General features: G+C 68.5%; 59 protein-coding genes and 4 tRNA genes (1 of these 63 cut by a window edge). 39 read left to right on the forward strand and 24 right to left on the reverse strand.

The window, feature by feature from the left end:
* The first annotated feature begins 88 nt into the window (after positions 1 to 88).
* Positions 89 to 577, forward strand: coding sequence for a type II toxin-antitoxin system PemK/MazF family toxin (locus B3S45_RS01070; RefSeq protein ID WP_071043732.1), 489 nt, complete (start codon positions 89 to 91; stop codon positions 575 to 577).
* 20 nt (positions 578 to 597) lie between these two features.
* On the opposite strand, the gene B3S45_RS01075 is transcribed toward B3S45_RS01070, so the two are convergent.
* Positions 598 to 670: transfer RNA gene (locus B3S45_RS01075), tRNA-Val, on the reverse strand.
* 167 nt (positions 671 to 837) lie between these two features.
* Between B3S45_RS01075 and B3S45_RS01080 the strand changes: the two genes are divergently transcribed.
* The 3 genes from B3S45_RS01080 (at position 838) to B3S45_RS01090 (ending at position 1141) form a co-directional block, all read left to right on the forward strand.
* A tRNA-Gly gene (locus B3S45_RS01080) sits at positions 838 to 910 on the forward strand.
* Between the two features lie 58 nt (positions 911 to 968).
* Positions 969 to 1039: transfer RNA gene (locus B3S45_RS01085), tRNA-Cys, on the forward strand.
* A gap of 27 nt (positions 1040 to 1066) precedes the next feature.
* Positions 1067 to 1141 (forward strand) — tRNA-Val (locus B3S45_RS01090).
* Positions 1142 to 1898: 757 nt separating this feature from the next.
* Here B3S45_RS01090 and B3S45_RS01095 read toward each other — a convergent pair.
* Positions 1899 to 2180, reverse strand: a complete 282-nt coding sequence (locus B3S45_RS01095; protein WP_286716934.1) for a hypothetical protein — start codon at positions 2178 to 2180, stop codon at positions 1899 to 1901.
* 96 nt (positions 2181 to 2276) lie between these two features.
* Between B3S45_RS01095 and B3S45_RS01100 the strand changes: the two genes are divergently transcribed.
* Positions 2277 to 2558 carry a hypothetical protein gene (locus B3S45_RS01100; protein WP_286716936.1) on the forward strand — a complete coding sequence of 94 codons (282 nt, stop codon included), beginning with the start codon at positions 2277 to 2279 and terminating at the stop codon, positions 2556 to 2558.
* Positions 2549 to 2950: a hypothetical protein gene (locus B3S45_RS01105; protein ID WP_286716939.1), complete on the forward strand. Its 402-nt coding sequence runs from the start codon at positions 2549 to 2551 to the stop codon at positions 2948 to 2950. The genes B3S45_RS01100 and B3S45_RS01105 overlap by 10 nt, the downstream gene beginning before the upstream one ends.
* Positions 2951 to 3130: 180 nt before the next feature.
* Here the strand turns inward: B3S45_RS01105 and B3S45_RS01110 are convergent, their stop codons facing one another.
* The 11 genes from B3S45_RS01110 to B3S45_RS01160 all read right to left on the reverse strand — a co-directional run bounded on the left by B3S45_RS01110 (position 3131) and on the right by B3S45_RS01160 (position 9356).
* Positions 3131 to 4555 carry a phage major capsid protein gene (locus B3S45_RS01110; RefSeq protein WP_286716941.1) on the reverse strand — a complete coding sequence of 475 codons (1425 nt, stop codon included), beginning with the start codon at positions 4553 to 4555 and terminating at the stop codon, positions 3131 to 3133.
* 210 nt (positions 4556 to 4765) lie between these two features.
* Positions 4766 to 5047, reverse strand: coding sequence for a hypothetical protein (locus B3S45_RS01115; RefSeq protein WP_286716943.1), 282 nt, complete (start codon positions 5045 to 5047; stop codon positions 4766 to 4768).
* Positions 5044 to 5316 carry a WhiB family transcriptional regulator gene (locus tag B3S45_RS01120; RefSeq protein WP_286716946.1) on the reverse strand — a complete coding sequence of 91 codons (273 nt, stop codon included), beginning with the start codon at positions 5314 to 5316 and terminating at the stop codon, positions 5044 to 5046. Before B3S45_RS01120 ends, B3S45_RS01115 begins: the two co-directional genes overlap by 4 nt.
* Positions 5313 to 5465 carry a hypothetical protein gene (locus B3S45_RS01125; RefSeq protein ID WP_286716948.1) on the reverse strand — a complete coding sequence of 51 codons (153 nt, stop codon included), beginning with the start codon at positions 5463 to 5465 and terminating at the stop codon, positions 5313 to 5315. The genes B3S45_RS01120 and B3S45_RS01125 overlap by 4 nt, the downstream gene beginning before the upstream one ends.
* Before the next feature lie 2 nt (positions 5466 to 5467).
* Complete coding sequence (locus tag B3S45_RS01130) at positions 5468 to 5872, reverse strand: hypothetical protein (protein ID WP_286716949.1); 405 nt, start codon at positions 5870 to 5872, stop codon at positions 5468 to 5470.
* Entirely contained in the window at positions 5869 to 6516 is a 648-nt protein-coding gene (locus B3S45_RS01135) for a hypothetical protein (protein ID WP_286716951.1), read from the reverse strand. Before B3S45_RS01135 ends, B3S45_RS01130 begins: the two co-directional genes overlap by 4 nt.
* Positions 6513 to 6914 (reverse strand): hypothetical protein, encoded by a 402-nt coding sequence (locus tag B3S45_RS01140; protein WP_286716952.1) that lies wholly within the window; start codon positions 6912 to 6914, stop codon positions 6513 to 6515. The genes B3S45_RS01135 and B3S45_RS01140 overlap by 4 nt, the downstream gene beginning before the upstream one ends.
* Positions 6911 to 7105 (reverse strand): helix-turn-helix domain-containing protein, encoded by a 195-nt coding sequence (locus B3S45_RS01145; protein ID WP_286716954.1) that lies wholly within the window; start codon positions 7103 to 7105, stop codon positions 6911 to 6913. The genes B3S45_RS01140 and B3S45_RS01145 overlap by 4 nt, the downstream gene beginning before the upstream one ends.
* A gap of 95 nt (positions 7106 to 7200) precedes the next feature.
* The gene (locus B3S45_RS01150) at positions 7201 to 7497 is read right to left on the reverse strand and encodes a hypothetical protein (protein WP_286716957.1); all 297 of its coding nucleotides are present in this window, start codon (positions 7495 to 7497) and stop codon (positions 7201 to 7203) included.
* Between the two features lie 138 nt (positions 7498 to 7635).
* The gene (locus B3S45_RS01155; RefSeq protein ID WP_286716960.1) at positions 7636 to 8196 is read right to left on the reverse strand and encodes a hypothetical protein; all 561 of its coding nucleotides are present in this window, start codon (positions 8194 to 8196) and stop codon (positions 7636 to 7638) included.
* Positions 8193 to 9356 carry a tyrosine-type recombinase/integrase gene (locus B3S45_RS01160; protein ID WP_286716963.1) on the reverse strand — a complete coding sequence of 388 codons (1164 nt, stop codon included), beginning with the start codon at positions 9354 to 9356 and terminating at the stop codon, positions 8193 to 8195. The genes B3S45_RS01155 and B3S45_RS01160 overlap by 4 nt, the downstream gene beginning before the upstream one ends.
* A 579-nt stretch (positions 9357 to 9935) precedes the next feature.
* Here B3S45_RS01160 and thrS point away from each other — a divergent pair.
* Both thrS and B3S45_RS01170 read left to right on the forward strand, forming a co-directional pair.
* Positions 9936 to 11873: a threonine--tRNA ligase gene (gene thrS, locus B3S45_RS01165; RefSeq protein ID WP_414683060.1), complete on the forward strand. Its 1938-nt coding sequence runs from the start codon at positions 9936 to 9938 to the stop codon at positions 11871 to 11873.
* Entirely contained in the window at positions 11870 to 12421 is a 552-nt protein-coding gene (locus tag B3S45_RS01170) for an HIT family protein (protein ID WP_071043465.1), read from the forward strand. The genes thrS and B3S45_RS01170 overlap by 4 nt, the downstream gene beginning before the upstream one ends.
* A 3-nt stretch (positions 12422 to 12424) precedes the next feature.
* Here the strand turns inward: B3S45_RS01170 and pdxY are convergent, their stop codons facing one another.
* Together pdxY and B3S45_RS01180 are read right to left on the reverse strand one after the other, a co-directional pair.
* A complete protein-coding gene (gene pdxY, locus B3S45_RS01175) occupies positions 12425 to 13276 on the reverse strand; it encodes a pyridoxal kinase PdxY (RefSeq protein ID WP_286716968.1) in 852 nt (283 codons plus the stop codon).
* 8 nt (positions 13277 to 13284) lie between these two features.
* Positions 13285 to 14622, reverse strand: coding sequence for an aminotransferase class I/II-fold pyridoxal phosphate-dependent enzyme (locus tag B3S45_RS01180; protein ID WP_286716969.1), 1338 nt, complete (start codon positions 14620 to 14622; stop codon positions 13285 to 13287).
* A gap of 114 nt (positions 14623 to 14736) precedes the next feature.
* Between B3S45_RS01180 and pdxS the strand changes: the two genes are divergently transcribed.
* The 10 genes from pdxS to B3S45_RS01230 all read left to right on the forward strand — a co-directional run bounded on the left by pdxS (position 14737) and on the right by B3S45_RS01230 (position 24901).
* The gene (pdxS, locus tag B3S45_RS01185) at positions 14737 to 15624 is read left to right on the forward strand and encodes a pyridoxal 5'-phosphate synthase lyase subunit PdxS (RefSeq protein ID WP_071043466.1); all 888 of its coding nucleotides are present in this window, start codon (positions 14737 to 14739) and stop codon (positions 15622 to 15624) included.
* Positions 15575 to 16207 (forward strand): pyridoxal 5'-phosphate synthase glutaminase subunit PdxT, encoded by a 633-nt coding sequence (gene pdxT / locus B3S45_RS01190; protein ID WP_071043467.1) that lies wholly within the window; start codon positions 15575 to 15577, stop codon positions 16205 to 16207. Before pdxS ends, pdxT begins: the two co-directional genes overlap by 50 nt.
* Positions 16208 to 16249: 42 nt before the next feature.
* Positions 16250 to 17014, forward strand: coding sequence for a YebC/PmpR family DNA-binding transcriptional regulator (locus B3S45_RS01195; RefSeq protein WP_071043468.1), 765 nt, complete (start codon positions 16250 to 16252; stop codon positions 17012 to 17014).
* 51 nt (positions 17015 to 17065) lie between these two features.
* A complete protein-coding gene (gene ruvC / locus B3S45_RS01200) occupies positions 17066 to 17629 on the forward strand; it encodes a crossover junction endodeoxyribonuclease RuvC (protein WP_071043469.1) in 564 nt (187 codons plus the stop codon).
* Between the two features lie 45 nt (positions 17630 to 17674).
* On the forward strand, positions 17675 to 18295 hold the full coding sequence (gene ruvA / locus B3S45_RS01205; RefSeq protein ID WP_071043470.1) for a Holliday junction branch migration protein RuvA: 621 nt from the start codon (positions 17675 to 17677) through the stop codon (positions 18293 to 18295).
* A complete protein-coding gene (gene ruvB, locus B3S45_RS01210) occupies positions 18288 to 19328 on the forward strand; it encodes a Holliday junction branch migration DNA helicase RuvB (protein WP_071043471.1) in 1041 nt (346 codons plus the stop codon). Before ruvA ends, ruvB begins: the two co-directional genes overlap by 8 nt.
* Positions 19329 to 19404: 76 nt before the next feature.
* Complete coding sequence (locus tag B3S45_RS01215) at positions 19405 to 19845, forward strand: preprotein translocase subunit YajC (protein ID WP_071043472.1); 441 nt, start codon at positions 19405 to 19407, stop codon at positions 19843 to 19845.
* Positions 19846 to 19882: 37 nt separating this feature from the next.
* A complete protein-coding gene (gene secD, locus B3S45_RS01220) occupies positions 19883 to 21610 on the forward strand; it encodes a protein translocase subunit SecD (RefSeq protein ID WP_071043473.1) in 1728 nt (575 codons plus the stop codon).
* Positions 21610 to 22602 (forward strand): protein translocase subunit SecF, encoded by a 993-nt coding sequence (gene secF, locus B3S45_RS01225; protein ID WP_071043474.1) that lies wholly within the window; start codon positions 21610 to 21612, stop codon positions 22600 to 22602. The genes secD and secF overlap by 1 nt, the downstream gene beginning before the upstream one ends.
* Positions 22603 to 22654: 52 nt before the next feature.
* Positions 22655 to 24901 carry a RelA/SpoT family protein gene (locus B3S45_RS01230; RefSeq protein WP_194383127.1) on the forward strand — a complete coding sequence of 749 codons (2247 nt, stop codon included), beginning with the start codon at positions 22655 to 22657 and terminating at the stop codon, positions 24899 to 24901.
* On the opposite strand, the gene B3S45_RS01235 is transcribed toward B3S45_RS01230, so the two are convergent.
* The 3 genes from B3S45_RS01235 to B3S45_RS01245 form a co-directional block, all read right to left on the reverse strand.
* Positions 24888 to 25442 carry a type IV toxin-antitoxin system AbiEi family antitoxin gene (locus B3S45_RS01235; protein ID WP_071043476.1) on the reverse strand — a complete coding sequence of 185 codons (555 nt, stop codon included), beginning with the start codon at positions 25440 to 25442 and terminating at the stop codon, positions 24888 to 24890. The two genes, B3S45_RS01230 and B3S45_RS01235, sit on opposite strands and share 14 nt — an antisense overlap.
* A gap of 57 nt (positions 25443 to 25499) precedes the next feature.
* Complete coding sequence (locus B3S45_RS01240) at positions 25500 to 26870, reverse strand: DUF349 domain-containing protein (RefSeq protein WP_083336381.1); 1371 nt, start codon at positions 26868 to 26870, stop codon at positions 25500 to 25502.
* 86 nt (positions 26871 to 26956) lie between these two features.
* Positions 26957 to 27256: a dioxygenase gene (locus B3S45_RS01245; protein WP_228480742.1), complete on the reverse strand. Its 300-nt coding sequence runs from the start codon at positions 27254 to 27256 to the stop codon at positions 26957 to 26959.
* A gap of 159 nt (positions 27257 to 27415) precedes the next feature.
* Between B3S45_RS01245 and B3S45_RS01250 the strand changes: the two genes are divergently transcribed.
* From B3S45_RS01250 to B3S45_RS01320, 15 genes are all read left to right on the forward strand, one after another.
* On the forward strand, positions 27416 to 28786 hold the full coding sequence (locus tag B3S45_RS01250; protein ID WP_286717095.1) for a replication-associated recombination protein A: 1371 nt from the start codon (positions 27416 to 27418) through the stop codon (positions 28784 to 28786).
* 175 nt (positions 28787 to 28961) lie between these two features.
* Positions 28962 to 29591 carry a 30S ribosomal protein S4 gene (gene rpsD, locus B3S45_RS01255; protein WP_071043477.1) on the forward strand — a complete coding sequence of 210 codons (630 nt, stop codon included), beginning with the start codon at positions 28962 to 28964 and terminating at the stop codon, positions 29589 to 29591.
* Positions 29592 to 29815: 224 nt separating this feature from the next.
* Positions 29816 to 30091 carry an ATPase gene (locus B3S45_RS01260; protein WP_286716975.1) on the forward strand — a complete coding sequence of 92 codons (276 nt, stop codon included), beginning with the start codon at positions 29816 to 29818 and terminating at the stop codon, positions 30089 to 30091.
* A gap of 53 nt (positions 30092 to 30144) precedes the next feature.
* The gene (gene alaS, locus B3S45_RS01265) at positions 30145 to 32805 is read left to right on the forward strand and encodes an alanine--tRNA ligase (protein WP_071043479.1); all 2661 of its coding nucleotides are present in this window, start codon (positions 30145 to 30147) and stop codon (positions 32803 to 32805) included.
* The gene (gene ruvX / locus B3S45_RS01270; RefSeq protein ID WP_071043480.1) at positions 32802 to 33275 is read left to right on the forward strand and encodes a Holliday junction resolvase RuvX; all 474 of its coding nucleotides are present in this window, start codon (positions 32802 to 32804) and stop codon (positions 33273 to 33275) included. Before alaS ends, ruvX begins: the two co-directional genes overlap by 4 nt.
* Positions 33276 to 33514: 239 nt before the next feature.
* Positions 33515 to 34720: an endolytic transglycosylase MltG gene (mltG, locus tag B3S45_RS01275; protein WP_286716978.1), complete on the forward strand. Its 1206-nt coding sequence runs from the start codon at positions 33515 to 33517 to the stop codon at positions 34718 to 34720.
* Complete coding sequence (locus tag B3S45_RS01280) at positions 34690 to 35547, forward strand: shikimate dehydrogenase (RefSeq protein WP_349675973.1); 858 nt, start codon at positions 34690 to 34692, stop codon at positions 35545 to 35547. Before mltG ends, B3S45_RS01280 begins: the two co-directional genes overlap by 31 nt.
* A 4-nt stretch (positions 35548 to 35551) precedes the next feature.
* Positions 35552 to 36769 (forward strand): chorismate synthase, encoded by a 1218-nt coding sequence (aroC, locus tag B3S45_RS01285; protein ID WP_071043482.1) that lies wholly within the window; start codon positions 35552 to 35554, stop codon positions 36767 to 36769.
* Positions 36766 to 37278, forward strand: coding sequence for a shikimate kinase (locus B3S45_RS01290; RefSeq protein WP_286716980.1), 513 nt, complete (start codon positions 36766 to 36768; stop codon positions 37276 to 37278). Before aroC ends, B3S45_RS01290 begins: the two co-directional genes overlap by 4 nt.
* Positions 37275 to 38351, forward strand: coding sequence for a 3-dehydroquinate synthase (gene aroB / locus B3S45_RS01295; protein WP_071043484.1), 1077 nt, complete (start codon positions 37275 to 37277; stop codon positions 38349 to 38351). Before B3S45_RS01290 ends, aroB begins: the two co-directional genes overlap by 4 nt.
* Positions 38348 to 38815, forward strand: a complete 468-nt coding sequence (gene aroQ, locus B3S45_RS01300; protein ID WP_071043485.1) for a type II 3-dehydroquinate dehydratase — start codon at positions 38348 to 38350, stop codon at positions 38813 to 38815. Before aroB ends, aroQ begins: the two co-directional genes overlap by 4 nt.
* Before the next feature lie 91 nt (positions 38816 to 38906).
* Positions 38907 to 39467, forward strand: a complete 561-nt coding sequence (gene efp, locus B3S45_RS01305) for an elongation factor P (protein ID WP_071043486.1) — start codon at positions 38907 to 38909, stop codon at positions 39465 to 39467.
* Positions 39468 to 39473: 6 nt separating this feature from the next.
* The gene (nusB, locus tag B3S45_RS01310) at positions 39474 to 39884 is read left to right on the forward strand and encodes a transcription antitermination factor NusB (RefSeq protein WP_071043487.1); all 411 of its coding nucleotides are present in this window, start codon (positions 39474 to 39476) and stop codon (positions 39882 to 39884) included.
* Between the two features lie 32 nt (positions 39885 to 39916).
* A complete protein-coding gene (locus B3S45_RS01315) occupies positions 39917 to 42877 on the forward strand; it encodes a DEAD/DEAH box helicase (protein ID WP_286716983.1) in 2961 nt (986 codons plus the stop codon).
* Positions 42878 to 42958: 81 nt separating this feature from the next.
* Positions 42959 to 44521, forward strand: coding sequence for a Rieske 2Fe-2S domain-containing protein (locus tag B3S45_RS01320; RefSeq protein WP_071043489.1), 1563 nt, complete (start codon positions 42959 to 42961; stop codon positions 44519 to 44521).
* Positions 44522 to 44545: 24 nt separating this feature from the next.
* Here B3S45_RS01320 and B3S45_RS01325 read toward each other — a convergent pair whose 3' ends face one another.
* Genes B3S45_RS01325 through mvk form a run of 6 tightly spaced genes read right to left on the reverse strand, consistent with a single transcriptional unit; the run spans position 44546 to position 50892 of the window.
* The gene (locus B3S45_RS01325) at positions 44546 to 45709 is read right to left on the reverse strand and encodes a hydroxymethylglutaryl-CoA synthase (RefSeq protein WP_194383131.1); all 1164 of its coding nucleotides are present in this window, start codon (positions 45707 to 45709) and stop codon (positions 44546 to 44548) included.
* Positions 45706 to 46755, reverse strand: a complete 1050-nt coding sequence (locus tag B3S45_RS01330) for a hydroxymethylglutaryl-CoA reductase (RefSeq protein WP_194383132.1) — start codon at positions 46753 to 46755, stop codon at positions 45706 to 45708. Before B3S45_RS01330 ends, B3S45_RS01325 begins: the two co-directional genes overlap by 4 nt.
* A complete protein-coding gene (fni, locus tag B3S45_RS01335; RefSeq protein WP_194383133.1) occupies positions 46745 to 47818 on the reverse strand; it encodes a type 2 isopentenyl-diphosphate Delta-isomerase in 1074 nt (357 codons plus the stop codon). Before fni ends, B3S45_RS01330 begins: the two co-directional genes overlap by 11 nt.
* The gene (locus tag B3S45_RS01340) at positions 47808 to 48911 is read right to left on the reverse strand and encodes a phosphomevalonate kinase (protein ID WP_194383134.1); all 1104 of its coding nucleotides are present in this window, start codon (positions 48909 to 48911) and stop codon (positions 47808 to 47810) included. The genes fni and B3S45_RS01340 overlap by 11 nt, the downstream gene beginning before the upstream one ends.
* A complete protein-coding gene (gene mvaD, locus B3S45_RS01345; protein ID WP_194383135.1) occupies positions 48908 to 49870 on the reverse strand; it encodes a diphosphomevalonate decarboxylase in 963 nt (320 codons plus the stop codon). Before mvaD ends, B3S45_RS01340 begins: the two co-directional genes overlap by 4 nt.
* Complete coding sequence (gene mvk, locus B3S45_RS01350) at positions 49867 to 50892, reverse strand: mevalonate kinase (protein WP_194383136.1); 1026 nt, start codon at positions 50890 to 50892, stop codon at positions 49867 to 49869. The genes mvaD and mvk overlap by 4 nt, the downstream gene beginning before the upstream one ends.
* Before the next feature lie 128 nt (positions 50893 to 51020).
* Here mvk and pyrR point away from each other — a divergent pair, with 128 nt between their 5' ends.
* The 6 genes in view from pyrR to carB are tightly spaced (each overlapping or abutting the next) and all read left to right on the forward strand, a layout consistent with a single transcriptional unit that may run on beyond the window.
* Positions 51021 to 51551 carry a bifunctional pyr operon transcriptional regulator/uracil phosphoribosyltransferase PyrR gene (gene pyrR, locus B3S45_RS01355; RefSeq protein ID WP_194383137.1) on the forward strand — a complete coding sequence of 177 codons (531 nt, stop codon included), beginning with the start codon at positions 51021 to 51023 and terminating at the stop codon, positions 51549 to 51551.
* Entirely contained in the window at positions 51548 to 52519 is a 972-nt protein-coding gene (locus B3S45_RS01360; RefSeq protein WP_071043495.1) for an aspartate carbamoyltransferase catalytic subunit, read from the forward strand. Before pyrR ends, B3S45_RS01360 begins: the two co-directional genes overlap by 4 nt.
* Entirely contained in the window at positions 52516 to 53832 is a 1317-nt protein-coding gene (locus tag B3S45_RS01365) for a dihydroorotase (protein ID WP_194383138.1), read from the forward strand. The genes B3S45_RS01360 and B3S45_RS01365 overlap by 4 nt, the downstream gene beginning before the upstream one ends.
* Complete coding sequence (locus tag B3S45_RS01370; protein ID WP_071043497.1) at positions 53829 to 54332, forward strand: hypothetical protein; 504 nt, start codon at positions 53829 to 53831, stop codon at positions 54330 to 54332. The genes B3S45_RS01365 and B3S45_RS01370 overlap by 4 nt, the downstream gene beginning before the upstream one ends.
* The gene (gene carA / locus B3S45_RS01375; RefSeq protein WP_071043498.1) at positions 54329 to 55504 is read left to right on the forward strand and encodes a glutamine-hydrolyzing carbamoyl-phosphate synthase small subunit; all 1176 of its coding nucleotides are present in this window, start codon (positions 54329 to 54331) and stop codon (positions 55502 to 55504) included. The genes B3S45_RS01370 and carA overlap by 4 nt, the downstream gene beginning before the upstream one ends.
* Positions 55504 to 56100, forward strand: the start of a protein-coding gene (carB, locus tag B3S45_RS01380) for a carbamoyl-phosphate synthase large subunit (protein WP_071043499.1). The gene runs 2691 nt beyond the window's last position; only the first 597 of its 3288 coding nucleotides appear in the window; it begins with the start codon at positions 55504 to 55506; its stop codon lies beyond the right edge, outside the window. The genes carA and carB overlap by 1 nt, the downstream gene beginning before the upstream one ends.

Raw genomic sequence — 56100 nt, forward strand, 5'->3', positions numbered from 1 at the left:
CTCGTGCCCGCACGAATGCGCCACCGCTAGGCTGACCCCCGTGAAGCGTCACCGAAGGGTCTCCGCCGTGGCCGGCGTCCTCGGCCGCCTGTTCCGTCCGCGTGCGACGCTGGTCGTCGGCGGCGGCGGCCGGCCGCGAGCAGACGCCACGGTGGAGGTTCGGCCGCCTCGTGCATCCGAGCTGCGCATCACCTATGAACCCCGGCGGGATGACGAGCCGGACGCCGGGGAGATCGTATGGACCTGGGTGCCGTTCGAGGAGCGGGACGGACGCGGCAAGGATCGGCCCGTTCTCGTCATCGGCCGACGGGACGCCGACCGCGTCTATGCGCTCAAGCTCACCAGCATCCCGCAGGACGGCGATCGCGATCACCTCGAGCTCGGGAGCGGGCCGTGGGATGCCCGGGGAAGGCCCTCATGGGTCGACGTGGACCAGGTCTACCTGGTGCACCGTCGGGGGATGCGACGCGAGGGAGCGGTGCTCGATGTCGACCGCTTCACGCGGGTGGCGGCAGCGCTCAGCCGGCGCTACGGGTGGCAGATGGCGATCCAGGTGCCAGGTGGCGATGAGGCCTGAGCGGCCGATCGCGTCGTCGGTGGGCGATGCGGGACTTGAACCCACGACCTCTTCCGTGTGAAGGAAGCGCGCTACCAGCTGCGCCAATCGCCCTCGGCTCCGGGAGCCGCGACCCTGCCGGGCCGAGTACCGATGTTACCTGATCCGTGAGGGTGATTCGAACCGTGAGAACGGGACACGCGCGGCGTGGCGGTGGTTTTGCGCGGGGCCAGGAATGGGCTAGAGTTTTCCAAGTGCCCGGGCAAGACCGGGAACGAAATGCGGATGTAGCGCAGTTGGTAGCGCATCACCTTGCCAAGGTGAGGGTCGCGAGTTCGAGTCTCGTCATCCGCTCGAGTGCGGGGATCTCCCGATTCCAGGGCGATCACGACACGTGGGTCGAACCACACGCGGTGGCGTGGCCGAGCGGCTAGGCACCGGCCTGCAAAGCCGTTTACACGGGTTCGAATCCCGTCGCCACCTCGCATGACAACTGAACAGCCCTCACGGGCGCGATTGGCGCAGCGGTAGCGCGCTTCCCTGACACGGAAGAGGTCACTGGTTCGATCCCAGTATCGCGCACCACAAAACCCCCGGATTACCGGGGGTTTTCTCGTTACCGGGAGTACGCGTGCAATACACGTGCAACACGCTTCAGGTCTCGATGAGGAAACTGAGACGCCCCGTGGTCTAAGCGCGGCTTAGGGCATCCGACGCCCCCGTTGGGGGTCGCGAATCACTACCCCCTTCAGACCGCGAGCTCGGGGCACCTGTTCAGAATTGAACACCCTGGCCGGCGGAGGCGGTACGTGGTGACACGATCCGCTCCCAACTGTGGTGCGCGTCGGACAACCCACAATGTCCGGTCTGATGCCGGTTCTTCTCTAGCAGATGTCCCATTTGGGACAGGTGGCGAGGTGAGGTGTCCAGTCCTGGACACGTGGTGCTGGAAGCCAGCGACTAGGCGTCGTGCAATTTGCGTGCGTTATCCCCGCGAGATGCCCACCACACGCGCGCACCACAGGCGCGGGCGCGATCCCTTGCGGGAGTAGGGCTTCCGGTCTCTCTGGCGTGCACTTCCAGTGCTCGAGATGTGCACCACACCCGTGGAAAAATGCGCGGGGAGAGAGAAATGGTTCGAGGGCGCGGTGGGCCTGCCTGGTCGCCGTTCTTAAAGAATCGGCGTCGATGAGGGGCATCTGTCCCGCCGCGACGTGAGGAACTTTCCTCAGGTTGAATGTCACCCCGCGAATGTCACACCAACGGATGTCATACGCACACGCAAGTGTGGAAGGGAGCGCGGTTCTTCCGTGGCTGGGTGCGTGGCGAAAAACTGGTGTGGTCAGAGCAGTGCGAGGATGCCTGCCGCGGTCATGGCGAGGATGCCGAGCAGGATGAGGGCGACGGCCCACCACGTGGATGCTGCGTCGCGTAGGAGGAAGGCGAGCACGTCGCTGATGTCGATGCTGTGGCTGTTGCCGGCTGCGTCGCCGCCGTCGAGTCGTGTGTGTGCGCTTTGGTTCAGCAGGGCTCGTGCGCCGTGTGCGCGTGTGATGAGCAGGATGACGCCGATGAGCTGTGCTGCGCCGGCCACGATGGTGAGGATGAGGGCGGCGGTGTGCATGCGGTCATACTAGGCGCACACCCTTTGAGGGAGTGGCCCAGGCCCGACCGGCTTTCCGGAGACACAGCGGCGGATGCCGTCGGTAGTCTCGTGCGCATGTGGATCTTGGTAGCTGGGTACCTGATCGCGGCCGTGTTGCCCATCATCGGATTTGCAAGGCTGCTCTGGCGAACTCAACGGGCGCTCGATAGAGAGAGCGCGGCAGCCGTTGCCGCTCATTCCGACGCAATGTCCTGGGATGCCTTCGATGCGCAGTTCGAGAGTCGGACGGATGGTCCGCGGAGAGATCGGAATGCCGTGCTGTGGGACATCGGTCTAGTTGGATCCGGCTTGGTGCTCGGCGCGGCGACGAGTATCGCTGCCTTGCCGTGGAACTGAGCGGTAACGTCATGCTCGCGGTGCTCGCTGCAGTCGTGCCGATCCTCGCGTCGACCTATGTCGCTGGGTCAGTGCTGCTTGAGCATGCGCGTGCTGCTCACGTGGCACGTGTGTACCCGCGGGTGTGGGGTAGGTACAACGCCGAGCTTGCGGATCTGAAGGCTGAGATGTCCATGCACGATCCGCGGTGGAACGCTCGGTCTCAGGCGCTCACTGCTCGTCGCATGCGACTGCTCGAGGCCAATGGGATTGACCCCTACGTCGGGACCATGAAGGCGATGAGTGACTCTGCAGTTCCCCAGGCTCCCAGCGCGATAGATCAGCGTCGTCAGTGGGTGCTTCTGTTCGGCTCGCTCGTGGGCGTCTTCTTCCTTGCGCTGTCGTTGCTGTGAGCCGCATCGGCCGCTCGGGGGTTGGCTGTCGGGTCGACAGTGGGTTGAGGAGAGTGCCAGGGGTACGCGGATTGTGCGTACCCCTGGCGGGGTCTCGCGCTGGTTGCCCCAGGGGAGCGCCTGACAACCAATCCCGCGTGCAGAAAGGAGAAAAAACGCGGGGACGCGAGTCTTGCCCGACTACTGGTTCTGCAGCAGTCGGAAGGCGCTGTCGTCGATGGAGTCCGCGCCCACGCGGGCCCACGCGAACCATCCGCGCTGACCGGTGGGGCGCCCGTTCGCACCGAAGATGTGCGGGACGAGCTCGATCCGCATACCGGCGCGCTGGGCGATGAGGTACTTGCGGAAGTCGCCGACAGCGAGAATGTTCGCAGCGCCGGTGGTGGCGGTGAACTCCGGCGCGTATCCGCTCGCGACGACGTCTCGCTCGCGGATGCGGAACTGTGCCTCGGTGAGGGTGACGGTTCGTCCGGAGTACTCGTCGTTGTCGAAGGTGCGGACGTGTTCCTTCGCGTCTTCGCTCATCAGCCAGGTGGCGTTCGGCTTGGCTCGATCCGGGAGCGCGGACCAGACCTTGCTGATGTCGGCCTTTCCGAATTCGCCATCGGTGGTGACCACGACCTCGACATTCGTGTTCGCGTCGAGTGCCGTGAAGATCCCGGTCGGCTGGCCAACACCGGATCCGGTGGCGAACGCCGCGGCGGTGAGCTCGGCATACCCCTCGCTGAGGAGCCCGGCCATCTCGTTGGCGAACTCGGGATAGTCCTGCTCGAGCTCGATCGAGTAGGGGATGAACCCGCGTGCGCTGTGCACCGGCACGGAAGGCTGAGCGAGCGTGGGCGAGTCATCGGAGACCTCGTCGGTCTCGGAGTCCCAGGACCATGTGACGCCTTGGGAGCTGACGCCCTTCCACTGATTCGTGGTGATCGTGACGACTCGAGAGATTCCGAGGAACGGGTTGGCGGACTGTTGCCCCGTGAGGATGATCGTTGGGTCGATCAGCACCGGCACGCCGTAGCCGCCGGCCGTCGGGGTTCCCTCGACCATGCCGCGGGTCTCGTGTGCGCGTCGGAATTCTTCGGCCGATCGCAGGGCGGCTGCCTCTGGGGCGGAGAGCACTGGATGCGGGTTCGTCATGACCTGCTGGAAGGCTGAACGGTACTCCGGGGACTCGGTCATCACCGTGAGTCGTGCGATGTAGTCACGGTCGACGTTGCGAGTGGACTCTCCACCTTCCAGGAGAGCCATGACGTGATCGCCCTGGTATGCCTCGAGGTGACGTGCGGAGTCGACGAGTCGTCGCGCTTCGTCTCGGGTTTCGAGGCTGCCCATTCGCGCGACCTCGCCGGCGCTGCGCGGCTTGCGCTGCCCGACGTCGAGCGAGTTCCAGCGCGCGCGGGACTCGGCGACTCGATCGGCTCGACCCTGGCGCTCTTCTGCCTCACGCAGCAGCTTGCGGACCTCGATCGCCTCGGTTTCGAGGTCGTCCCAGCGGGTCTGCTCGCCGCTGTCGAGTGCGCGGGTTCCCGCGCCGGTGTGGATGTCGGTGTGTTCGCTCTCGATCTCCTTGAGACGGTTCTGGAGAGCGCGGATTTCAGAGTCCATTGGGACACTCCTTGGATTCATGCCCATCGATGCGGAAAACGCGATCGGAAGGGTGCGCGTTAGCGGGATGAACCTCGGAGTGCTGCTCAACGTGCGGCTCGAAATGAGGGGAGAGGCCCCCCACCGAGTGCACGGACCCAGCGGCTCTGTGGTTGGTTGTCGTCCGGCTCAGGTCTTTGCTGAGTGGACATCTCCATCATACCGGCCGGGTCAGACATCTTCGGGTCCCTCGTCGCGCGTGTCGGAGAGACTGTGCAGGAATGCCTGGTCGGCTTCGCTGAGCGCCTGAGGGTGGTCCGCCAGGACGTGGTCCGCTGTGATGGCGAGCACGTTCCATAGCTCAGCGAGGTTGTAGGCGGTCATGTCGATCGACCGAGCTGTGTGGTCTCGGCAGATGCTCGCGAGCACTCGCAGCTCGTCGGGGCTGCATGTTCGGATGATGTCGATGATCATCTGGCCGGCGTTGATGCTGATGGAGGGCTGGTCGTTCATGCTGTCTCCTGTTCGGTTGCCCTGGTGGTGCGTTTGAGGGCGTTGCGTTCGCGTGGAGTCTTGCCGCCCCAGACGCCGTGGTCGATGCGTTCTCGGAGTGCGTATTCGAGGCATTCAGCGGCGACGTCGCAGGAGGCGCAGATGCGGCGAGCGTCTGTGGATGGTTCCCCTTGGTTGGGGAAGAAGATCTCGGGGTCGACTTGCGTGCAGAGCGCATCGGTCTGCCAGTCGAGTTCGTCTTCGGTCTCGGTCGCACCCCACGCCCTCACTGGCCCGCCCCCTCTGCAGTGATCTTTTCAGCAGAGAGCCCAGGCAGTAGGACGAGCCAGTAGCCCGGTCGCGACCCGATCGGCTCGTAGTACGCGTGGATCTCACCTTCGTAGACGAGCACCTCGGTGGGCACATTCGGTGCGTTCACGGTCATGCTGCATCGCCTTCGCGGTCGTACCTGGACGGGAGTGGGTTGATCATCCTGGTGTCTGGGGCTGGTATCGCTTCGGTGGGCCCATTGGCGAGATGTGTCGCCTCTTCCATCGCCCTCACGAGCCACGCCCTCGCGAACGGGGTCGATTCGTGTGCGACGGTGAGCGTGGGCGAGAGTGGGAATAGGCCCACAGAGGTTCGCAGTCCTCGGAGGCCGGCGGCGCGGTGTTGCCAGATGATGGTGTGTCCGATCGCGACGATGCTTACCGCGATCGCCGAGGCGGATCGGATCTCCTCGTCATCGAGCGCTTCGTCGTCGTCGCCGAATGCGACGAGCCTCGGGAAGCACGCAGTGACGCGCTCGTTGACCTCTTCCACCTCCCATTCAGTGAGTGTGTTCATGCGTGCACCGCCTCAGCGGGGCATCCGTATTCGCAGTACCGGTCGTCGAGCATTCGGTGACGGCACGCTCCGCGTTCGATCTTGTTCGCGGGTGGCGCGTCCGTAGCCTCTGCGGAGGCGCGTCGCCCGCTCCCTGTCCCTGTCCCTGTTAGGGACGGGCCGGGACGGGACGGGGTGGCGTTACTACCCCTGTTACGTAACGCGTTACGCTCCCGCGTGTTTTCGGGAGTTTTGCCCTCTAACTCGTTACGTGACGTGTTACGTGACGAGTTACAGAAGCGGGGGTCGCATTCTGAGTGGTCACCGACGTCGTGGAGCTCTCGCCGCTTCCTGAACTTGCGCTGGCGCTCCGCGTTGCGGTCCTGTCGTTCCCGCACCTCTTCGGCAGTCTCTTGGTCTGCCCAGTCGACTTGGAAGCCTTCGCTTTGCGCGGTCCAGAGATGCGCGTCGACGAGTTCGTCGATCGCAGTGGTCACGTCGATCTCGGGGAGGAGTCGTCGTGCTCGAGAGGTGGAGATTGCGCCGTTGGTGAGTTGCTTGTTGCACCACGTGAGCGCGTAGACGTGGAGGCGGAACGCTTCGTGCGAGAGCTCGGTGATGGCGTCGTCGTCGTGGAAGGTGTCAGAGAGTCGCGTCCATGTCATGACGTCTCCCAGAGGGTGCACCGGTTGCCCAGCGAGGTGAACGCCAGCGCCCCGCTATCCCGGACGACGCCTTCGCGGACGAGCGCGGCACGAGCGGTTCGGAGTCGTTGATCGGTGACCTTCGGGAAGCGGGGGTGACCGACGCGCACGTTGTAGCGCGTCGAGATCTCCTCGTCAGTGGCCGGGTGCTCGGAGAGGATCTCGATGATGCCGTCCTTGACTGCACCGATGGTGCTTCGTGAAGCTTTGGCGGCGGCCGCACTGGATGTGCCGGTGTCGAGCGCCATCGGTGCGGCGCGGTGGTCGTGTCGGTGGTCGGTCGTATCCTTGGGGGAGATCAGCCCGCCAGCCAGATCGTCGAGCGCCCCGTTCCCGCGGGGCGTTTCGTTCGCGGTCACAGTGCACCGCCTCCGGTGTACTGCAGCGGCGCGCCGATGGAGTCGAGCGCCGTGAGGTCGACGCGGATCATGCGTGCGCCGATGCGTCGCGCGGGTATCTCGCCGCGAGTGATCATGCGGCGGATGGTTCTTGTGCTGACCTGCAGTCGGTCAGCGGCCTCGGGGATCGTGCCCCAGGTGGGGTTCGACATGAGAAAACCTCTCAGGGATGGCTGAATAGCCCTCCGCTGAGAGGTTGGAATCGCGGTGACCTGTGTACCTCCCACCGCGAGGAGGTGGTTACAGACTAGAGCAGTCGGCTCATGTCCAGTTCAGACACACCGAGTTTCGCGACTTCGGCGAGCTTCGCATCGAGGTCCGCGATGGTGTAGGTCTGTCCACACCGAGGGCACTTCATGTGGCCCCGGTAGGACACGTCTTCGTGGTTGCGACGCAAATGCCGGGTTGCAGTCTGGTTCTCGGCCTGCAGACGCACCCCGTCGTCGGTGACAACGGTCTGTACGTTCTCACCACCCACCGGAAGGTGAAACGTCCACTTCCGGTGGGGGCGCACACCTTCTCCGGTGCACACTAGGGCGACCATGCGCCACTCCTTCCCTCGTTCTGGCTGGTGCGCGCGGCAGGATTCGAACCTGCGCCACGGGAGGTAGAAGCTCCCTGCTCCGTCCACTGAGCTACGCGCGGGGGAGGGGTACTCACAATGTGAGTACCCCAGAGGTGCTCACGCGTCGATCACCCGAGCGAGAAGCCGGGAGAGGGATTGGGCGTCCTCGATGCTAAGTGTCTCGAGGTCCTTCCCTCCGTTGTTGGTGGAGACGACCACGGGCGGCATGTCGGTGAGTGGTTCGTCGCCCGGTGTCGTGTTGACGAGCAGGATGCGCTGCAGCCGCGCACTGAAATCGCCTTCGTGGTGCTCTGGTCCATCAATCCACAGCGAGATCTCGTTGTAGCCGCCGCGGGTGACAGATACGCTCTCGAGCCATGCGGGCGGGTCCGGCATCGCGGGGAGGGCCGGCTGGAACGTCTCGAGCCACTTCCACACGCAATCGTCCAGATCCCACGGCGCACTCTGCTTCTCATACCAAGCCTGGAAGTCCGGGAGATCTTGAACTCGCGCGTACTCCACGCCGACGGCCAGGATGACGTCGTCAAGCCATTCGCGCATCGACTCGGTAATCTGTGTGGTGATCATTGCTTCCTCCATGTTGTGGTGGTCTCGCCCTCGTCGAGGTACCAGCTCGGCGGGGGCATTTTCTTGCCGGCGGATGCCGGAAGTCTTCACGCGAGGTCGGACATTCGCCTCGCAAGCTCTTCGTCACGCCCAGCGGTGTGCTGATATCTCATCGCGGCGGCGACGGTCGAGTGCCCGAGCCGGGCCTGCAACTCCTTCAGCGTCGCGCCGGCCAGGGCCGCTCTCGTCGCCCCGTAGTGGCGGAGGGCATGCCACGGCATGTCCGGGCGTCCAGCGGCCGTCCGGGCCGGGTTCCAGTGCTTGTAGAACGCCGACTGTGCCAGGTGCGTCGCACCGTCCGCGGCGGGGAACAGCAACGCCTCCGGGAACCGTGACGCGTGCTCCCGCAGGTGTGTCTCGATGATCGGGTTCACGTGCGGGGGGAGAACGATCGTCCGCACGCCGGCTTCGCTCTTCGTCTGTCCGACGATGAACCCTTGCCCGGTCACGTGTGTGACGGCGCGGGACACGTTCACCGCGATCACCTGCAGGGTGTCACCCTCCTTGACGAGCTCGAGGTCCTTCACGCGTAGCTCGGTGAGCTCCCCGTACCGGACACCTGCCCATGCGGCGAGGATCACCGCAGCTTTGTAGCGGGGCGTGATCGCGTCCACGATCTTCTGCAACTCCGCGGCGGTCGGTGGGAGTACCTTCTTGCCGGTCGACGCGGACGCCGCGCCGCGGATCTGGCACGGGTTCGTCTTGAGCCGCCCATCCGCGACGGCAGTCGACAGGATCGACTTGAGAAGCTCGTACGCTCGAGCCGCTTGCGTCTTGGTGCCGGCGGTGACGAGCGCGGAGTACCAGGCGCGGACAGCGTCGGGGGAGATCGCGGTGAGCCGCTGGTCAGCAAACGGGGCGAGCGCACCCTTCACGAGGCGACGGTATTCGGCGGCGGTGCGGGGGCGCAGGTGGTCGCCGTGACGGTTGGTGCGGGTCGCGATCCAGCTCTCGGCGTACTCCGCGAACGAGAGTCCACGGCCACGTCCTGCAGCCTCGGCGCGCGCGGTGTCGTGCGCGGACCAGGTGCCGTCAAGGATGCGGGCCTGCTGAATCGCAAGCCACCCTCGAGCGTCCGTGAGGGCGTCGAAGGTGCGGGGCGCGTTGTGTCGTTCGCCGTCCGGCCCGACGTAGGAGGCCTGGTAGCGGCCCGAGGGCAGCTTGCGGATCGCACCGAACGACTCGCGGCGCTTCCGCCTGGGGGTGGCCATCACGCTACCTCGCCGATCGTTGCGTACTCCCACGGCTCCCAACCGAGGCGACGCCATTCCGCTGGGTACATCTCCACTTGCTGTGCCTCATCCAGCCACATGCAGAAGCCTCCAGCGCGGTACGGGATCACACGCACGTCGCGAGTCAGGCCAGCCTCGCTACGGAGGGTGAGGACGTCCATGCGGAAGGCCTTTCGTGCGATACCGTGCAATATCTCGTGTCGTATCGTGTCCGGTTGTGTCTTCCAGTGACCTTAACAGGGTTACCCGCGATCCGCATCAGTCCGGGCGAAACTCGCGGAATCATGCGGATCCGCCCAGTGTCCTGTGTACTGTTTCGATCCCAGTATCGCGCACTCCAACCCCCGGTTCGACCGGGGGTTTTTCTTTTCGTCGTGAGGGGTCCGTCGTGGTGCCCGCCCCCGTCGCCGCACGGGCGACGGTTTCCGCCGGCGCGGACGGTAGCCTGGACGCGAGCCATTTTCTGGAGTGTTCCCTGTGACTGACGTTGCCCTTCCGTCGGATGTGTCGTACCCCGCCGACGGCTTCGCGCTGTTCCCCGATCGTGCCGTCATCGCCATGCGCGTGAACGGCGAGCTGAGAGATCTCGCCGCGACGGTCGAATCCACCGACGAGGTCGAGCCCGTCGAGATCACGAGCCCTGAGGGACTCGACATCCTCCGCCACTCGACGGCGCACGTCCTCGCCCAGGCCGTCCAGCGCATCCGCCCGCAGGCCGACCTGGGGATCGGCCCGCCCGTCACCGACGGCTTCTACTACGACTTCGGCGTCGACGAGCCGTTCACGCCCGAGGATCTCAAGGCCATCGAGAAGGAGATGCAGCGCATCGTCCGCGAGGGCCAGCGGTTCACCCGCCGCGTCGTGTCGGACGAGGAGGCTCGAGTCGAACTGGTGGACGAGCCGTTCAAGCTCGAGCTCATCGGGCTGAAAGGCGGCACCGCGTCGGGTCACGAGGCGGCGGAAGGCGCCGGGGTCGAGGTGGGGGCGGGGGAGCTGACCATCTACGACAACGTCGACCGCGACGGCGTCACCGTCTGGAAGGACCTCTGCCGCGGTCCGCACGTGCCGAGCACGCGCATCATCGGAAACGGGTGGGCGCTCCAGCGCGTGGCGGGCGCCTATTGGCGCGGGAGTGAGAAGAACCCGCAGCTGCAGCGCATCTACGGCACCGCGTGGCCGACCAAGGACGAACTGCGCGCATACCAGGCTCGTCTGGAGGAAGCCGCCAAGCGCGACCACCGCAAGCTCGGCAAGGAGCTCGATCTCTTCTCGTTCCCCGACGAGATCGGGTCGGGGCTGTCGGTGTGGCACCCCAAGGGCGGCATCATCCGCGGCGAGATGGAGCAGCACGCGCGCCGCCGTCACGTCGAGGGCGGGTACACCTACGTGTACACCCCGCACATCGCGAAGGAAGACCTCTTCCTCACGTCCAACCACCTCGTCACCTACAAGGACGGGATGTTCCCGCCGATCGTGATGGACGAGGAGCACGGCCCCGACGGCACCGTGACGAAGAAGGGCCAGGACTACTACCTCAAGCCCATGAACTGCCCGATGCACATCCTGATCTATCGGGAACGTGCGCGCAGCTACCGCGACCTGCCGATGAGGCTCGCCGAGAACGGCACCGTCTACCGCAACGAACTCTCCGGCGCCCTTCACGGCCTGACCCGCGTGCGCGGCTTCACACAGGACGACTCCCACCTGTTCGTGACTCCGGAGCAGCTCGAGTCCGAAGCGACCCGGGTGTTGGAGTTCGTCATCTCGATGCTGCGCGACTTCGGCCTGGACGACTTCGAACTCGAACTCTCCATGCGCGACGACGAGAAGTCGAAGTGGATCGGCACCGACGAGTTCTGGGAGTACTCGACGAACGCCCTGCGCAACGTGGCGGTGGCCAGCGGACTCAAGCTCACCGAGGTTCCGGGGGAGGCCGCGTTCTACGGCCCGAAGATCGACCTCAAGACACGCGACGCCATCGGACGCACCTGGCAGCTGTCGACCGTGCAGGTCGATCCGAACCTGCCCGAGCGCTTCGGCCTGGAGTACACCGGCCCCGACGGCGAGAAGCACCGGCCGATCATGATCCATCGGGCACTGTTCGGATCGATCGAACGCTTCTTCGCCATCCTCCTCGAGCACTACGCTGGCGCGTTCCCGGTGTGGCTGGCTCCGGTGCAGGTGGTCGGCATCCCGGTGGCCGAGGAGTACGCCGAGCACCTCGAGCAGATCGTGGCCCGACTGCGAGCAGCCGGCGTCCGTGCCGAGGTCGATCGATCCGATGACCGGATGCAGAAGAAGATCCGCACGCACACGGCGCAGAAGGTGCCGCTTCAGCTGATCGCGGGCGAGCAGGACCGCGCCGCCGACGCCGTCTCGTTCCGCTTCCGCGACGGCACCCAGGAGAACGCGATACCGGTCGATGTCGCGGTCGAGCGCATCATCGCGTCGATCCGGGACAAGGCGCTTGTCAACACCGCGGAGGATCTGGCGTGACCCACGCCGGTGAACCGGGCGACAGCGTCGACGCGGCCTCGCTCGCCGGCGTCCCCGACGCCTTTCAGCGCCTCTGGACGCCGCATCGGATGGCATACATCCAGGCCGGTCCCCAGGTGCTGCGGGATGATTGTCCGTTCTGCGCCGCCCCGGAGAAATCCGATGAAGACGGGCTGATCGTCGCTCGGGGCAAGAAGGCCTACGTGCTGCTGAACCTCTTCCCTTACAACTCTGGTCATCTTCTGGTCTGCCCGTACCGACACGTGGCCACCTACGATCAGGCGAGCGCTGACGAGGTCGCCGAGATCGGGGAACTCACGCAGATCGGCATGCGGGTTCTCCGCGAAGTCAGCCGGTGCGACGGGTTCAATCTCGGAATGAACCAGGGGGCGGTCGCGGGTGCCGGCGTGGATGAGCACCTTCACCAGCACATCGTGCCGCGGTGGCGTGCCGACGCGAACTTCTTCCCGATCATCGGGCGCACCAAGGCCCTGCCCCAGCTGCTCGGCGAGGTGCGCGCCGCTGTGAGTGCGGCCTGGCCGGCGTAGGACTCAGCGTACGCGCTGCACGTCGAACTGCATCTGCGGGGCGGCGTAGTGGTCCTGCGCCTGCACCAGCTGCAGCTCCCGCTGCCCGGACTCGTGGGTCATCGCCAGCAGCGCGAAGACGCTGGAGGTCGTTCGTGCAAGAGCGTCCGCCGCATCGCCCGACCTGTTCAGGTGTGCTGTGAAGAGTGCGGCGGTGACGTCGCCGGATCCGTTCGCCTTCATCGGGATCCGCGGTGTCTGCACGATCCACGCACCGTCGTCGGTGACAGCGAGCATCTCGATGGTGTCCTGAGGGCTGTCCGGCCGCTCGACGCTCGTGACGAGCACGGTACGCGGCCCCATCTCGCGCGCGGCGTCGGCGGCCGCAAGCGTGGAGTCGAGGTCCTCGGGTTCGGTGCCGGTCAGGAATCCCAGCTCGAACTGATTCGGAGTGATGATGTCGGCTGCCGGCACGACCCGCTCCCGGAGCAGGACGGGGATGGCGGGCGCGACGAAGCATCCGCTCCGGGCATTGCCCATCACGGGGTCGCACGCGTAGATCGCCGAAGGATTCGCCGCCTTCACGCGCGTGACGGTGTCGAGGATCACATCGGCGATGCCTTCCCCGCCCTGGTAGCCGGAGAGCACGACGTCGATGTCTGCGAAGGCGCCGCGCTCTTCGATACCGAGGATGACATCGCGCACGTCATCCGGGCTGATGAGCGGTCCCCGCCACGCGCCGTAGCCGGTGTGGTTGGAGAAGTTCACGGTGTAGACCGGCAGCACCTCCACTCCGATGCGCTGAAGCGGGAAGACGGCGGCGGAGTTGCCGACGTGGCCGTACGCGACCGCGGACTGGATGGAGAGGATCTTCACCCGTCCGATCATGCCACCCCGTCAGAGAGGCCCCGCACGCCCTCGACGGCGTCGGCGATGTCGCCTGCGAGACGATCCGCGTCGCGGTCGTCCAGCTCGTGGACGGTGAGCCGCAGCCGCTGGGACGGACGCGAGGCGGGGGACAGGACGAAGTCGTCCCCGGCCCTGGCGAGCCAGCCGCGACGCATGAGGCGGATCGTGACATCGGCCGCGGGCACTCCGACGTCGACCCAGAGATTGAGTCCGTCGGACTCGGTCGCGTCGATGCCCCGCGAGGTGAGCCGCCTGACGAACGCGGCGTTGCGCGCGGCGTAGTGCTCCGCGGCGTCCGCGATGGCGGCATGGACCTCCGGATCGATCATGAGGGCGTGCACGAGTCGTTGCAGCAGGTGGCTGACCCAGGTGGTCCCGGGGGTCAGGCGAAGAGCGAGCCGAGACGCGGTCTCGGGGTCGGAGGAGGTCACCGCCAGACACATGTCCGGGCCGAGGAACTTCGAGACCGAGCGCACGAGAGCCCATCGGCGGTGACCAGGCGGGACGACCGAGTGGAAGGTGCGGCGCGAAAGCATCGAGAAGTGATCGTCCTCGATCACCAGCAGGTAGGGGTGATCGGCGAGCAGCTCGCGCAGCTGATCGGCGCGCTCGGCCGTGAGGCTGGCGCCGGAGGGGTTCTGCGCGCGGGGGGTGCAGATGATGGCTCGTGCGCCCTCGGCGATCGCGGCGCGCAGTCCGTCGACGGTCATCCCGGAGTCGTCGCATGCGATCGCGATCGGTCGATAGCCTCCCAGCCGGACGGTGTGGATGCTCGTGAGAAAACAGGGATCCTCCAAGCCGACGGCGTCGTCGCGGGTGAGCGCCTGGGCGAGGAGTCGCTCGACGGCGTCGGCCGCGCCGCTGGTGATCGTGAGCCGCGATCGGGCGGCGCACGTCGCGTCGGACATCCACGCGTCGGCCCACGACTCCAGCCCGGGATCGATGACCGGCTCGCCGTAGAGCACGGGTCGCCCGGCGGCAGGGGCGAGCGCGCGGGAAGGATCGGGAATGCGCGCGGGATCGGGGTTCCCGGTGCCGACGTCGCGCAGCGCACTGTCGGGGGCGAAGCCCTCCTGTGCGACGAGGCGGCGAGCGGTCACGCGCGTGCCACCTCGCCCGCGGGCGATGACCAGACCGGACTGGGCCAGGTGCCGGTAGGCGGCCACAACCGTGTTGCGGTTGACGCCGAGGTCGGCCGCGAGCGACCGAACGGGCGGGAGGATCGCACCGGGCGGGAGAACACCGCTCTCGATCGCGGATCGCACGCTGTCCGCGATCTCGCTCGCGGTCGCGCCGACGATGTGAGCGTGCATGAGGTCGATCCTCTCGTGTTCGATGGTCGAACCCGACAATGCTATCGTTTGGCCTAGATCAAACGCCTGTCTTGTCTGCGTCGCAGCGAGCGGCATGTCGAAGGGACGACCGTGATGACGAATGCAACCGGATCAGACCGTGTGAAGCGCGGACTCGCGGAGATGCTGAAGGGCGGCGTCATCATGGACGTCGTCACGGCGGATCAGGCCAAGATCGCCGAGGACGCCGGCGCGGTCGCCGTCATGGCGCTCGAGCGCGTTCCCGCCGATATCCGCGCGCAGGGCGGTGTCGCGAGAATGAGCGACCCCGACCTCATCGACGACATCATCGCGTCGGTGTCGATCCCGGTCATGGCCAAGTCCCGCATCGGCCACTTCGTCGAAGCACAGGTGCTGCAGGAGCTCGGCGTCGACTACATCGACGAATCCGAGGTGCTCTCGCCGGCGGACTACGTCAACCACATCGACAAGTGGCGCTTCACGGTGCCGTTCGTGTGCGGCGCGACGAACCTCGGGGAGGCGCTGCGCCGCATCAACGAGGGCGCCGCGATGATCCGTTCCAAGGGCGAGGCCGGCACCGGAGACGTCTCGGAGGCGACCAAGCACATTCGCAAGATCACCTCGGAGATCAACGCCCTGCGTTCGATGACCCGGGACGAGCTCTATGTGGCGGCCAAGGACCTGCAGGCTCCGTACGAACTGGTCGCCGAGGTCGCCGAGACCGGCACCCTGCCCGTGGTGCTCTTCGTCGCCGGGGGAGTGGCGACCCCCGCGGACGCCGCGATGATGATGCAGATGGGTGCGGACGGCGTCTTCGTCGGCTCCGGCATTTTCAAGTCCGGCAATCCCGCCGAGCGAGCGGCGGCGATCGTCAAGGCCACCACCTTCTACGACGACCCGAAGGTCATCGCCGATGTCTCGCGCGGGCTCGGCGACGCCATGGTGGGCATCAATGTCGCAGACCTTCCCGCACCGCACCGCCTCGCCGAGCGTGGCTGGTAGCCCTCGCGTCGGCATCCTCGCGCTGCAGGGCGACGTGCGCGAGCACGGGCGCGTCCTGCGAAGTCTCGGTGCCGAGGTCGTGTCGATTCGCCGGCCCGATGAGCTGCTCGCCGTCGACGGGCTGGTGCTACCCGGCGGGGAATCCACCGTCATCGACAAGCTGGCGCGCGGGTTCGGTGTGGCGGAGCCGCTCTCGCGTGCGATCGCGGCCGGCCTTCCGGTGTACGGCACCTGTGCGGGCCTGATTCTGCTGGCCGACCGTCTGGAGGACGGGATCGAGGGGCAGCGCACGTTCGGTGGGCTCGACGTCACCGTGAGGCGAAACGCCTTCGGCGGACAGGTCGAGTCCTTCGAGGCATCGGTGACGGTGCCGGCGTTCGGCGGACCGCCCGTCGACGCCGCCTTCATCCGCGCCCCTCTCGTGGTGTCGACGGGGCCGGGTGTCGAGGTGCTCGCGGAGCTGGATGACGGGGGAATCGTCGCCGTTCGCCAAGGCAACGCGATCGGCACCGCCTTCCATCCCGAGGTCTCGGGAGAGCGGCGATTCCACGAGCTGTTCCTGTCGCTGGTGCGCGCCGCCTGACGTCGGCGCGGCGCGAGCGCCGCCCTCGATAGACTGGAGGGCATGTCCGGCCACTCCAAGTGGGCGACGACCAAGCACAAGAAGGCCGTCATCGACGCCCGACGTGCGAAGTCGTTCGCCAAGCTCATCAAGAACATCGAGGTCGCCGCCAAGATCGGCGGTGCGGATCTCGCAGGCAATCCGACGCTGTACGACGCCGTGCAGAAGGCGAAGAAGACGTCGGTCCCCAACGACAACATCGATCGCGCCATCAAGCGCGGTGCCGGCATCGGCGGGGATGCCGTCGAGTACCAGACGATCATGTACGAGGCGTACGGGCCCCATGGTGTCGCCCTCATGGTCGAGTGTCTGACCGACAACAAGAACCGCGCCGCGGCAGAGGTGCGCACCGCGCTCACCCGCAACAACGGAACGCTCGCCGACCCGGGAAGCGTCGCCTACAACTTCACGCGCAAGGGCGTCATCGTCGTCTCGGACGAGGGCACCACGGAAGATGACGTCATGCTCGCGGTCCTCGATGCGGGAGCAGAGGAGGTCGAGTCGCACCCGAAGGGCTTCGAGGTCCTCACCGAGGCCTCCGATGTCGTCGCCGTGCGGAAGGCCCTGCAGGATGCCGGCATCGATTACGAATCAGCCGACGTTGAGTTCGTGCCGAACCTGAAGGTCGAGGTCGACGCCGACACCGCGCGCAAGGTCTTCCGTCTGATCGACGCGCTCGAGGACAGCGATGACGTGCAGAACGTCTTCAGCAACGTCGACCTCACCCCCGAGGTCCAGGCCGAGCTCGAAGAGGACGACGACGAGTGACAGCAGGCGCGCCTTCCGGCGCGTAGGCGGATGCTCGCCTAGCGTGATCGCGTGACACTGCGTGTTCTCGGCATCGACCCGGGCCTGACCCGCTGCGGGATCGGTGTCGTCGACGTCGCACCGGATCGTTCTGCTTCCCTCGTTCACGTCGGCGTCGTGCGGTCGTCGACGGAGGCGCCCATCGAGGTGCGCCTGGCCGCCATCGCACGGGGCATCCGCGAGGTGATCCGGGAGCACGCCCCATCGGTGGTCGCCGTGGAACGGGTCTTCGCCCAGAATAACCGCAGCACCGTGATGGGCACCGCTCAGGCCAGCGGTGTCGCCCTGATGCTCGCTGCGGAAAGCGGACTGCCGGCGGCGACCCACACCCCGAGCGAGGTCAAGGCGGCGATCACCGGCTACGGCTCGGCCGACAAGCGCCAGGTGCAGGTCATGGTGGCTCGGGTGCTCCGCCTCGACGATCTGCCCAAGCCCGCCGACGCGGCGGACGCGCTGGCCCTCGCGCTGTGTCACGCCTGGCGTGGGTCGCCCATGACTGCTCCCGCGCGCACCGGCGGAACGCTCACTCCGGCGCAGCGAGCGTGGTCGCGGGCGGAGCGAGCGACCCGCCGCTAGCGTGTCGCTCGAACATAGATCCGAACCCGACCCTAGGCTCGACGCATGATCTCCTCTCTGCGCGGACGCGTGCTCCACACCGAACCCGACAGCGTCGTGATCGAGGTGGGTGGCGTCGGGTTCCAGGTCGCCGTCACGTCGCAGGTCGTGCGTGCCGCGCGCGTGGGGGAGGAACTCCGGCTCCACACGTCGCTCATCGTGAGGGAGGATGCGCTCGCACTGTTCGGGTTCACCGAACGGGAGGAGCTGATCGTCTTCTCGCAGCTGTTGAGCGTCACCGGCGTCGGCCCCAAGTCGGCCCTGGGCGTGCTGTCGACGCTCACCGTGCCGCAGATCGCCGACGCCGTCACCGCCGACGACGATGCCCCCTTCCGCCGGGTCTCGGGGATCGGACCGAAGACGGCCAAGCTGATCGTCGTGCAACTGGCCGGAAAGCTCGCCCCCTCCAAGCCCGCCGTCGGCGCGAGCAGCGGCGACTCCGGCCTGGATGTGCCCGCACAGGTGGTGGAAGCGCTCGTCGGACTGGGTTGGCCGGAGCGCCTCGCTGCCGAGACCACGGCCGCCGTGGCGGCGCGAACGGAGACGGAGGCGACGACCGTGGCGGGACTGCTGCGCGCCGCGCTGGCGGAGCTCGGCCCGGCTCGCAAGGAGCGTGCGCATGGATGACGAGAACGACCCGCGCGTGGCCGACGCTCAGATCGCCGATGATTCGGAGCTGGCGATCGAGGGGGCGCTGCGTCCGTCCTCGCTCGATGAGTTCATCGGACAGCACAAGGTCAGAGGTCAGCTCCAGCTGCTCCTCGAGGCCGCCCGCATCCAGCAGCGCCCCGCCGATCACATCCTCCTGGCCGGACCGCCCGGGCTCGGAAAGACCACCCTCGCGATGATCGTCGCTCACGAGAGCTCCCGTGCCCTCCGGCTTTCCAGCGGACCGGCGATCCAGCACGCCGGCGACCTGGCGGCACTCCTGTCGAGTCTGCTGCCGGGCGAGGTGCTGTTCATCGACGAGATCCATCGGATGGCGCGTTCGGCCGAAGAGATGCTGTACCTCGCGATGGAGGACTTCCGCATCGACATCATGGTCGGCAAGGGCGCCGGCGCGACGAGCATCCCGCTGGATCTGGCTCCGTTCACGCTGGTGGGGGCGACGACGCGGTCGGGGCTTCTGCCGAACCCGCTGCGGGACCGCTTCGGCTTCACCGCCCATCTGGAGTTCTACGACGCCGGGGAACTCGAAGAGGTCGTGGCGCGCTCCGCGCGAACACTCGAAGTGGCGCTGCCGCCGCAGGCTCGCGCTGAGATCGCACGACGGTCGCGCGGCACACCGCGCATCGCGAATCGGCTCCTGCGGCGGGTGCGTGACTACCTGATCGTCCACGGCCGCGGAACCGAGGCGGGGGTGCGCGACGTCGATGCGGCGCTCGAGCTGTACGACGTCGATCCGATCGGGCTCGATCGCCTCGACCGTGCGGTGCTGGATGCGCTGGTGCGCCGATTCCGCGGCGGTCCCGTGGGGCTCAACACGCTCGCCGTGACCGTGGGCGAGGAGGCGGACACGATCGAGGCCGTGGTGGAGCCGTATCTGGTGCGCATCGGGTTTATGGGACGCACCCCCCGCGGGCGCATCGCCACGCCCGAGGCCTACGCCCACCTCGGCGTGCCTCACGCAGAGGCGGCCCTGAGATTCGATGACCTATAATCTCTGGAGGCTCCGGCCCATCCCACCCCGATGATCCGCGCGTCCGCGCGCGCGACCGAAAGGCATCGCCTCGCCCATGGACTTCGCGCTCTTCTTCTCGAACTACGGCCTGATCATCCTCCTGGTCCTGCTCCTCGTCTTCATGTTCTGGAGCTCCCGCCGGCGGATGCAGAAGCAGAAGCTCGAGCAGGAGGAGAAGGCGCGCCAGACGGTCCCGGGCGCCGAGGTGCTGATGCAGGGCGGCCTGTACGGCACGATCGTGTCGTTCGACGGAGACAACCTCGATCAGCCCGCGGTGGTCGAGATCGCGCCGGGCGTGGAGATCAAGGTGCACAGCCAGGCCATCCTGCGTGTCGTGAACCCGACCGAGGGCGTCGTCACCGAAGACGAGTTCCTCGAGGCGGAGGCCAGACAGGAGGAGTACGCGGACGGTGTCGCCGATGGTGAGATCTCGTCCCTGAGCGACGACGCGCGAGAGGCCCGCGAGAACGACGACAAGAGCAAGCCCGACGCCTGAGTCCGCGTCCGCCCGCTCTGTAGAAAGCTGATCCTCCGTGGCGACACCCACCCCCGTCCGGCACGCCTGGCGCGCACTCATCGGACTGCTGGCGATCACCGGCGTCCTCTTCGGCATCAACGCGCTGGGGGTGTACGTCTTCCAGCAGAGCTCGTGGGCACCGGAACTGGCGCTCGACCTGCAGGGCGGCACGCAGATCGTCCTCGAAGCCCAGACCGAGGACGGCGTGGCTCCGTCCGACGAGCAGATGCAGCAGGCGGTCACCATCATCCGCCAACGCGTCGATGCGTCGGGCGTCGGTGAGGCCGACGTCACCACCGAGGGCGGCACGAACATCGTCGTCCAGATTCCCGGCGAAGCCGACGAGCAGACGCGTGAGCGCATCGAGGCCTCGGCGCAGCTTCAGCTGCGCGCGGTGCTGTTCGCAGGCTCGGCGCCCAACACCTACGTCGGCGAGGACGGCAACGCGACCCCCTATCCGACGCCGGACCCGACCCTCGAGGCGACGCCGAGCATCGAGCCCACCGACGGCAGCGACACCAACTGGATCACACCGGCGCTGCAGGCGGAGTTCCTCGCGTACGACTGCGCCGACCCCGCCAACGATCCGGCGAACGCCCCCGCCGATGAGCCCCTGATCACCTGCGACGCGGGCAACACGATCAAGTACATCCTGGGACCGGTGGAACTCGACGGCTCGTCGATCGACGACGCGACCTCCGGCCTGGAGCAGACCACCAACCGCTGGGCCGTGAATCTCGACTTCGATGACGAGGGCACGCAGATCTTCGGCGAGATCAGCCAACGTCTGTACGGGGCGACGTCGCCGCTGGATCAGTTCGCCTTCGTACTCGACGGTTACGTGCTCACCGCCCCGCAGATGAACTCCATCATCCTGGGCGGCAATCCGAGCATCACCGGTGATTTCACGCAGGAGAGCGCCCAGGTGCTCGCCGATCAGCTGAAGTACGGCGCGCTGCCGCTGAGCTTCGAGGTCGTCAGCTCCGACACGATCTCCGCCACCCTCGGGACGCAGCAGCTCCAAGCCGGTCTCATCGCGGGACTCATCGGTCTCGGGCTCGTGGCCGTCTATTCGCTGATCGTCTACCGAACGCTCGGCTTCGTCATCATCGCGAGCCTCGGCGTCATGGCGGTGCTCACCTACATCATGCTCGCCATCCTCGCGTGGCGTATGGGTTTCCGGCTGTCGCTGGCCGGTGTCGCCGGTCTGATCGTCGCGATCGGATTCACCGCCGACTCGTTCATCGTGTACTTCGAGCGCATCCGCGACGAGCTCCGCGACGGCAAAACGATCACCTCGGCCGTGGAAGACGGGTGGTCACGGGCCAAGCGGACGATCTACATCTCCAAGTCGATCAACATCCTGGCGGCGGTCGTCCTGTACGTCCTGGCGGATGCCACCGTGAAGGGGTTCGCCTTCACCCTCGGACTCACGACCGCGATCGACATCCTCATCTTCATCCTGTTCACCCACCCGGTGATGCAGCTGCTCGCCCGCACGAGGTTCTTCGGCTCGGGGCATCCGCTCTCCGGCATGGACCCCGCAGCGCTCGGCGCGGTCTACCGCGGTCGTGCGCAGTTCCGGGAGCCCGTGGCGGCCAGCGGTCGGGGCGGCTCGGCCAAGCGCGCCGGGCGCTCCCGCCACGAGGCCGAACGGCGACAGACGATCGCCGAACGCAAGCGCGCTGAACTGGCGGCCGCAGACGCCCCGGCTGCGAAGACGTCGAAGGAGGGAGACGACTGATGCGCTCCATGAGTCAGCTCGGAAACGACCTCTACACCGGCAAGACCTCCTTCCCGTTCGTCGGGCGTCGCCGGCTGTGGTTCATCATCGCGGCCCTTCTCGTCATCGGTTCCGCGCTCGTACCGCTGTTCCGCCCCATCCAGTTCTCGATCGAGTTCACGGGCGGATCGCAGTTCACGGTGTCGAGCCTGTCCGCGCCCGACCAGGCGTTGGCAGGAGACGCCGTGCAGACGGTGGTTCCGGATGCGACGGTGAAGGTCACGACCGTGGGCGACAGCGCCGTGCGTGTGCAGACCGACCAGATGACGGACACCGAGACACGCGAGGTGGCCACCGCACTCGCAACGGCCTACGACGTTCCGGAGTCGGAGGTGACGACCTCGTTCATCGGGCCGAGCTGGGGTCAGGACGTCACGCGTCAGTCGCTCTGGGGGCTCGCGATCTTCCTCGCCCTGACCTTCCTCATCCTCGCGCTGTACTTCCGCACCTGGAAGATGTCGGCGGCCGCGATCCTCGGCCTGGTCGACGTGCTCGTCATCACGATCGGCATCTACTCCCTCGCCGGGTTCGAGATCTCGCCGGCGGCGGTGATCGGATTCCTCACGATCCTCGCGTACTCGCTCTACGACACGACGGTCGTCTTCGACAAGATCCGTGAGAACACCCGCGAGGACGGGGAGATCTCCGGACGGACCTTCGGCGAGTCGGTGAACCTCGCGGTGAACCAGACGCTCGTGCGGTCGATCAACACCACGGTCGTGGCCATCCTCCCGGTCGGCGCCATCCTCTTCATCGGTCCGTGGCTCGGCGCCGAGACCTTGAGCGACATTTCGCTGTCGATCTTCGTCGGCATCATCGTCGCGGCGTATTCGACCCTCTTCGTCGCCGCGCCGCTGTACTCGCTGTTCCGCGAGAACGAACCGGGCATGAAGGCGCGAGACGAGAAGGTGCGGGAATCACGCGAGCGCGCGGGCGTTCCGGCCGACGCGTGAGTCGTGGCCGCGGGCGTAGGATGAGGGGATCCGGCGCGGGGGAGGAGGCTCGATGACCGAGGCCGCTCCTCCTGCGCAGTCGACCCTCCGACGCCTCGTGCCCAGAATCTTCTCCCGGGCGGCGCGTCGCGACGACGTCGAGACGCTCATCCGAACGGTCCGCACGCATCATCCGAAGAGCGACCTGACCGTCATCGAGCGGGCCTACGGCGTCGCCGAAGCCGCTCACGAAGGCCAGAAGCGCCAGAGCGGCGAGGCCTACATCACCCATCCGCTCGCGGTCGCGCAGATCCTCGCCGAACTCGGGCTGGGCCCGAAGGCGATCGCGGCGGCGCTTCTGCACGACACCGTCGAGGACACCGCGTACGGCCTCGAGGCGCTCAACGCGGAGTTCGGCGACGAAGTCTCCATGCTCGTCGACGGAGTCACCAAGCTCGACAAGGTCAAGTACGGCGAGAGCGCTCAGGCCGAGACGGTGCGCAAGATGATCGTGGCGATGTCCAAGGACATCCGGGTGCTGGTGATCAAGCTCGCCGATCGCCTGCACAACGCTCGCACGTGGGGATTCGTGCCCTCGCACAAAGCGGCCAAGAAGGCCACCGAGACGCTCGAGATCTACGCTCCGCTGGCGCATCGCCTGGGTATCCAGACCATCAAGTCGGAGCTGGAGGATCTCTCCTTCGCCGTCCTCCACCCGAAGCTCTACGCCGAGATCGACAGCCTCGTCAAGCAGCGCACGCCGCAGCGTGAGGAGTACGTCCAGAACGTCATCGATGCGGTCGACTCCGATCTGCGCGACCTCCGCATCCGCGGGCGGGTCATGGGCCGACCGAAGCAGCTCTACTCCGTCTACCAGAAGATGGTCGTCCGCGGGCGGGAGTTCGACGACATCTACGATCTGATCGGCATCCGCGTGCTCGTCGGCAGTGTGCGCGACTGCTACGCCGTCCTCGGGGCGATCCACGCGCGGTGGACACCTCTCCCGGGCCGGTTCAAGGACTACATCGCGACGCCGAAGTTCAATCTGTATCAGTCGCTGCACACCACCGTCATCGGTCCCGGCGGACGAACCGTCGAGATCCAGATCCGCACGCACGAGATGCACCAGCAGGCGGAGTACGGTGTCGCCGCGCACTGGAAGTACAAGGAGCAGATGGCTGGCGGCAAGGCGACCGGCAAGTCGGTCGACGCCGACATGGCCTGGCTCGCGCACATCTCCGACTGGCAGGCGGAGACCGCCGACCCCGGTGAGTTCCTCGACTCGCTCCGGTTCGAGATCGGCGCGAAGGAGGTCTACGTCTTCACGCCGAAGGGACGCGTGATCGGACTCCCCGCCGGTGCGACGACGGTCGATTTCGCGTACGCGGTGCACACGGAGATCGGCCACCGCACGATGGGGGCGAAGGTCAACGGGCGCCTGGTTCCCCTGGAGACCGAATTGACCAGCGGCGACGTCGTGGAGGTGTTCACCTCCAAGAACCCCGACGCGGGCCCCAGTCAGGACTGGCTCGGCTTCGTCAAGAGCACCCGTGCTCGCAACAAGATCCGCGGATGGTTCACGAAGGAGCGCCGCGAAGAGGCGATCGAGCAGGGGAAGGAGTCGATCGCGCGGGCGATGCGCCGCCAGAACCTGCCGTTGCAGAGACTCATGCGCCAGGACTCCTTCTCGGAGGTGGCTCAACAGCTGCGCTACGAAGACGTTTCCGCGCTCTACGCCGCTGTCGGCGAGGGGCACGTGTCGACCCAATCGGTCATCGAGAAGGTGACGGCCCTCGTCGCCGCCGAGGAGACGGCGACCGGGCCCATCGACATCCCGATCGTGGGACGGTCGAGGCAGCCCCGTGCCGGCGAGTCCGGGGTGCTCGTGCGCGGCGCTCCCGACATCCTGGTCAAGCTCGCGAAGTGCTGCACACCGGTGCCGGGAGACGACATCGTCGGTTTCATCACCCGCGGAAGCGGCGTCTCGGTGCACCGCGCCGACTGCACGAACGTCAAGGCGCTCATGAAGGACCCGGAGCGCCTCATCGACGTGGAGTGGGGATCGACCGGCAAGAGCGTTTTCCTGGTGCAGATCCAGGTCGAGGCCCTCGACCGCTCCGGCCTGCTCAGCGACATCACCCGCATGCTCAGCGAGCATCACGTCAACATCCTGTCGGCTTCGGTCTCGACGTCGAATGATCGGCTGGCGATCAGCAAGTTCGTCTTCGAGATGGGCGACATCGTTCACCTGGATCGCGTACTGAACGCGGTGCGCCGCGTCGACGCCGTCTACGACGTCTACCGCGTCACCTCGTCGTGAGCAGTGCCTCGGCCAGGCGTTCGAGAAGGGCTGTCGCCCGTCGGCGGTGAGGCATCCGTCCTCGTGCCGCGAACCACTGCAGCGCCTCGGGGATCGCATCCGGATGCAGCCGGGCGAGGGTGGCGGTGACCCCGCGCACATGCTCGTCGTCGGCGCGCGCGAGGTCTGCCAGCGTTCTCGCGGGGGTCGTGACCCACACGCCGGCGTAGCGCCGCCGGTCCACGCGATCCACGCCTCGATCGTGCACGACGATGCGTCGATCGAAGACGTGGTGCAGGCGTGCGTTCCCGGTGCGGCACAGCGTCAGTCTCGCGGGCGGGTCGTTCACGGCGCCGTGAACCCACGCAGCTGAGACGAGACTGACGGTGAGCGCATCCGGGGCGAGGAGGCGGAGCGACCCCGCTCTGATCTCCGTCGTCTCCACGGCGTCCGACGGCATCCAGGCGTCACCGACGTCGACGACGTCGCCATCCAGTCGCGCCGCCGTCAGCTCCGCGATCGAGAGCCGGTGCCCGGCGAAGTAGAGGAAGGCGTTGGTCACGTCGCCATTGTGTGCGCGACGCGACCGCTCGTGACGACTCCGGCCAAATCTGTGGAATCAGCCGCCGAGTGCGCGCAACCAAGCGCGGCGAGCTTCCAGTGCCTCTCGTGCCTCCGAGATCCTGCGCGCGTCACCGCCTGCCTCGGCATCGGCGAGATCCTCTTCCAGCTTGGCGATCGCGTCGTTCAGCTGGCGCGTCATGTCATTCGCCCGAGCCTTGGTCTCGGGGTTGTTGCGCTTCCAGTCGGCGTCTTCCCGAGCGCGGACGCTCTGCTCGATCTTGCGCAGGTCGTCATCGAGCGCCCGCTCGGTCTCCCGCGGGTGGATGCGCCCGATGTCGTCCCACTGGCGCTGAATCGCCGTCAGTGATGCCCGGGCCCGTGCGAGGTCCTTCTCGTCGACGATCGGAGCGGCCTGCGCGAGCAGCTCCTTCTTGGCCTCGATCTTCTCCTTCGACGCCTCGGCGTCGGCGGCGGCGCGCTCCGATCGGGCGTGGAAGAGGGCGTCGCCGGCCGCCTTGAAGCGCGCCCACAGCGCGTCATCGGCTTTCTTGCCGGCGCGTCCCGCCGCCTTCCACTCGTCCAGGAGCGATCGGTACGCAGCGATGCCGTCTTCACCCTGCGGGGCGAGAGCCTCGGCGCGCTCGACGAGCCGGTTCTTGCGCTGTCGGACGCCCTTGTGCGCCTCGTCGAGCTGCGCATAGAACTCGCGTCGGTGCTTGTCGACCGTCGAACGTGCGTCGCGGAATCGCTTCCAGAGCTGCTGCCCGGTGGACTTGGGCAGTCGCGGCCCGTCCTGCTGATGCTTCTGCCAGCGCTCGAACAGCGCCGACATCTCGGCCGAGGCCTGCTTCCATTGGACGGTCTGGGGATCGCGGGCGGCAAGCGCCTCGGCCTCTTCGACGATGGCGGTGCGTTCGGCGACGGCATCGTCGACGGCCTGCTTGGCGGCGGCGGCCTCCGTCGCGCTGGCCGCGCTCAGCTCGGTCACCAGCGCCTGAAGCCGGGAGGTGAGCGCGGCGAGGTCGCCGACGGCGGCGGCGCCGTCGACCTTGATCATGACTCCTGCTGCGGCGGCCCGCAGATCCGAGGCGGATGCTCCGCCGCGACGATGGCGCACCTCGAGCAGGGTCACTTCTCCGGCCAGGTCCGCGTACTTGCGCTCGAAGTACGCCAGCGCCTCGGCCGGCGACCCGTCGGGGAACTGGCCCACCACTCGCCACGCGTCGCCCTCGCGCACCGATACCGTGCCGTCGTCGTCGACGCGACCCCACGACCCGCTCTCCGCAGCGGGATCAGCGGCAGAAGCCGCACCCTCGGGGGAGGAGACCCCATGGTCGGTGGCCGGTGCGGTGGAGTCGCCCTCGTGCTCGGTCGACGGCGTCTCGGAGGTCTGGGGATCGACGGGGGAGTCTGCTGCGGCAGTCACGGATAGCACCTCATCACGGCACGCGGCCGTCTGCGGGGGATGGACGGTGACAGCCTAGTACGAGCGGCGCTCGGCGCCGATGTCGGTCACGGGCTCGTCGTCGGGCTCGGAGAGATACCCTCGGTCGGCTCCGTCGTCGGCGTCGGCGTGGCCGTCGGCTCAACGACCGTGGTCTCCGTGGGCTCCGGGATCGGCACGCCGGGACCGGCCGTGAAGTACACCGTCTGCAGGGCGATGACGCCGGCCAGCACGACACCGCCGATGACCCCCGCCAGCACGTTGTCGCGCGTGCGCCGCCGGATGCGCTCGTCGTGGAAGCGGCGGCGGGCCTCGTACAGCCTCGCCCGCTCGCGCATGTCGCGGGTCTTCCGGTCGTTCTTCGCCACCGATCCTCCTCACGGCCCACCGGCCGCGTCGATCCTATCCGCGTCGATCGAGGGCTGCTGATCGGGCCGAAGGACGCGACCGTGTCCGCTGGTGCGACTAGCCTTTCGGACGTGAGTTCGTCGGCGCTTTTCCAGGGGCAGACCCCGCTCGCGGTCCGCATGCGTCCGGCGAGTCTGGCCGAGGTGGCAGGGCAGGGGCATCTGCTGCGCAAGGGGTCGCCGCTTGTCGCTCTCGCCGACCCCGACGCCGCGACAGCCGGGTCGGCCTCGGTGATCCTGTGGGGTCCGCCCGGCACCGGGAAGACCACCCTCGCGCAGGCCATCGCGAGGTCATCGAACCGCCGGTTCGTCGAGCTCTCCGCCATCACCGCCGGCGTCAAGGATGTGCGCGAGGTGATGCAGGACGCCCTGACCCAGCGCGACCTGTACGGGCAGTCCACCATCCTCTTCCTCGACGAGATCCACCGCTTCACCAAGGCGCAGCAGGACGCCCTGCTTCCCGGGGTGGAGAACGGCTGGGTGGTGCTCATCGCCGCCACCACGGAGAACCCGTCGTTCTCCGTCATCTCGCCGCTGCTGTCGCGATCGCTGCTCCTCACACTGCGTCCGCTGACCGACGACGACCTCGGACTCCTCCTCGACCGGGCGGTCGAGGATCCCCGTGGTCTGGCGGCGACGGTGGCGGTCGACCCCGAAGCGCGCGCCGCGCTCATCCGCCTGGCGTCGGGCGACGCTCGCCGCGCTCTGACCGCGCTCGAGGCCGCGGCCGTGCTGGCTCGTCCCGAGCCCGCCGAAACCGAGCCCGCCGAAACCGAGACCTATGAGGCCGAGCGCGATGAGGCCGGGAGCGGTGCCGACGCGGGGGACTCCGCCGAGCCGCCGGTGCCGACCGTCACCGCGGATCACGTCGCGGCGGCGGTGGATCGCGCGCTGCTGCGATACGACCGCCAGGGCGACGAGCACTACGACGTCATCAGTGCGTTCATCAAGTCGATCCGCGGCTCCGATGCCGATGCGGCGATGCACTACCTCGCGCGCATGATCGAGGCGGGGGAGGATGCGCGGTTCATCGCGCGCCGGTTGATCATCTCCGCCGCGGAAGACATCGGTCTCGCTGACCCGCAAGCCCTCCCGATCGCGGTCGCCGCCGCCGATGCGGTGCAGTTCATCGGCATGCCGGAAGGGCGGATCCCGCTGGCGGAGGCGACGGCGTATCTCGCCACCGCCGCCAAGTCGAATGCGGCATACCTGGCGATCGACCGGGCGATCGCCGATGTGCGGGCGGGAGGTTTCGGCGGCGTGCCGATCCACCTGCGGGACGCGCACTACGCCGGGGCCAAGCGACTCGGCCACGGCAAGGGATACGTCTACCCGCACGACCTCGACGTGGGGGTCGCGCGCCAGCAGTATCTTCCCGACCATCTGAGGGGGCGGCGCTACTACGAGCCCACGGCGCGCGGGAACGAGCGGGAGATCGGCGCGCGCGTCGAGAAGATCCGTCGCATCCTCGATGACGGCGACCCCCGCTGAGGCGGCGTCTGAGCTCTGATAGACTTGGTCGGCTCGAAACGGCGTTTTCGGGCATCCCCTCTCCTCTTCGACAACCATTCGGCGTGTCCCGGCGTGCAGTCCGGATCGGGCGAGGAGGGGGAGATACGTCCGTGAGCCGCGAGAGACGCGGCCACGTCATCGGAAGGAAGTCTTCGTGGCTACGAAGTCCCAGGACCGCCGCAAGGTCCGCCTGTCGCGCGCGCTCGGCGTCGCGCTCACCCCCAAGGCCGCCCGCTACCTCGAGAAGCGTCCCTACGGTCCCGGTCCGCACGGTCGCAACAAGCGCAAGGCCGACAGCGACTACGCCGTTCGTCTGCGTGAGAAGCAGCGTCTGCGCGAGCAGTACGGCATCCGCGAGAAGCAGCTGCGCATCGCGTTCAACGAGGCCCGCCGCAAGGACGGCCTGACCGGTGAGAACCTGGTCGAGCTGCTCGAGATGCGTCTGGACGCCCTCGTCGTGCGCGCCGGCTTCGCCCGCACCACCGCGCAGGCCCGTCAGATGGTCGTGCACCGTCACATCATGGTCGAGGGCCAGACCGTCGACCGCCCGTCGTTCCGCGTGAAGCCGGGCCAGCTCATCCACGTCAAGCCCAAGAGCGAGGGCATGGAGCCGTTCCAGGTCGCCGCTCTCGGCGGTCACGCCGAGGTGCTGCCTCCCGTTCCCGGCTACCTCGAGGTCGAGCTCGACAAGCTCCAGGCCCGGCTCGTGCGTCGACCCAAGCGCGCCGAGGTGCCCGTGACCTGTGACGTCCAGCTCGTTGTCGAGTACTACGCAGCGCGCTGAGCGCTGCGTAGTACAGCGGCGGAGCCGTCAGCAGTACAGGTACGCAGCGCGCTGAGCGCTGCGGAGTACAGCGGCGGAGCCGTCAGCGGTACAGGTACGCAGCGCGCTGAGCGTTTCGTTCGAAGGGCGTCGGGGAGACCCGGCGCCCTTCGTCGTCCCCTGCACTCCCCGCCGACCGCCTACGATGGAGCGAGTCGTGTCTGGACACCGAAGGAGACCGTGACATGAAGAACGTCGTGTGGTTCCTGCTGGGCGTTGCGGGGGGATTCGTCGCCGCGCACGTGGTGAACAAAGACCCGCGTGGGCATGAGCTGCTCGCCGAGGTCGACTCCCACATCGGGGAGTTCACCGATCGGATGGGTGACGCCTACCGAGAACAGGAAGCCCGCATCACCGGCATCGTCGAGAGCGTGGCCGATGTCGCGGCCGAGGCCGTGGCGTCGACCAGGTCCGCCGCTTCGGAGGCGGCGGATCGCGTCACCGACAAGAACGCAGACTGAAACACCGACGCTGCCGGTCGTCGGCCGCGCGGCGTCTCACCACGAAGGACCGCATGAAGACCGCTGACATCGCCCAGCGCTATCTCGACTACTTCGAGAACAACGGCCACACGATCGTCCCGTCGGCCTCGCTCGTGACCAGCGACCCGTCGCTGCTGTTCACCGTCGCCGGCATGGTGCCGTTCATCCCGTATCTCACCGGTGTCGTCCCTGCCCCGTACCCCCGAGCGGCCGACGTGCAGAAGTGCATCCGCACCAATGACATCGAAGAGGTCGGCAAGACGCCGCGGCACGGCACCTTCTTCCAGATGCTCGGCAACTGGTCGTTCGGCGATTACTTCAAGGAAGGCGCGATCGGCTACGCGTGGGAGCTGCTCACCCGCAGCGACAGCGAGGGCGGTCTCGGTTTCGACGAGAAGGATCTCTGGGTCACCGTCTACGAGGACGACGACGAGGCGGAGTCGCTCTGGAGGTCGGTCGCAGGCGTGTCGCCCGACCGCATCCAGCGTCTGGGCAAGGACAGCAACTACTGGAGCACGGGTCAGCCGGGGCCGGCCGGACCGTGCTCGGAGATCTTCTTCGACCGAGGTTCCGCCTACGGCATCGACGGCGGACCGGCGACCGATGACGACCGGTACGTGGAGATCTGGAACCTCGTCTTCATGCAGTACGCCATCACGAACGTGCGCTCGAAGCTCGACTTCGACATCGTCGGCGACCTGCCGCAGAAGAACATCGACACGGGCATGGGGCTCGAGCGTGTCGCGTTCTTGAAGCAGGGTGTCGAGAACATGTATGAGACCGACCAGGTGCGGCCGGTGCTCGACCGGGCGGTGGAGCTCTCGGGCCGGAGATACGGCGCCGACCACGAGGACGACGTGCGGTTCCGCGTCATCGCCGACCACGTGCGCTCCTCGCTCATGCTCCTGTCGGATGGCGTGACGCCCTCCAACGAGGGCCGCGGCTACATCCTCCGGCGTCTGATGCGCCGCGCGATCCGTGCCATGCGTCTGCTCGGCGTCGAGGAAGCCACGTTCCCGGAGCTGTTCGCGGCGTCTCGTGACGCCATGAAGGCCTCCTACCCCGAGCTGCAGAGCGACTACGGACGGCTGTCCGCGTACGCCTTCGCGGAGGAGGAGACGTTCCTGCGCACCCTCGCGTCGGGATCGACCATCCTCGACCTCTCGGTCTCGAACACGAAGCACGCGGGCGGCACGACGCTGTCCGGCTCCGAGGCGTTCCTGCTGCACGACACCTACGGGTTCCCGATCGATCTGACCGTCGAGATCGCGCAGGAGGCCGGCCTCGAGGTGGATCGCTCGGCCTTCGACACGCTCATGCAGGAGCAGCGCCAGCGTGCGAAGGACGACGCCCGGAGCCGCAAGCGCGCGATCGCCGATCACAGTGTCTATCGCGACTTCCGCGCGAAGGGCGAGACGGTCTTCACCGGCTACACCGATCTCGAGACCGAGAGCACGGTGCTGGGTGTGCTGGTCGACGGTGTGTCGGTCGACAGGGCCTCTTCGGGCCAGGTCGCGGAGGTCATCCTCGCCGAGACGGCGCTGTACGCCGAGTCGGGCGGGCAGGTCGCCGACAAGGGGGTGATCGTCGGCCCCGGCTTCGAGCTCGACGTCATCGACGTGCAGCGGCCGGTCCCCGGCCTGATCAGCCACACGGTCGAGGTCGCCACCGGCGAGGTCGGGGTGGGTTCGGCGGCGACGACGGTCGTCGATGCCGCCAATCGGCGCGCCGCGCGTCAGGCCCACTCGGCCACGCACTTGGTCCACGCGGCGCTGCGGGACACCCTGGGCTCGTCGGCGACGCAGGCCGGGTCGCTGAACCGGGCGGGCTATATGCGATTCGACTTCACGTGGGCGCAGCAGCTGTCGGACGCGACCAAGTCCGAGATCGAGGAGATCGCGAACAACGCGGTGCGCGACAACCTCGAGGTGACCACACGCGTGCTCCCGCTGGATGAGGCGAAGGAGCTCGGGGCGATGGCGCTCTTCGGCGAGAAGTACGGTGACACCGTTCGCATGGTCGACATCGGCGGCCCCTGGTCGCGAGAGCTCTGTGGTGGCACCCACGTGTCCGCCAGCGCCGAGGTGGGGTTGATCAGCCTGGTCGGTGAAGCTTCGGTCGGTGCCTCGAACCGGCGCGTCGAAGCTCTGGTCGGGCAGGATGCCTTCCGGCAACTCGCCGCGGAGCGTGCGCTGGTCTCGCAGCTGTCGACGTCGCTCAAGACCCCACGGGAGCAGCTGCCGGCGCGGATCGCCGAACTCTCGGCGAGCCTGAAGGCGGCGGAGAAGAAGATCGCGGCGTTCGAGGCGAAGGCCCTGTCCGACCGTGCGCCGTCGCTCGTCGAGCAGACGCAGCAGGTGGGCGCGTTCCGTGTCGTCGCCGAAGCCATCGGTTCGGCCGGCTCGGCCGACGACGTTCGCACCCTCGCGCTCCAGGTTCGAGACCGTCTCGGTTCGACGCCTGCCGTGGTGGCCCTCGCCGCGACCGTCGGCGAACGGGTGACGATCGTCGTCGCCACCAACGACGCCGCGCGAGCGGATGGTGCGAAGGCCGGCTCGCTCGCGAAGGGCGCAGCGGCGATCCTCGGTGGCGGAGGCGGCGGTCGGGACGACGTCGCGCAGGGGGGCGGCACGAACGTCGCGGTGGTCCCAGCCGCGCTCGCGTCCGTCGTCGAGGCGCTGCGCAGCGCATGACCTCGTTCCGGCGTGGCGTGCGGCTCGGCATCGATGTCGGCCGTGCACGCGTCGGCGTCGCGCGCTGCGACCCGGACGGCATGCTCGCGACTCCGGTCGAGACGGTCGCCCGAGACGACCGAGCGGTCGCCCGTGTGCGGGAGATCGCGACCGAGCTCGAGGCCCTGGAGATCCTGGTCGGTCTGCCCCTGAACCTGCGCGGTGAGGACACCGCTTCGACGGTGGACGCGCGGGAGTTCGCCGCGGCCATCGCCGCCGCCGACGCACCACCGGTGAGGCTCGTCGACGAGCGGTTGAGCACTGTCTCGGCGCACGCCGCCCTGCGGCTTTCCGGGCGGTCGCAGAAAAGGTCTCGTACGATAGTGGATCAAGTCGCCGCGGTGGTCCTGCTTCAGCAGGCCCTCGAGGTCGAGAAGAGCACCGGTCGCCCCCCAGGCTCACCCGTCCCCCCGGTGCAGGAGCCCATCTGATGCCACAGTCGTCGTCTTTCGATGATCCGTTCGCGGACCTGTTCGACAAGCTTCCCGACCCGCGTCGACGCGAGTCCGCGGCGGGCGCGGATGACCTCGCGACGGCGCCTGACCCATCCCGCGCCACCGCGGACTCACCGTCGGAACCGACGTCTCCTCCGCCCACCTCTCGTCGTGCCGCTCGCGAGGCGGCAGCCCGGCAGTCGGGCACTCCGCAGCCATCGCAGGCCCCGTCGGCGGTGGCAGAGCCTCCGAAACAGGCTCCCACGAATGCCCCGGCGCCCCGGGAGACTCTCGACGATCTCTTCGCGGGCAAGGGGAGCACGGAAGACTTCGGATCCACACCACCGCCGCCGAACAGGCGCCGTCGCCGGATCGGAGGATGGATCGCTTTCGGCGTCGTCCTGGTGCTCCTCGGCGGCCTGGCGGGAACCGGCTACTACGTCTGGACGACCTACGAAGAGCAGATCCGCGACGTGATGGGGTGGCAGGAGCCGACGGACTACGAGCCGGGCATGGCCACCGGCGAAGCGCTCGTCACGATCTCGACCGGCGACACCGGCGGGCCGATCTCCCAAACGCTCTACGACGCGGGCGTGACGAAGACACCCGATGCGTTCTACGACATGCTCGTGGACACCGGCCAGAACCCGACGTTTTATCCGGGTGTCTACCAGTTGCAGCAGATGATGACCTCTGAGGCGGCCCTCGAGGCGCTCGAGAACCCCGAGAACAAGCTCGAGAACTCCGCACTCCTGCCCGAAGGGCTGACGGTGGATCAGTCGCTCCCGCTCCTCGCGGAGGGAACGGGCATCCCGCTGGAGGACTTCGAGGCGGCCATCGCCGATCCTTCGCAGTACGGTGTCTCCGCGGACAGCCTGGAGGGCTGGCTGTTTCCGGCGATGTACACATTCGACCCCGACACCTCGGCGACCGAGGTCATCCAGACGATGGTGGACCGGACCGTCGCCTCGCTGGACACCGCCGGGGTGCCCGAGGCCGATCGCGAGGAGATCCTCACCATCGCCTCGATCATTCAGCGCGAAGCCCGCGAGGAGGAGGACTTCTACAAGGTGTCGCGAGTGATCCAGAACCGTCTCGCTCCGGACAACCAGGAGACCTTCGGTCGGCTCGAGATGGATTCGACGGCGCAATACGGGATCGGTGAGGACGACGGGACCGTCAGCTCGTCGGAGGAGGCGCTGACCGACGACAACCCGTGGAACACCTATGTCCACCCCGGGCTGCCGATCGGTCCCATCGCCAACCCCGGCGACGTCGCGATCGACGCCGCCATGCATCCCGCGGAAGGCCCGTGGCTGTACTTCGTGACGGTCAATCTGGACACCGGTGAGACGGTCTTCACCAACACGTACGCCGATCATCTCGCCGCGGTTGATCAGTGGCGGGCCTGGTGCAGCGAGAACCCGGACTCGGGGTGCTGACCGCACACCGCCTGGCCGTGTGGGGCGATCCGATCGCGCACAGTCGATCGCCGCAGATGCACCGTGCGGCCTACGACGCGCTCGGGCTGGCGTGGGAGTACGACCGATGCCGAGTGGATGACGCCGGATTCGCTGCCGCGGTCGCGTCGCTGGACGCGACCTGGCGAGGACTGTCGCTGACGATGCCGCTGAAGCAGGTGGCGTTCGCCGCTGCGGACCGGGTCGACCGCGGAGCGCGCCTCACCGGTGCGGTGAACACATATCTGCTCGAGGCGTCGGGCCCGGTCGGCTTCAACACCGACATCGGCGGAATCGTCGCCGCGCTGGCAGAGATCGGGTGCGGCGGCGTCGACCATGCTCGGATCATCGGCGCGGGGGCGACTGCGACGTCGGCGCTGGTGGCCCTGAGCGATGCCGGCGTCGAGCGGGTCGAGGTGCTCGCACGGCGACCGCAATCCGTTGCGCCGATGGTCGAGCTCGGTGATCGCGTCGGCGTGCGGGTGCGTCCGGGACCCCTGGACGACCCCGACGGGGACGTGCCGCTGACGGTGGCGACGCTGCCCGGCGGCGCCGTCGTCGATGCGGCGCCGGCAGCGCGCCTGGCCGCGACCGGAGGCACGCTCTTCGACGCCGTGTACGGTCAGTGGCCGACCGCCCTGGCACGCGCGTGGCAGGACGCCGACCTCCCCGCCCACTCCGGACTCGGGATGCTGCTGCACCAGGCGGTTCGGCAGGTCCGCATCTTCCGCGACGGCGATCCCGAGGCGGTGCTCCCCGACGAACCGGTCGTGGTCGCCGCGATGCGGCGCGCGGTCGTGGGAGACTAGTCGCATGCTCCGCGTGCTCACGGCCGGCGAATCGCACGGCCCCGAACTCGTCGCGATGATGGAAGGACTCCCCGCCGGCGTCCCCATATCCCGTGATGCGATCCAGACCGATCTCGCCCGCCGCAAACTCGGCTACGGACGCGGCTCTCGCATGAAATTCGAGGCGGACGAGCTGAACATCTCCGCGGGAGTGCGGCACGGGCTCAGTCTCGGATCCCCCATCGCGCTCCGGATCGGCAACACCGAGTGGCCGAAGTGGGTCGAGGTGATGAGCGCCGAACCGGTCGAGCTCACCGAGCGCTCCCGCGGCCGCGGTGCGGCCCTCACGCGCCCTCGCCCGGGGCACGCCGACCTCGTCGGCATGCAGAAGTACGGCTTCGACGAGGCCCGGCCGATCCTGGAGCGGGCGAGCGCCCGCGAGACCGCCGCACGCGTCGCGCTCGGAGCCGTCGCCCGGTCGTTCCTGTCCGAGCTCGGCATCCGGCTCGTCAGCCATACCCTCTCGATCGGCCCCGTTCGCGTGCCCGAGGACGCTCCGGTGCCCGGACCCGATGACGTCGAGGCCCTCGACGCCGATCCGCTGAGGTGCTTCGACGCCGAGACGAGCCGACGGATGGTCGAGGAAGTCGACGCCGCCAAGAAGGACGGCGACACCCTGGGCGGCATCGTGGAGGTGCTCGCCTACGGGCTTCCCCCGGGGCTCGGCTCCCACGTGCAGTGGGACCGGAAGCTCGATGCGAAGCTGGCCCAGGCCCTGATGAGCATCCAGGCCATCAAGGGCGTCGAGGTCGGCGACGGGTTCGAGACCACGCGCCGGCGCGGCTCGCAGGCGCACGACGAGCTCTTCGTCGCCGATGACGGCATCACGCGGTCGAGCGACCGGGCCGGAGGGACCGAGGGCGGCATGTCCACAGGGACCGCCCTGCGGGTGCGGGCCGGCATGAAGCCCATCGCCACGGTTCCGCGCGCGCTGCGCACGGTGGATGTGAGCACGGGCGACACGGCGTCGGCTCACCATCAGCGCTCCGACGTGTGCGCGGTTCCGGCAGCGGGCGTGGTCGCGGAGGCGATGGTGGCGATCGTGCTGGCCGAATCGGTTCTGGAGAAGTTCGGCGGCGACAGCGTGGCCGAGACGCGCCGGAACCTGCAGGCCTTCGTCGCGGCGATCCCCGCGACGCTTCGCACGACCGCGGTCAGCGACGGCGCGCTGCTGGACGTATGACGCGCTGCGCCCTCGTGCTCATCGGTCCGATGGGCGCCGGCAAGACGAGCGTCGGTCGCCGGGTGGCGAAGGCTCTCGGACGACGCTTCTACGACAGCGACATCGCCGTCGTCCGTGAGCACGGGCCCATGGACACGATCTTCGCGGAGCACGGCGAGCCCGCGTTCCGCGCATGGGAGCGGGAGGCCGTCGCCACCGGACTTGCGCGCGGCGGCGTCGTCTCGCTCGGCGGCGGCGCGGTGCTGAACCCCGACACGCAGCGCGACCTCGCACGTCATCGCGTCGCGCTGCTGACGGTGGAGCCCCGCGTGGTCGCGGCGCGCGTGGCGGGCACCGACCGGCCGCTGCTCGGCGGCGACGACGCGCTGGCGCGCTGGGAGCAGATCTTTCGCGAACGGGAACCGGTCTATCGGCAGCTCGCCGATCGCACCTTCGACACGTCGCACGGGCCGTTGCAGCATGTCGTGGACGCGATCGTGACATGGGCGCGCGAGGAGGAAAACGAATGAGCGATGTGACGACGATCTCCGTGTCCGGCGACGCCGGGTACGACGTGACCGTGGGGCGCGGGGTGCTGTCCCGGCTCGGCGAGACCCTGCCCTCCGCTGCCCGCAAGGTGCTGATCGTGCACCCGCCGACGCTCGCCGCGCAGGCGGAGCGGCTCCGCGGGCAGCTCATGGGCGATCGTGAGGTTCTGCTGGCCGAGATCCCCGACGCCGAACAGGGCAAGCGGATCGAGGTGGCGGCGTTCTGCTGGCAGGTGCTCGGGCAGGCGGACTTCACCCGCACCGACGCCGTCGTGGGGTTCGGCGGGGGAGCGGTCACGGATCTCGCGGGCTTCGTCGCGGCCACCTGGCTGCGAGGCGTGCCCGTCGTGCAGGTGCCGACCACCGTGCTCGGCATGGTCGATGCGGCCGTGGGCGGCAAGACGGGCGTCAACACCGCCGAAGGCAAGAATCTCGTCGGCGCCTTCTGGCCACCGCACGCGGTGTTGTGCGATCTCGATCTACTGGAGTCGCTGTCCGAGCACGAACGGGTCGCAGGGTACGCCGAGGTCGTCAAGGCGGGCTTCATCTGGGCACCGGAGATCCTGGACCTGATCGAGGCAGACCCCCGGGCGGTCGTCGACCCCGGCAGCGCGGCCTTTCGGCGCACGATCGAACTGGCGATCGAGATGAAGGCGCGCGTCGTATCGAGCGATCTGCGCGAAGCTGGACTGCGCGAGATCCTCAACTACGGTCACACCGTCGGTCATGCGATCGAGCACGCCGAGCGCTACCGGTGGCGCCACGGCGCCGCGATATCGGTCGGCATGGTGTTCGCCGCCGAGCTGTCCCGTCTGGCCGGGCGACTCCCGGATGCCGCGGTGCAGCGTCACCGCGACATCCTCGGTTCCCTCGGTCTGCCCATGAGCTATCGCGCCGGCGCCTGGAGCCAGCTGCTGGCGACGATGCAGCGGGACAAGAAGAGCCGCGCCGGGATGCTGCGCTTCATCGTGCTGGATGACATCGCGAAGCCCACCGTGCTGCAGGCGCCGGACGAGTCGCTGCTGTTCGCCGCCTACCAGGAGGTCGGCGAATGAGCGCAGCCGGACGCGCCCGCCGCCTTCTGATCGTGAACGGACCGAACCTCAACCTGCTCGGCACCCGCGAACCTGAGATCTACGGCTCCGCGACGCTCGCCGACGCCGAACGGCTCGCCGCCGACGCCGCGGCCGAATCGGGTTTCGAGGTGCGCGCGGTGCAGAGCAATCACGAGGGCGTGCTGATCGACGCCATCCACGACGCGCGGGAGGACTGCGCCGGAATCGTCATCAACCCCGGCGGACTCACCCACACCTCCATCGTCCTGCGCGACGCGCTCTCCGGCGTCGCCCTGCCGGTCGCCGAGGTGCACATCTCCGACGTGCGCACCCGCGAGCCCTTCCGCCACCACTCCTATGTCGCCGATGTCGCCGTGATCCACGTGATCGGCGAAGGTGTGGATGGATACGCCACCGCCGTGCGCCGCCTGATCGCCGTGATCGCCGGCCAGGCGGACGGCTGACCGGCGCCGCGCGCCGCCATCCTCTAGAATCGAACGTCGGACCAGCGCCCCGCGCGCCCCGCGACCTCTCAACGAACGGACTCTCCTCCTCATGGCATCCACCGCAGACATCAAGAACGGCGTCGTGCTCAGCATCGACGGACAGCTCTGGAGCGTGGTCGAGTTCCAGCACGTCAAGCCCGGCAAGGGCGGCGCGTTCGTGCGGACCAAGCTGAAGAACGTCGTCTCGGGAAAGGTCGTGGACCGCACCTACAACGCGGGCGCGAAGATCGATATCCAGAACGTCGATCGCCGGGACTACACGTACCTCTACAACGACGGCGAGAGCTTCGTGTTCATGGACATGGCCGACTACGACCAGATCAACGTGCCCGCCGCGACGGTCGGTGACGCGGCCAACTTCATGCTGGAGAACCAGCAGGTCACCATCGCACTGCACGACGGCACGCCGCTGTATCTCGACCTGCCCGCCTCGGTCGTGCTCGAGATCACCTACACCGAGCCCGGTCTGCAAGGCGACCGCTCCTCGGCGGGCACGAAGGCCGCCACGGTGGAGACCGGATACGAGATCCAGGTGCCGCTGTTCCTCGAAACCGGCACGAAGGTCAAGGTGGACACCCGCACGGGTGACTACCTGGGCCGCGTGAACTGATCGCGGATGAGCGCACGCACCAAAGCCCGCAAGCGCGCGCTGGACATCCTGTTCCAGAGCGATGTCCGCGGAGACGACCTGCCCGCGATGCTCGCCGTGGAAGCGCGTCGAGCCGCGAATGAGCCGGCTCGAGAGTCGTCGTGGCTGTATGCGCGTGACATCGTCGACGGCATCATCGACAACCGCGACGAGATCGACGAGCAGATCACGACGCACGCGCGCGACTGGTCGCTGGCGCGCATGCCCGCCGTCGACCGGGCCCTTCTGCGCATCGGCGTGTGGGAGATCCTCTACAACGACGAGGTGCCCACGGCCGTGGCGATCGACGAAGCCGTCGAGCTGGCGAAGGAGTACTCCACCGACGACTCCGGATCCTTCGTCCACGGCATCCTCGCGCGGGTGGCCCGTTCGTCCTGACCGGTGTCCGTGCCTCGGGAGAGGATGATGCGGTGTCCTCCGCCGTCGAACCGTCGCCTGCCGGGGAACAGCCCGGGTCGAACTGGCGAAGGGTCGTCGCGCCCGCGGACGAGATCTCGGACGGGACCCGGCTGGCTCTGTTCGTCGACCTGAAGCTGCGCACTCGGACGGGGCAGTGGGGACCGAGCAGACTCGAGCCGGCCACCGCCGGAGGCCTGCTGCGACGCGCGAACGACGTCGCGGTCGGCCTTCGGCCGGCCGTTCGTGGCGCGGCGGCCGGATCGTGGATCCGCGGCGACGTGAGCTGGGAATCGCTCCGACGACCGGGGGGACCGTGGTCGGCGGTCCAGGCGAGGTGGTTCGCCGAGCTTCACAGCATCGCGCGGGAGGTGCGTACCCTCGCCACCTACTCCGATCTCGGGGAGTGGCTGGTGCTGGACACGATCGAATCCGGCCTGCTGTGGCCGCACCTGGCCTCGGCGGATGACCTCGGCATCCCGCTCGTCGGGACGGCCGCAGATCGCCGGGTGATGCTCGCGCGGCAGACGGCTGCCGCCCTGCGCATCGAACGCGTCGAAGACGGCGGCCTGCGGCTGTGCGCCGACATCTCGATCGACGGGGAGTCCTTCACGGGCGAAGCCATCCGCGCCGTGGCGGCCTCCGGTCTCTACGGCTACCGTGTGATCGACGGCGCCCCTCTCCTCGTGCTGGCGCCCGCGCACCTCGACGACGTGACACGTCGTCTCCTCACCGACGGTGGCTCTGTGCACGTGCCGCCGGCGGAGGCGGGCGAGTTCCTCCGCGACCACGCGCCGCTCATCGCGCGCCGCCTTCCGGTGCACGCCGGAGCCGGCGTCGAGGTGCCTCCTCCACGTCCGCCCCAACTCCGCGTTCGTGTCGACGCGCGATCCGTCGATCGTATCGTCGTCGCGTGCGCGTGGATCTACCCGGGGCGGCCGCCACGGGGCTTCGCGAGCGTTCCCGACGACCCGGAGCGCGACATCTCGTTCGAAGCGCAGGTGCGCGCCGCGCTCGCGACGGCGTGGGGCGCGGTGACCGATGTCGTCCCGGCGGCACAGGCCGAGTTCCGCGATGTCGAAGCGGCGGAGTTCACCACGCGGCTGCTGCCGGCCCTGCGTGAGATCGAGGGCGTGCGCGTGGAGGTCATGGGTGACGCCGGGCGACACCGCGAACTCTCGGGCGATCCGCGCATTCGGATCAGCACCGTCGACTCGACCGATCCGGACTGGTTCGACCTGGGCGTCCAGGTCACGATCGACGGACGTCGCATCCCCTTCACACCCCTCTTCACGGCCCTCGCGCTGCGACGTTCCAAGATGATGCTCGCCGACGGCGCGTACTTCTCGCTCCGTCATCCCGCGCTGGATCGCCTGCGGGACCTCATCGACGAGGCGGTGGAGATGTCCGAGTGGGAGACGGGGCCGAAGATCTCCCGATATCAGCTCGCCCTCTGGAGCGACTTCGAGGATCTCGCCGACGAATCCGAGGCCGCTGTGTCGTGGCGGGCCGCGGTGCACACCCTGCAGGACGTCGAGCGCGTCCCGGAGACGATCGTTCCGGACCGTGTCCGCGCGACGCTCCGGCCGTATCAGAAGCACGGCGTCTCCTGGCTGTGCTTCCTCGCCGACCATCGCCTCGGCGGGATCCTCGCCGATGACATGGGTCTCGGCAAGACGCTGCAGGTGCTCGCTGCGCTGGCGGCGCGTCGTGAGGGCGCCGGCGGCCGCACCGCGCTCGTGATCGCCCCGACGAGCGTGATCGGCACCTGGCAGGAGGAATCGGCGGCGTTCGTGCCCGACCTGCGAGTGGCGGTGGTCTCCAGCACCGGCGGTCTCGCCGCTGTGGGCGAGGCGGATGTCGTCGTGACGTCGTACGCCGTGCTTCGTCTCGATGAGACCGCCTTCGCCGAGCGCGAGTGGGGCTGGCTGATCCTCGACGAGGCGCAATTCGTGAAGAACCCCGCCACACGCATCCACCGTGCGGTCGCCGCACTGCGTGCGGAGGTGCGCTTCGCGCTCAGCGGCACGCCCTTCGAGAACTCGCTCATCGAGTTGCATGCGCTGCTTTCGATCACCTCACCCGGACTCTTCCCATCCGCCCGGCGATTCCGCGACGAGTACGTCGGCCCCATCGAGAAGGGCAAGGTGCCTGACAACGTCGAAGGCGGTGCGTACCGCCGGGCACGGTTGGAGAAGCTGCGCAGACGCGTGCGACCGTTGATGCTCCGTCGCACGAAGGCTCAGGTCGCCGCCGATCTGCCACCGCGGCAGGAGCAGGTGCTCCACGTCGAGCTGTCAGACGCGCATCGCGCGGTGTACGACATCGCCCTCCAGCGGGAGCGGCAGAAGATCCTGGGGTTGCTGGATGACCTCGACCGCAACCGGTTCATCGTGTTCCGTTCGCTGACGCTCCTGCGCATGCTCAGCCTCGCCCCGCGGCTGATCGACCCCGAGGCGTCGGGGGATTCGAGCAAGCTCGACGCGCTCGTCGCGCAGCTCGAGGAGGTGATCGCCGAGGGTCGTCGGGCGCTCGTGTTCAGTCAGTTCACGTCTTTCCTCGACCTCTCCGAGCTGGCGCTCGGAAGGGCGGGCATCGGCTTCACGCGTCTGGACGGCTCCACCGCCGACCGGTCGGGTGTGGTCTCGGCCTTCCGGGCGGGCGAGACGCCCGTCTTCCTCATCAGTCTGAAGGCGGGCGGCTTCGGGCTGAACCTCACCGACGCCGACGTCGTCATTCTGCTCGATCCGTGGTGGAACCCGGCCGCGGAAGCACAGGCGGTCGACCGCGCCCATCGCCTCGGTCAGACCCGACCGGTGATGGTCTATCGCCTGATCGCCTCGGACACCATCGAGGACAAGGTGCGCGCCCTCCAGCAGCGCAAGGCCCGCCTCTTCGACGCGGTGCTCGACGATGACGATCTGTTCGCCCGCTCCCTGGACGCGTCCGACATCCGCGGACTGCTGGAGACCTGATCGGCCCGGACGGAGCGTGCACACAGCGACGCCGGCATCGCGCGCCGTAGAATCGTTGGGCGTTCGACACAGGAGGAACTCATGCGGATCACGGGCCTCGGCCACGCCGGGATGTTCATCGAGACGGCCGGCGGCAGCATCCTCTGCGACCCCGTCATCGGCCCGAGCTTCTACGGTTCGTGGTTCCCGTTCCCCGACAACCGCGCTCTGGACTGGCAGCGATTCGGGCGGGCGGACTTCCTCTACGTCTCGCACCGTCACCGCGACCACTTCGACCCGGCGCTGCTGCAGCAGTACGTGCCGAAAGACATCCGCGTGCTGCTGCCGGAGTACCCGACGGACGATCTCGAGCGGGACCTGCGGCGTCTGGGATACGAGAACATCGTCTATACGCGGTCCGGTGAGACGCTGCGCTACGGCGATCTCAAGATCATGGTGACCCCCCTCCGCGCCCCCTCCGACGGCCCCATCGGGGACTCCTCGCTGTCGGTCGACGACGGCACGGCCAGCATCCTCAATCAGAACGACTCGCACCCGCTCGACCTCGACGCGCTCATGTCGTTCTCCCGCCCGGAGGCCTACTTCACACAGGTATCGGGCGCCATCTGGTGGCCGATGGTCTACGACCTGCCCCAGGACGCGAAGCAGAACTTCGCGAAGCTCAAGCGGGATGCGCAGAACAAGCGAGCGATGTACTACATCGAGAAGGTCGATGCTCCGCACGTGTTCCCGATGGCCGGTCCGCCGATGTTCCTCCGGGAGGAGCTCTTCCGCTACAACGGCACGGGCCTCCACGATGACGCGATCTTCACCGACCAGCGGGAGTTCCTCCGGCACATGAGAGAACAGCGGCCGGACCAGAAGGGCTACGAGTTCGTACCCGGCACGGTGGTCGAACTGGTGGACGGCGAGCTGTCGGTGACGCAGTCGCTCTACACCGACGACGAGATCGACCGGATCTTCGACGACAAGTGGGCCTATCTCGCCGAGCAGCGCGACGCCCGCCAGGACGAGATCCGAGCGGAGGTCGACTCGCGGGCCGAGGTGCTCCCGCCCGAGGAGATGCTCGCCGCGATCAAGGCCTGGTGGGAGCCGCTGCTGCGCCGTGCGCGCACGATCCGCAACGGGGTGGGCGGCAACGTCCGGTTCCGGATCGGCGAGCTGGACATGGTCGTCGATTTCCCCAAGGCCAAGGTGCGGGAGTACGCGGGTGAGGAGTGCGTGTATTGGTACACCATCCCCGCCGACCTCGTCTCGACCAACATCGCCGACCACGAGATCGACTGGTCCAATTCGATCTTCCTGTCGATGCAGTTCGAGGTCGGCCGCAGCGGAAAGTTCAACGAGTTCCTCACGACCTTCCTCAAGTGCCTCTCCCGCGACCGGATCGAGTACGTCGAGAACTGGTATGCCGAGCAGTCCGACCAGACCGAGGACGTGCAGCTGGAGGACTGGGTCGTGCAGCGACGGTGTCCCCACCTCCGCGCGGATCTGACCAAGACCGGCAAGATCGAGGACGGCGTGCTGACCTGCTCGCTCCACGACTGGAAGTGGGATCTCGCGACGGGCCGATGCCTGACGACGCAGGGGCACCCCATCCGTGCCGGGCGTGCCGACGAACAGGCGGACGCCCCGGCCGCCTGACCGGCCGGGGCGTCGCGCTCTCGCTCAGTCCCGCGTGTACCGGCGGGCGCGGCCGGAGATCCCCGCGAAGTGGAATTCGCCCGCGGACACCGGGTCGACGGCGAGGTCCGTCGATGTGTCGCGGGGGACCCGGCGATGCAGCTCGCGGTACTCCTCGACACCGATCGGCATGCGCGCATCCAGCAGCGCCTCGGTGCGCTCCCGGCGCGCGGCCGCGCGGTAGCCGGGCCGCACCAGGCCGGTGAAGAACTCTCCCACCGCTCCCGAGCCGTAGCTGAACAGGCCGATCCTGCAGCCGGTGAGATCGTCGTCCGAGTCGAGGACCGCCGCGAGGGCGAGGTAGAGCGACGCGGTGTAGCTGTTGCCGATGCGTCGGTTGTAGCGCGTGGAGGGCAGGAAGGTGTCGAGGCCGAGCTCGACCCCGGTGTGCTCGGCGAGCTTGCGATGCGCCTTCTCTGCCATGCGCGTGAACGGCTGGTGGTGGCAGAAGGCGTCGATCTCGCTCGCCGCCACGCCGCCTTGAGCGCGGTAGTCGTCCCATGCCCCTGTGAACGCGTCGAGGTACGCGTCGATGGAGAGCTTGCCCTCGACCATCGCGATGTCGCTGTCGTTCGGGCGCCAGAAGTCGTCGATGTCGGCGGTCCAGATGCCCGTGGGCGTCGGGATCTCCACAAGATCGGGGTCGGCGGCGACGAGCATCGCGACCGCACCCGCGCCCTGCGTGGGTTCGGCTGCTGTGTCGATCCCGTATCGGGCGATGTCGCTGCTGATGATCAGGACGCGTTCCCGGGGGTCGCGGGTGACGATGCCGATCGCCATCTGGAGCGCGGCCGTTCCGCCGTAGCAGGCCTGCTTGAGCTCGACGACACGACAGGCGGGAGGCAGCCCGAGGAGCCGGTGTGTGAAGATGCCCGCAGCTTTGGACTGGTCGACGCCGGTCTCGGTCGCGAAAAGCAGCGTGCGGATGCCTGCGGCGCCGTGGCGGTCGAGGATCGGCGCGGCTGCGGCGGCGCCCATCGTGACGATGTCCTCGTCGGGGCCCGGGACGCTCATCTGGTCCTGGCCGAGCCCTTTGTGGAACTTCGCCGGTTCCACCCCGATCGCGCGTGCGAGATCGGCGAGATCGAGCACGCGACTCCCGGTGGCGACGGCGAGATCGTGGATTCCGATGACGGGCGGGGTGTTCATGCTCGGCCTCCTGCGCGGCGTTCCATCAGCACATGCGATTGCATCAGTTCACCGGGGTTGGTCTGCGCCGCCAGCAGCGACAGCTCGCCGCACAGGACCGTGGCGGCGATGAGTCCGGCCAGCCGTCGCGCGCCGGCACCCGACTCCTCCAGCCCTCGGCAGCCCAACCGCTCGAGGGCCGCATCGACTCCGGGCAGATCCTTGCCGTTGCCGACCGTTCCGACGATGAGGTTGGGGAGGGTGCACGAGAACAGCAGATCGCCGTCTCCGCGCCGTTCGGCATAGGTGATGCCCTGTGAGCCTTCGACGATGTTCGCGGCGTCCTGACCGGTCGCGAGATAGAAGGCCAGGAGCATGTTCGCGTAGTGCGCGTTCGCCGAGCGCAGGGCGCCGGCGACCGTCGATCCGACGAGGTTCTTGCGCACGTTGAGATCGACCATGCGGGTGGCGGTGGTCCGCAGCTGAGCGTCGACCAGATCGGCCGGGATGAGGATCTCGGCGACGACGCTGCGACCGCGACCGAGCAGACCATTCACCGCCGTGGCCTTCTTGTCGGAGCAGAAGTTGCCGGAGATCGATCCGTACGACAGCTCCGGGTGCCATGCCAGGATCGCGTCCATGAGCGACTGCGCGGCGAGGGTGACCATGTTGTGGCCGGACGCGTCGCCCGTCGTGAGCGCGAAGCGCACGAACAGCAGGTGACCGACGATCTCGGTGTCGAGCTCGATGAGCTTGGCGTGGCGACTCTGGCCGGCGACGATGGCCGCCAGGTCGTCGAACCGGGCGTCGAGGGCGCGTGACGCTGCGACGGCCTCGGCGGCCGACGCAGCGACGAACAGACTCGAGCGGGTCATCCGCTCATCGACGACCGACACGCGGATGCCGTCGTCGACGAGTCGGGAGACGCGTGCGCCGCGGCCCACGGACGGCCACAGCGGCGTCTCGTACGTGGCCAGCGGCACGCTCTGCTCACCGGCGACGTCTCCGCTGAGCTTCAGGGGACCGACCCACCGGGTAGGGATCGGTGTGACGAGATCATCGGGCATTGCTGCTCCTTCCGAGGGATCGCTGCGCCAGAGTCGTGAGGTCGACGCCACGCGCGGCGCAGAACTGCGCCGTGGCGCCGCTGACGACGACGTCGGTGGTGCGCAGGGCGGTGAGGTCCTCGGCTCCGAGAAGGGCGAGGAGAGAACCGAGATGCATGGTCCACTCCTGGATGCGGTCGCGCAGCGCCTCGGCGCCCCCGTCGAGGACGACCGAGAGGAACGACCCGGAGACGCCCACGGCATGCGCACCGAGGGCGAGAGCGCGCGCGACGTCGAGGGGGGAGCGGACGCCGCCCGAAGCAAGAAGGGTCGGGGCGCCGGCCGGAGCCTCCAGCAGGCACGCGACGGTCGACTGCCCCCACCCTTCGAGGTAGCCGTAGTCACGCTGCGGGCGACGCTCGTTCTCGACTCGCACGAAGTCGGTCCCGCCGTTGCCGGAGACGTCCGCGTACGCCACACCCATGTCGGCGAGCCGCCGCAGCGTGCCCGAACTCAGACCGAAACCGACCTCCTTGACGATGACCGGCACGTCGACGGCGGCGATGATGCGCTCGAGAGAGGACGGCCAGGTCGAGAAGGAGCGGCTGCCTTCCGGCATGACCGTCTCCTGCACGGCGTTCACGTGCACCTGCAGCGCGTTCGCCTCGAGGAGTTCCACGGCGCGGCGGGCATCGTCGGCGCTGCGCTCCACACCGAGATTGGCCATGACGAACCCGTCGGGGTTCTCCTCCCGCAGCACACGGAACGTGGGGGCGACCGACGGGTCGCCGAGCGCGATGCTGACCGATCCCGAGGCGATCGCCGCGCCGGTCTCGCGCGCGGCGATCGCGAGATCGCGGTTGACTGCGCCGGTCATGTCGCTGCCGCCGGTCATGGCGTTGATGTAGAAGGGAAGCGGCCACGGGGCATCGGCCACCTCGGTGGACAGCGTCACCCGATCGACGTCGATCCCGTCGAGCGCGTGATGCACGAAGGCGACATCGTCGTAGCCGTTTCGTCGCGGGCCCGACGCCTGCTGCTCCGCCGCGAGGCGGACGTGGTCGTCCTTGCGGTCACCCGACACGGTGGTCTCCCTCGGTCGCTGTCACGGAGAGCGCCAGTGGCACGACACCGAGGTCGCGCCACGCACGCTCGAGCGCATCGCGCTCCACCGTCGGGTGCACGAGCGCGACGCCGCAGTCGCCGCCACCCGCGCCGGACGCCTTCGCGGCCGCGCCCATCCCTTCGATGATGTCGCACATCTCACGCAGGTCGGCCGTTTCGATCTCCACGCCCGAGGCCGCTGCCAGATCCCGCAGCACCCTCCGAGCCTGGCGGAGCGCCGCTTGGGCGGCGGTGGCGTCGTCGGCGGCGAAGGCATCCCGAAGAGAGAGCACGGCGCTGCAGGAGTCGGAGAGGAACGCCGGGTGGTCGACGTCGCCGCGTTCGACGGCCGCTTGGACGGCGGAGACGAGCGACCGGGTCGATGCCGGTGCGCCGGTCCACCCCACGACGAGGTCGAGATCGGTCGGCGGCTCGATCGGGACGATCTCGCCGACCTCCCACGCGGGAAGCCGCAGGCGGCGCTCCACCTCGAGCGCACCGGCGGCCGCGAGCGCCTCGCGATCGGGGCTCCGATAGAAGATCCAGCCGCCGTGCGTGCTCGCCGCGACATCGCCGCCGCTCGCATCGGGCGACACGCTGAGCGTCGCCAGCATGGCCAGGCGGTACTCCTCGTCGGGTGTCAGGGCGAGCCCGAGATGACCTCCGACCGCCCGGACGACGCCGACGGTGACGGCGGCGGAAGAGCCGAGACCGAACTTGCGTCCGGTGCCGTCGTCGAGGCCGCTGTCGATGTCGAGGGCGAACACACCGTCGGGGATCGATCGCTCCCGCCGCAGATCCTCCATCACGGTGAGCGCCGCGACCACGTAGTCGAGCCCGTGCTCCTCATCCGACACGTCGATGCCCGGCGAAGCGGGGGTCCATGTCAGCGTCTTGTAGCCGGTGGAGGTCACCACGCGTGCCGGAGCGGCCGCGTCCAACGTCACGGTGACCGCGAGGTCGACCGCCGCCAGCACGGCGGGCTGCCCCGGCGTGACGACGGCGTACTCGCCCGCGATGAACAGTTTCCCGGGGATGCGGACGACGATCCGCTCGGGCGAGGGATGGGTCACGCGGATCTCTCCCGCAGGGTCGCGCCGGGCCCCGGTCGGGCGACCACCGTGTCTGCGAGGGTGCTGATGCGACGTGACACCGCCGGAGTGTCCGCCGGTGCGCAGACGATGCAGACGTTCGGGCCGGCATCGGCGGTGGCCCAGGCGCGCACGCCCTCGCGGCGCAGTGTCTCGACCGCGTCGAAGATGGACCAGCTCGTCGGCGTGAGGTAACGGATCGACGGATCACTGCCCTGGATGACCGCGTGCATCCGCAGCGCATTCGTCTCGGTGATGCGGCCCAGCCGCTCCAGGTCTCCGGCGCGGCACGCCTCCTGTGCCGCAGCCAGCGACTGAGCCGTCGAGGTCACCCAGGCGGGATAGTACGGCGAGGTCAGCGCGGTGCGCCGCATCGCCTCGCGACTGGAGACGGCCTTCTCGCCCGCGTCGACGGTCGCGATGACCATCTCGATCTCGGGCGCATCGATGTGCTCGGCGAACGAATGCTCATCGTCGCCCGCATGCCAGATCGCGAACCGCGAGATGATCGATCGCGATGCCGATCCGGAGCCGCGTCGGGCGAGCCGGCTGAGCGCACGGGTGTCGAGGTCGAGTCCGTATGCGGTCGACGCCGCGAGTGCCAGCGCGGCGAAACCCGACGCGGACGAGGCGAGTCCGGCCGCGGACGGGACGGTGTTCCGCGTCACCACCTCGGCGGCGGCATCGCTGCCGGCGAGGTGCCGCACGTGATCGAGGAACCTGACCACGCGCTCCCGCACGACGCCCTCGCGCTCGGAGCCGTTCATCACGACGCGGTCGACTGCCGCCCCGGTGTCGGTGCGCACGGTCGTCGTGGTCGGGAAGACGTCCAGAGTCATCGACAGACTCCCCGTCGCGGGCAGATTCTGCGTGGTGTCCGCCTTGCCCCAGTACTTCACCAGGGCGATGTTGGGATGCGCCTGCGCCGTGGCGGTGGTCACGCGACCTCCATGTGAGTCGTCCAGGCCGCGGGGGCGCCCGCCGTGCGCATCCGTCTCACGACGGTGGCGGCATGCTCGGGATCGTGGGCGAGCGCGATCACGCACCCGCCGCGACCACCGCCGGTGAGCTTGGCCCCGGCGGCACCCGCAGCGCGGGCGGCGGCCGCGAGGTGGTCCAGGGCCGGGTCACCGACGCCGAGGGTGCCCAGATGGCGATGGGCGGCATCCATCGCGGAACCGAGTCCGTCCAGGTCGCCGTGCGAGATGTCGGCACGAGCCTGCGCCGTCAGCTCCGCGAGCGCGCCGACGGCACGGTCGAACACCTCGGGCGATGACTCGCGCAGCGAGCGGACGGCGCCCACGGCCTCGCGCGTGCGGCCGCGCACCCCCGAGTCCGCGACGACGAAGTGCAGAGCGGTCCCGACGGTGATCGGCTCGACGCTGCCGCGCCGGAACCAGATCGGGCCGGGTGCGCAGACGGCGCGGGCATCGAGACCGCTCGGCGCCCCGTGCGCGGCGCGCTCTGCGTCCTGGATGAGCGCGAATCGCTCGTCGGGGTCGAGGTCGCGGCCGAGGGCGCCCGAGACGGCCGTGACGACAGCGGCGGCGACCGCCGCGCTGGAGCCCACACCGCGCTCGGACGGGATGTCGCTGTGGATGCGCACATGAAGCCTCGCATCCGGCGCGCCCGCCGACGCGAGGGCGGTGCGAACGGCCGTGACGGTGGGAAGCAGGCGAGCAGGTGCCGCATCGAGCGGGCCGTGGAACAGCTCGCTGTCGATGCGCGAGGCCCGGGACGTGGCGGCGGCCTCCGCGCGGGCGGCGATGGACGTGATCGGCAGAGCGATCGCCGGGTGGCCGTAGACCACCGAGTGCTCGCCGATGAGGATGGCCTTGCCGGTGGCCTCGCCGATCCCGTTCCCCGGCTCGGGGTCGCCGACGAGCGCGTCGACGGTGCCGGTCGCGCGGGGCTGTGGGGGAGCGTCCCCGCGGAGGGCGCTCGCGTCGGTCTTCGGGGTCATAGCGGGCTGGCCAAGCCTAACAGTCGACGATCCGCACGGGCCGTGGACGACCGGCGCCACCGGTTCCGATAGAGTGACCGTGATCGCATCCTTTAATCCCGTCCCGTGAGACGGAGAAGGGAGCGCCGATGAGCACGCGCACCGTGCTGCACGACGCCGACATCGCCCGGGCACTGACCCGCATCGCCCACGAGATCCTCGAGTCGAACAAGGGCCCCGACGGTCTCGTGATCCTCGGAATCCCCACTCGCGGAGTCACCCTCGCCGCCCGGATCGCCGGGCTGGTCTCGCGCTTCGGCGGCGCGCCCGTTCCCGCGGGAGCCCTCGACGTGACCATGTACCGCGACGATCTGCACCGCAACCCGACGCGGGCGCCGCATCGCACCGAGATTCCTCCCGGCGGCATCGATGCACGAACGGTGATCCTGGTCGATGACGTGCTCTTCTCCGGTCGCAGCATCCGCGCGGCCCTCGACGCCCTCCAGGACATCGGCCGACCGGCGGCGGTGAGGCTCGCGATCCTCGTCGACCGAGGCCACCGCGAGCTGCCGATCCGTCCCGACTTCGTCGGCAAGAACCTCCCCAGCGCACGCGACGAGCGCGTGAACGTGCGGCTCGTCGAGATCGACGGCGTCGACGAGGTGGCGATCGGTTCATGAGACACCTTCTCGACACGCGCACGCTCACCCGCGAGGACGCCATTCGCGTCCTCGACGTCGCCGAGGACATGGCCGACACGCAGCGCCGGGAGGTCAAGAAGCTGCCGACGCTTCGCGGCAAGACCGTCGTGAACCTGTTCTTCGAGGACTCCACCCGCACTCGCATCTCGTTCGAAGCTGCCGCCAAGCGGCTCTCGGCCGACGTCATCAACTTCTCGGCGAAGGGGTCGAGCGTGTCCAAGGGCGAATCCCTCCAGGACACCGCCCAGACTCTGCAGGCCATGGGCGCCGACGCCGTGGTGATCCGTCACGGCGCATCCGGGGCCCCCCAGACGCTCGCGACGAGCGGATGGATCAGCGCCGGCGTCGTCAACGCCGGCGACGGCACGCACGAGCACCCCACGCAGGCGCTCCTCGACGCGTACACGATCCGCAAGCGCACTCATGGCTCGGCCAGCCGTGGTCGCGGTCTGGACGGTCTTCACGTCGCGATCGTGGGCGACATCCTCCACTCCCGGGTCGCGCGATCGAACGTATGGCTGCTGACGACGCTCGGCGCCCGCGTCACCCTCGTCGCGCCGCCCACCCTGGTGCCGCAGGACGTGACCGCCTGGCCGGTGACGGTGCGATACGACCTGGACGATGCGATCGCCGACGCGCCGGACGCGCTCATGATGCTCCGCATCCAGCTGGAGCGCATGAACGCCGCATATTTCCCCACTGAGCGGGAGTATTCCCGTCGCTGGGGCCTGGACCCACTGCGGCTGGAGGCTCTCCCGCCCGGTAGCATGGTGCTGCATCCGGGACCGATGAACCGCGGCCTGGAGATCTCGGCGGCCGCCGCCGATTCCCCCCGTGCAACCGTGCTGGAGCAGGTCGCGAACGGCGTGTCCGTGCGCATGGCCGTGCTCTACCTCCTGCTGGCGGGGGACCATTCGAGCGCGAACGCAAAGGAGGAAGGCCGATGAGCATCCCTCACATCGGCGCAGAGCCCGTCGTCTACCGCGGCGTGCGGATCTCCGGCGGCGACGCCCGTGACCTCGTCGTCGACGGGGGAGTCATCACGGCTCTCGACGGGGAGGCGCCGGGAGGCGCGCGCATCGTCGACGCCGACGGACTCATCGCCCTCCCCGGCCTCGTCGATCTGCACACCCACCTGCGCGAACCTGGATTCGAGGCGTCCGAGACGATCCTCACGGGATCGCGCGCGGCGGCGGCCGGCGGCTACACCACGGTCTTCGCGATGCCCAACACGTCCCCGGTCGCCGACACCGCCGGCGTCGTCGAGCAGGAGCTCGCACTCGGCGAGGCGGCCGGCTACGTGCACGTGCAGCCGATCGGCGCGGTCACGGTCGGCCAGCGCGGTGAGCGCCTCGCGGAACTGGGCGCGATGGCGAGCTCTCGCGCACGCGTGCGCGTGTTCAGCGACGACGGCTTCTGCGTCTGGGATCCGCTCATCATGCGTCGTGCCCTCGAGTACGTGAAGTCCTTCGGCGGCGTGATCGCCCAACATGCGCAGGATCCCCGGCTGACCGAGGGCGCCCAGATGAACGAGGGCACGGTATCCGCGGAGCTCGGACTCGCGGGATGGCCCGCCGTCGCCGAGGAATCGATCATCGCCCGCGACGTGCTCCTGGCTGAGCACGTGGGCTCCCGCCTGCACGTCTGCCACCTCTCCACCGCCGGGTCGGTCGAGATCATCCGCTGGGCGAAGGCCCGAGGCGTCGCGGTGACGGCGGAAGTGACGCCGCACCACCTCCTGCTGACCGAGGAGCTCGTGCGCGGATACGACCCGCGTTTCAAGGTCAATCCGCCCCTTCGCCGTGATGATGACGTGCGAGCCGTGCGGGAGGGCCTCGCCGACGGCACCATCGACATCGTGGCGACCGATCACGCACCGCACCCGGCGGAGGCGAAGTCGTGCGAATGGCAGGCAGCCGCACACGGAATGGTGGGCCTCGAGAGCGCACTCCGGGTCGTGCAGCAGACGATGGTCGACACCGGGATGCTCGATTGGGCCGATGTCGCGCGAGTGATGTCCGCGGTTCCCGCGCGCATCGGGCGCCTGACGCCGCCGGCGCTCGAGGTCGGCGCGCCGGCCGCGTTCGTGCTCTACGACCCGCGTCCGGCACGCACCTTCACGCGTGACGACCTCCACGGTCGCAGCGTCAACTCGCCCTACCTCGGTCGCGATCTGCCCGGTGAGGTGAGGTGGACCGTCAACGGCGGGTTCGTCACGGTCGCCGACGGCGAGCTGGTCGATCGGGAGGGTGTCGCGTGAGCCGCGAAGCCGCACTGCTGGTGATCATGGCGGTCGCCGTCGGCCTGCTCGTGCTGGCAGCCGTCGGCTGGTGGCGCCGGACGCGCCGCGACCGTGCACTCGAGCCGCCGGTGGGGGAGATCCCCGCCGGGGCGATGGAGCGCGACCGCTTCGCGGTTCTGTACGTCGCGACCACGCGCCCCGATCAGCCGCTGGAGCGCCTGGCCATCCGGGGGATGGGATTCCGCTCGGCCGCCGAGGTCATCCTCACCGATCGCGGCATCGCGCTCGAGCTCGCCGGTGAGAGACCGCTGTTCCTCGCCCGGGGGCGGCTCCTCGCCGTCGACCAGTCCACCGTCGCCATCGACCGCGTGGTCGAGAAGGACGGCCTGGTCCGCCTCACCTGGCGGATCAGCGACGACACCGTCGTCGATACCTACCTCCGGCCGCAGGATTCCTCGGCCCGCGCACTCGCCGACGCCCTCGGCGCATCCATCACCTCGACAGGAGCAGACGCATGACCTCGCTGCTGACCACCGACCCCGCGGTCCTCGTCCTGGAGGACGGGTCCCGCCACACCGGGCGCGCCTACGGCGCGCGGGGGACCACTCTGGGAGAAGTCGTCTTCGCCACCGGCATGACCGGGTACCAGGAGACGCTCACCGATCCGTCGTACGCCGGCCAGATCGTGCTTCAGACGGCGCCGCACATCGGCAACACCGGCATGAACGCGGAGGACCGGGAGTCCCGGCGCATCTGGGTCTCCGGCTACGTCGTGCGCGATCCGTCGCGCGTGGTGTCGAACTGGCGCTCGGAGGAATCCCTCGACCAGTCCCTGGCCGCCGACGGCATCGTCGGGATCAGCGGCATCGACACCCGTGCGGTGACACGCCGCATCCGTTCGGCCGGCAGCATGCGCGGCGGCGTGTTCTCGGGAGAGACCGCGGCGCTCGACGCCGAGGAGCAGCTGCGCATCGTGCGCGAGGCCCCGGAGATGTCCGGGCGCAACCTGTCCGCTTCGGTGTCCGTCGAGGACGTCGAGGTCACGCGCGCACAGGGGGAGCGCGTCGGCAACCTCGCGGTGCTCGACCTCGGTGTCAAGCAGTCCACGATCGTCAACCTCGCGGCGCGCGGGTTCGATGTGCACGTGTTCCCGCAGAGCGCGACGGTGGCGCAGATCATGGAGATCGAGCCGGTCGCCGCCTTCTACTCCAACGGTCCGGGGGATCCCGCGGCCAGTGACGCGCACGTGGAGCTCCTGCGCGGCATCCTCGATGCGCGGGTGCCCTTCTTCGGCATCTGCTTCGGAAACCAGCTCCTCGGCCGCGCGCTCGGATTCGGCACGTACAAGCTGCCCTTCGGACACCGCGGCATCAACCAGCCCGTCCTCGACAAGGCCACCGGGCGCGTCGAGATCACGTCGCAGAATCACGGATTCGCCGTCGATGCCCCGGTCGAGGGGACGGTGGACAGCCCCCACGGTTACGGTCGCGTGGAGGTGAGCCACGTCGGTCTCAACGACAACGTCGTCGAGGGTCTCCGCGCCCTCGACATCCCCGCGTTCAGCGTGCAGTACCACCCCGAGGCGGCCGCCGGTCCGCACGATGCGAACTATCTGTTCGATCGCTTCCGCGACATGGTGCTCGACACCCTGTCCGCCCGCAGCAACGACTCCCAGGAGGGTGGCCTCTGATGCCCAAGCGCGACGACATCCGATCCGTCCTCGTCATCGGCTCCGGCCCGATCGTCATCGGTCAGGCGTGCGAGTTCGACTATTCCGGCACCCAGGCGTGCCGCGTGCTCCGTGAAGAGGGGGTGCGCGTGATCCTCGTCAACTCCAATCCGGCGACGATCATGACCGACCCGGACTTCGCCGACGCCACATACATCGAGCCGATCTCGCCCGAGGTGATCGAGACGATCCTGGCGAAGGAGAAGCCCGACGCGATCCTGCCGACCCTCGGTGGGCAGACGGCGCTGAACGCCGCGATGGCGTTGCACGATCGCGGCATCCTCGACGCCTACGGGGTCGAGCTCATCGGCGCGAACGTCGACGCCATCCGCAAGGGCGAGGACCGTCAGGTCTTCAAGGAACTCGTCATCGAGTCGGGGGCCGATGTGGCCGAGAGTCGCATCTGCCACTCGATGGACGAGGTGCTCGCCGGCGCCGCCGACCTCGGCTATCCGCTCGTCGTGCGTCCGTCGTTCACGATGGGCGGCCTCGGCAGCGGATTCGCGTTCGACGAAGCCGACCTGCGGCGCATCGCCGGCGCCGGTCTGCGCGATTCG

It is taken from the genome of Microbacterium sp. UBA1612 (genome assembly GCF_002321605.1).
GTDB classification, from domain to species: domain Bacteria; phylum Actinomycetota; class Actinomycetes; order Actinomycetales; family Microbacteriaceae; genus Microbacterium; species Microbacterium luteum.

Coding starts and splice junctions, on each gene's coding strand:
- ruvA (WP_071043470.1), top strand. CDS start 17,675: ATGATCTCCTCTCTGCGCGGACGCGTGCTCCACACCGAACCCGACAGC.
- pyrR (WP_194383137.1), top strand. CDS start 51,021: ATGAGCACGCGCACCGTGCTGCACGACGCCGACATCGCCCGGGCACTG.
- carA (WP_071043498.1), top strand. CDS start 54,329: ATGACCTCGCTGCTGACCACCGACCCCGCGGTCCTCGTCCTGGAGGAC.
- ruvX (WP_071043480.1), top strand. CDS start 32,802: ATGACCTCGTTCCGGCGTGGCGTGCGGCTCGGCATCGATGTCGGCCGT.
- nusB (WP_071043487.1), top strand. CDS start 39,474: ATGAGCGCACGCACCAAAGCCCGCAAGCGCGCGCTGGACATCCTGTTC.
- B3S45_RS01180 (WP_286716969.1), bottom strand. CDS start 14,622: ATGCACGCTCACATCGTCGGCGCGACCGCGAGCGAGATCGCGGACAGC.
- B3S45_RS01320 (WP_071043489.1), top strand. CDS start 42,959: ATGCGGATCACGGGCCTCGGCCACGCCGGGATGTTCATCGAGACGGCC.
- B3S45_RS01160 (WP_286716963.1), bottom strand. CDS start 9,356: ATGGCCACCCCCAGGCGGAAGCGCCGCGAGTCGTTCGGTGCGATCCGC.
- B3S45_RS01230 (WP_194383127.1), top strand. CDS start 22,655: ATGACCGAGGCCGCTCCTCCTGCGCAGTCGACCCTCCGACGCCTCGTG.
- B3S45_RS01150 (WP_286716957.1), bottom strand. CDS start 7,497: ATGGTCGCCCTAGTGTGCACCGGAGAAGGTGTGCGCCCCCACCGGAAG.
- secF (WP_071043474.1), top strand. CDS start 21,610: ATGCGCTCCATGAGTCAGCTCGGAAACGACCTCTACACCGGCAAGACC.
- efp (WP_071043486.1), top strand. CDS start 38,907: ATGGCATCCACCGCAGACATCAAGAACGGCGTCGTGCTCAGCATCGAC.
- B3S45_RS01360 (WP_071043495.1), top strand. CDS start 51,548: ATGAGACACCTTCTCGACACGCGCACGCTCACCCGCGAGGACGCCATT.
- B3S45_RS01260 (WP_286716975.1), top strand. CDS start 29,816: ATGAAGAACGTCGTGTGGTTCCTGCTGGGCGTTGCGGGGGGATTCGTC.
- alaS (WP_071043479.1), top strand. CDS start 30,145: ATGAAGACCGCTGACATCGCCCAGCGCTATCTCGACTACTTCGAGAAC.
- pdxT (WP_071043467.1), top strand. CDS start 15,575: ATGTCGCAGACCTTCCCGCACCGCACCGCCTCGCCGAGCGTGGCTGGT.
- B3S45_RS01115 (WP_286716943.1), bottom strand. CDS start 5,047: ATGAACGACCAGCCCTCCATCAGCATCAACGCCGGCCAGATGATCATC.
- B3S45_RS01290 (WP_286716980.1), top strand. CDS start 36,766: ATGACGCGCTGCGCCCTCGTGCTCATCGGTCCGATGGGCGCCGGCAAG.
- B3S45_RS01145 (WP_286716954.1), bottom strand. CDS start 7,105: ATGTCGAACCCCACCTGGGGCACGATCCCCGAGGCCGCTGACCGACTG.
- B3S45_RS01130 (WP_286716949.1), bottom strand. CDS start 5,872: ATGAACACACTCACTGAATGGGAGGTGGAAGAGGTCAACGAGCGCGTC.
- B3S45_RS01330 (WP_194383132.1), bottom strand. CDS start 46,755: ATGCCCGATGATCTCGTCACACCGATCCCTACCCGGTGGGTCGGTCCC.
- aroQ (WP_071043485.1), top strand. CDS start 38,348: ATGAGCGCAGCCGGACGCGCCCGCCGCCTTCTGATCGTGAACGGACCG.
- B3S45_RS01195 (WP_071043468.1), top strand. CDS start 16,250: ATGTCCGGCCACTCCAAGTGGGCGACGACCAAGCACAAGAAGGCCGTC.
- mvk (WP_194383136.1), bottom strand. CDS start 50,892: ATGACCCCGAAGACCGACGCGAGCGCCCTCCGCGGGGACGCTCCCCCA.
- aroB (WP_071043484.1), top strand. CDS start 37,275: ATGAGCGATGTGACGACGATCTCCGTGTCCGGCGACGCCGGGTACGAC.
- B3S45_RS01325 (WP_194383131.1), bottom strand. CDS start 45,709: ATGAACACCCCGCCCGTCATCGGAATCCACGATCTCGCCGTCGCCACC.
- B3S45_RS01135 (WP_286716951.1), bottom strand. CDS start 6,516: ATGACATGGACGCGACTCTCTGACACCTTCCACGACGACGACGCCATC.
- pdxS (WP_071043466.1), top strand. CDS start 14,737: ATGACGAATGCAACCGGATCAGACCGTGTGAAGCGCGGACTCGCGGAG.
- aroC (WP_071043482.1), top strand. CDS start 35,552: ATGCTCCGCGTGCTCACGGCCGGCGAATCGCACGGCCCCGAACTCGTC.
- B3S45_RS01100 (WP_286716936.1), top strand. CDS start 2,277: ATGTGGATCTTGGTAGCTGGGTACCTGATCGCGGCCGTGTTGCCCATC.
- B3S45_RS01250 (WP_286717095.1), top strand. CDS start 27,416: ATGCGTCCGGCGAGTCTGGCCGAGGTGGCAGGGCAGGGGCATCTGCTG.
- B3S45_RS01365 (WP_194383138.1), top strand. CDS start 52,516: ATGAGCATCCCTCACATCGGCGCAGAGCCCGTCGTCTACCGCGGCGTG.
- thrS (WP_414683060.1), top strand. CDS start 9,936: ATGCGCGTGAACGGCGAGCTGAGAGATCTCGCCGCGACGGTCGAATCC.
- B3S45_RS01110 (WP_286716941.1), bottom strand. CDS start 4,555: ATGGACTCTGAAATCCGCGCTCTCCAGAACCGTCTCAAGGAGATCGAG.
- B3S45_RS01215 (WP_071043472.1), top strand. CDS start 19,405: ATGGACTTCGCGCTCTTCTTCTCGAACTACGGCCTGATCATCCTCCTG.
- ruvB (WP_071043471.1), top strand. CDS start 18,288: ATGGATGACGAGAACGACCCGCGCGTGGCCGACGCTCAGATCGCCGAT.
- B3S45_RS01095 (WP_286716934.1), bottom strand. CDS start 2,180: ATGCACACCGCCGCCCTCATCCTCACCATCGTGGCCGGCGCAGCACAG.